This is a genomic window from Pseudomonas sp. 1D4 (assembly GCF_001728925.1).
GTDB classification, from domain to species: Bacteria; Pseudomonadota; Gammaproteobacteria; order Pseudomonadales; family Pseudomonadaceae; genus Metapseudomonas; species Metapseudomonas otitidis.
Genome location: NZ_LXJQ01000027.1, coordinates 1 through 55,542 on the forward strand (window position 1 = coordinate 1; position 55,542 = coordinate 55,542).

At 66.7% G+C, this 55,542-nt stretch carries 52 protein-coding genes, 1 tRNA gene, 3 pseudogenes and 1 riboswitch (1 of these 57 only partly in view); of the genes and pseudogenes, 25 read left to right on the top strand and 31 right to left on the bottom strand.

Annotated features, from left to right (window positions below):
* The 3 genes from A7D27_RS14985 to A7D27_RS27240 form a co-directional block, all read left to right on the top strand.
* A partial coding sequence (locus A7D27_RS14985; RefSeq protein WP_305884670.1) for an RHS repeat-associated core domain-containing protein occupies positions 1 to 737 on the top strand: 737 nt, incomplete at its 5' end.
* 729 nt (positions 738 to 1,466) lie between these two features.
* A complete protein-coding gene (locus tag A7D27_RS14990) occupies positions 1,467 to 1,871 on the top strand; it encodes a hypothetical protein (RefSeq protein ID WP_069561894.1) in 405 nt (134 codons plus the stop codon).
* A gap of 454 nt (positions 1,872 to 2,325) precedes the next feature.
* On the top strand, positions 2,326 to 3,762 hold the full coding sequence (locus A7D27_RS27240) for a DUF6531 domain-containing protein (RefSeq protein WP_170832298.1): 1,437 nt from the start codon (positions 2,326 to 2,328) through the stop codon (positions 3,760 to 3,762).
* Between the two features lie 162 nt (positions 3,763 to 3,924).
* On the opposite strand, the gene tpx is transcribed toward A7D27_RS27240, so the two are convergent.
* Together tpx and A7D27_RS15005 are read right to left on the bottom strand one after the other, a co-directional pair.
* Entirely contained in the window at positions 3,925 to 4,422 is a 498-nt protein-coding gene (gene tpx, locus A7D27_RS15000; RefSeq protein ID WP_069561895.1) for a thiol peroxidase, read from the bottom strand.
* Between the two features lie 124 nt (positions 4,423 to 4,546).
* Entirely contained in the window at positions 4,547 to 5,293 is a 747-nt protein-coding gene (locus A7D27_RS15005; RefSeq protein WP_069561896.1) for a spermidine synthase, read from the bottom strand.
* 157 nt (positions 5,294 to 5,450) lie between these two features.
* Here A7D27_RS15005 and A7D27_RS15010 point away from each other — a divergent pair, with 157 nt between their 5' ends.
* Positions 5,451 to 6,761 carry an NAD(P)/FAD-dependent oxidoreductase gene (locus tag A7D27_RS15010; RefSeq protein ID WP_069565345.1) on the top strand — a complete coding sequence of 437 codons (1,311 nt, stop codon included), beginning with the start codon at positions 5,451 to 5,453 and terminating at the stop codon, positions 6,759 to 6,761.
* 65 nt (positions 6,762 to 6,826) lie between these two features.
* Positions 6,827 to 8,188, top strand: a complete 1,362-nt coding sequence (locus A7D27_RS15015) for a class II 3-deoxy-7-phosphoheptulonate synthase (protein WP_044400391.1) — start codon at positions 6,827 to 6,829, stop codon at positions 8,186 to 8,188.
* 69 nt (positions 8,189 to 8,257) lie between these two features.
* Here A7D27_RS15015 and pyrF read toward each other — a convergent pair whose 3' ends face one another.
* The 10 genes from pyrF to A7D27_RS15065 form a co-directional block, all read right to left on the bottom strand.
* Complete coding sequence (pyrF, locus tag A7D27_RS15020; RefSeq protein WP_069561899.1) at positions 8,258 to 8,956, bottom strand: orotidine-5'-phosphate decarboxylase; 699 nt, start codon at positions 8,954 to 8,956, stop codon at positions 8,258 to 8,260.
* Between the two features lie 81 nt (positions 8,957 to 9,037).
* The gene (locus A7D27_RS15025) at positions 9,038 to 9,775 is read right to left on the bottom strand and encodes a ZIP family metal transporter (protein WP_069561900.1); all 738 of its coding nucleotides are present in this window, start codon (positions 9,773 to 9,775) and stop codon (positions 9,038 to 9,040) included.
* Between the two features lie 147 nt (positions 9,776 to 9,922).
* Positions 9,923 to 11,464: a YdgA family protein gene (locus tag A7D27_RS15030; protein ID WP_069565346.1), complete on the bottom strand. Its 1,542-nt coding sequence runs from the start codon at positions 11,462 to 11,464 to the stop codon at positions 9,923 to 9,925.
* A 148-nt stretch (positions 11,465 to 11,612) separates the two neighbouring features.
* Positions 11,613 to 12,674, bottom strand: coding sequence for an AI-2E family transporter (locus A7D27_RS15035; protein ID WP_069565347.1), 1,062 nt, complete (start codon positions 12,672 to 12,674; stop codon positions 11,613 to 11,615).
* Between the two features lie 73 nt (positions 12,675 to 12,747).
* On the bottom strand, positions 12,748 to 13,554 hold the full coding sequence (locus A7D27_RS15040) for a DUF4892 domain-containing protein (protein WP_069565348.1): 807 nt from the start codon (positions 13,552 to 13,554) through the stop codon (positions 12,748 to 12,750).
* Between the two features lie 8 nt (positions 13,555 to 13,562).
* A complete protein-coding gene (locus A7D27_RS15045; protein ID WP_069561904.1) occupies positions 13,563 to 14,225 on the bottom strand; it encodes a glutathione S-transferase family protein in 663 nt (220 codons plus the stop codon).
* Between the two features lie 51 nt (positions 14,226 to 14,276).
* The gene (locus A7D27_RS15050) at positions 14,277 to 15,140 is read right to left on the bottom strand and encodes an alpha/beta fold hydrolase (protein ID WP_069561905.1); all 864 of its coding nucleotides are present in this window, start codon (positions 15,138 to 15,140) and stop codon (positions 14,277 to 14,279) included.
* Positions 15,137 to 15,946, bottom strand: coding sequence for an alpha/beta fold hydrolase (locus A7D27_RS15055; RefSeq protein WP_069561906.1), 810 nt, complete (start codon positions 15,944 to 15,946; stop codon positions 15,137 to 15,139). The genes A7D27_RS15050 and A7D27_RS15055 overlap by 4 nt, the downstream gene beginning before the upstream one ends.
* A gap of 108 nt (positions 15,947 to 16,054) precedes the next feature.
* Entirely contained in the window at positions 16,055 to 16,861 is an 807-nt protein-coding gene (locus A7D27_RS15060; RefSeq protein ID WP_069561907.1) for an AraC family transcriptional regulator, read from the bottom strand.
* A 392-nt stretch (positions 16,862 to 17,253) separates the two neighbouring features.
* Complete coding sequence (locus tag A7D27_RS15065) at positions 17,254 to 17,883, bottom strand: bifunctional 2-polyprenyl-6-hydroxyphenol methylase/3-demethylubiquinol 3-O-methyltransferase UbiG (protein ID WP_069561908.1); 630 nt, start codon at positions 17,881 to 17,883, stop codon at positions 17,254 to 17,256.
* A 118-nt stretch (positions 17,884 to 18,001) separates the two neighbouring features.
* Positions 18,002 to 18,206, top strand: a riboswitch (cobalamin riboswitch).
* Positions 18,207 to 18,313: 107 nt separating this feature from the next.
* On the opposite strand from A7D27_RS15065, the gene A7D27_RS15070 reads away from it, so the two are divergent.
* From A7D27_RS15070 to A7D27_RS15085, 4 genes are read left to right on the top strand one after another with little or no spacing between them, the layout of a single operon-like run.
* Complete coding sequence (locus A7D27_RS15070; RefSeq protein ID WP_069565349.1) at positions 18,314 to 20,452, top strand: TonB-dependent siderophore receptor; 2,139 nt, start codon at positions 18,314 to 18,316, stop codon at positions 20,450 to 20,452.
* A gap of 10 nt (positions 20,453 to 20,462) precedes the next feature.
* A complete protein-coding gene (locus tag A7D27_RS15075; RefSeq protein ID WP_069561910.1) occupies positions 20,463 to 21,242 on the top strand; it encodes an ABC transporter ATP-binding protein in 780 nt (259 codons plus the stop codon).
* Positions 21,239 to 22,204 (top strand): ABC transporter substrate-binding protein, encoded by a 966-nt coding sequence (locus tag A7D27_RS15080; RefSeq protein ID WP_069565350.1) that lies wholly within the window; start codon positions 21,239 to 21,241, stop codon positions 22,202 to 22,204. The genes A7D27_RS15075 and A7D27_RS15080 overlap by 4 nt, the downstream gene beginning before the upstream one ends.
* Positions 22,201 to 23,223 carry an iron ABC transporter permease gene (locus A7D27_RS15085; RefSeq protein WP_139134105.1) on the top strand — a complete coding sequence of 341 codons (1,023 nt, stop codon included), beginning with the start codon at positions 22,201 to 22,203 and terminating at the stop codon, positions 23,221 to 23,223. Before A7D27_RS15080 ends, A7D27_RS15085 begins: the two co-directional genes overlap by 4 nt.
* 141 nt (positions 23,224 to 23,364) lie before the next feature.
* Here the strand turns inward: A7D27_RS15085 and A7D27_RS15090 are convergent, their stop codons facing one another.
* Positions 23,365 to 24,639 carry an MFS transporter gene (locus tag A7D27_RS15090; protein WP_069565352.1) on the bottom strand — a complete coding sequence of 425 codons (1,275 nt, stop codon included), beginning with the start codon at positions 24,637 to 24,639 and terminating at the stop codon, positions 23,365 to 23,367.
* 29 nt (positions 24,640 to 24,668) lie between these two features.
* Positions 24,669 to 25,319: a FadR/GntR family transcriptional regulator gene (locus tag A7D27_RS15095; protein ID WP_069565353.1), complete on the bottom strand. Its 651-nt coding sequence runs from the start codon at positions 25,317 to 25,319 to the stop codon at positions 24,669 to 24,671.
* Between the two features lie 186 nt (positions 25,320 to 25,505).
* On the opposite strand from A7D27_RS15095, the gene A7D27_RS15100 reads away from it, so the two are divergent.
* Positions 25,506 to 25,754 (top strand): hypothetical protein, encoded by a 249-nt coding sequence (locus A7D27_RS15100; RefSeq protein ID WP_069561915.1) that lies wholly within the window; start codon positions 25,506 to 25,508, stop codon positions 25,752 to 25,754.
* Between the two features lie 5 nt (positions 25,755 to 25,759).
* On the opposite strand, the gene A7D27_RS15105 is transcribed toward A7D27_RS15100, so the two are convergent.
* Positions 25,760 to 26,728, bottom strand: coding sequence for a GlxA family transcriptional regulator (locus tag A7D27_RS15105; RefSeq protein WP_069565354.1), 969 nt, complete (start codon positions 26,726 to 26,728; stop codon positions 25,760 to 25,762).
* Positions 26,729 to 26,835: 107 nt separating this feature from the next.
* Here A7D27_RS15105 and A7D27_RS15110 point away from each other — a divergent pair, with 107 nt between their 5' ends.
* Positions 26,836 to 27,384: a thioesterase family protein gene (locus A7D27_RS15110; RefSeq protein ID WP_069565355.1), complete on the top strand. Its 549-nt coding sequence runs from the start codon at positions 26,836 to 26,838 to the stop codon at positions 27,382 to 27,384.
* Between the two features lie 98 nt (positions 27,385 to 27,482).
* Entirely contained in the window at positions 27,483 to 28,964 is a 1,482-nt protein-coding gene (locus A7D27_RS15115) for a hypothetical protein (protein ID WP_083265647.1), read from the top strand.
* A 148-nt stretch (positions 28,965 to 29,112) separates the two neighbouring features.
* Here the strand turns inward: A7D27_RS15115 and A7D27_RS15120 are convergent, their stop codons facing one another.
* A complete protein-coding gene (locus A7D27_RS15120; RefSeq protein ID WP_069565356.1) occupies positions 29,113 to 29,718 on the bottom strand; it encodes a TetR/AcrR family transcriptional regulator in 606 nt (201 codons plus the stop codon).
* A 468-nt stretch (positions 29,719 to 30,186) separates the two neighbouring features.
* On the opposite strand from A7D27_RS15120, the gene A7D27_RS15125 reads away from it, so the two are divergent.
* The 5 genes and pseudogenes from A7D27_RS15125 (at position 30,187) to A7D27_RS15140 (ending at position 34,815) form a co-directional block, all read left to right on the top strand.
* Positions 30,187 to 31,809, top strand: coding sequence for a methyl-accepting chemotaxis protein (locus tag A7D27_RS15125; protein ID WP_069565357.1), 1,623 nt, complete (start codon positions 30,187 to 30,189; stop codon positions 31,807 to 31,809).
* Between the two features lie 391 nt (positions 31,810 to 32,200).
* Positions 32,201 to 32,695, top strand: a pseudogene (locus A7D27_RS29145) (PAS domain-containing protein); the annotation flags it as partial.
* Between the two features lie 114 nt (positions 32,696 to 32,809).
* Positions 32,810 to 33,250 (top strand): annotated as a pseudogene (locus tag A7D27_RS29150) (methyl-accepting chemotaxis protein); the annotation flags it as partial.
* Between the two features lie 77 nt (positions 33,251 to 33,327).
* Entirely contained in the window at positions 33,328 to 33,756 is a 429-nt protein-coding gene (locus A7D27_RS15135) for a thiol-disulfide oxidoreductase DCC family protein (protein ID WP_069561922.1), read from the top strand.
* A gap of 192 nt (positions 33,757 to 33,948) precedes the next feature.
* A complete protein-coding gene (locus A7D27_RS15140) occupies positions 33,949 to 34,815 on the top strand; it encodes a hypothetical protein (RefSeq protein ID WP_069561923.1) in 867 nt (288 codons plus the stop codon).
* 20 nt (positions 34,816 to 34,835) lie between these two features.
* Here the strand turns inward: A7D27_RS15140 and A7D27_RS15145 are convergent, their stop codons facing one another.
* From A7D27_RS15145 to A7D27_RS15185, 9 genes are all read right to left on the bottom strand, one after another.
* Positions 34,836 to 35,567 (bottom strand): proteasome-type protease, encoded by a 732-nt coding sequence (locus A7D27_RS15145; RefSeq protein WP_044400296.1) that lies wholly within the window; start codon positions 35,565 to 35,567, stop codon positions 34,836 to 34,838.
* 126 nt (positions 35,568 to 35,693) lie between these two features.
* Positions 35,694 to 36,497, bottom strand: coding sequence for a transglutaminase family protein (locus A7D27_RS15150; protein WP_069561925.1), 804 nt, complete (start codon positions 36,495 to 36,497; stop codon positions 35,694 to 35,696).
* Positions 36,494 to 37,444, bottom strand: a complete 951-nt coding sequence (locus A7D27_RS15155) for an alpha-E domain-containing protein (protein WP_069565359.1) — start codon at positions 37,442 to 37,444, stop codon at positions 36,494 to 36,496. Before A7D27_RS15155 ends, A7D27_RS15150 begins: the two co-directional genes overlap by 4 nt.
* Before the next feature lie 2 nt (positions 37,445 to 37,446).
* Positions 37,447 to 38,856 carry a circularly permuted type 2 ATP-grasp protein gene (locus tag A7D27_RS15160; protein WP_044400287.1) on the bottom strand — a complete coding sequence of 470 codons (1,410 nt, stop codon included), beginning with the start codon at positions 38,854 to 38,856 and terminating at the stop codon, positions 37,447 to 37,449.
* A gap of 318 nt (positions 38,857 to 39,174) precedes the next feature.
* Positions 39,175 to 39,891 (bottom strand): type 1 glutamine amidotransferase, encoded by a 717-nt coding sequence (locus A7D27_RS15165; protein WP_069565360.1) that lies wholly within the window; start codon positions 39,889 to 39,891, stop codon positions 39,175 to 39,177.
* Positions 39,892 to 39,949: 58 nt separating this feature from the next.
* Positions 39,950 to 40,825: a DMT family transporter gene (locus A7D27_RS15170; RefSeq protein ID WP_069565361.1), complete on the bottom strand. Its 876-nt coding sequence runs from the start codon at positions 40,823 to 40,825 to the stop codon at positions 39,950 to 39,952.
* A gap of 71 nt (positions 40,826 to 40,896) precedes the next feature.
* Entirely contained in the window at positions 40,897 to 41,658 is a 762-nt protein-coding gene (locus A7D27_RS15175; protein WP_069565362.1) for an SDR family oxidoreductase, read from the bottom strand.
* Position 41,659: 1 nt separating this feature from the next.
* Positions 41,660 to 42,607 carry an alpha/beta hydrolase gene (locus A7D27_RS15180; protein WP_069565363.1) on the bottom strand — a complete coding sequence of 316 codons (948 nt, stop codon included), beginning with the start codon at positions 42,605 to 42,607 and terminating at the stop codon, positions 41,660 to 41,662.
* Positions 42,591 to 44,060 (bottom strand): NAD(P)/FAD-dependent oxidoreductase, encoded by a 1,470-nt coding sequence (locus A7D27_RS15185; protein ID WP_069565364.1) that lies wholly within the window; start codon positions 44,058 to 44,060, stop codon positions 42,591 to 42,593. Before A7D27_RS15185 ends, A7D27_RS15180 begins: the two co-directional genes overlap by 17 nt.
* Positions 44,061 to 44,197: 137 nt before the next feature.
* Between A7D27_RS15185 and A7D27_RS15190 the strand changes: the two genes are divergently transcribed.
* Positions 44,198 to 45,220, top strand: coding sequence for an AraC family transcriptional regulator (locus A7D27_RS15190; RefSeq protein WP_069565365.1), 1,023 nt, complete (start codon positions 44,198 to 44,200; stop codon positions 45,218 to 45,220).
* 67 nt (positions 45,221 to 45,287) lie between these two features.
* Here the strand turns inward: A7D27_RS15190 and A7D27_RS15195 are convergent, their stop codons facing one another.
* Complete coding sequence (locus A7D27_RS15195) at positions 45,288 to 45,629, bottom strand: ribonuclease E inhibitor RraB (RefSeq protein ID WP_069561933.1); 342 nt, start codon at positions 45,627 to 45,629, stop codon at positions 45,288 to 45,290.
* Positions 45,630 to 45,903: 274 nt separating this feature from the next.
* Positions 45,904 to 46,563, bottom strand: coding sequence for a hypothetical protein (locus A7D27_RS15200; protein ID WP_069561934.1), 660 nt, complete (start codon positions 46,561 to 46,563; stop codon positions 45,904 to 45,906).
* A gap of 177 nt (positions 46,564 to 46,740) precedes the next feature.
* Here A7D27_RS15200 and A7D27_RS15205 point away from each other — a divergent pair, with 177 nt between their 5' ends.
* Complete coding sequence (locus tag A7D27_RS15205) at positions 46,741 to 47,739, top strand: hypothetical protein (protein WP_069565366.1); 999 nt, start codon at positions 46,741 to 46,743, stop codon at positions 47,737 to 47,739.
* Positions 47,740 to 48,077: 338 nt separating this feature from the next.
* On the opposite strand, the gene A7D27_RS15210 is transcribed toward A7D27_RS15205, so the two are convergent.
* From A7D27_RS15210 to A7D27_RS15220, 3 genes are all read right to left on the bottom strand, one after another.
* On the bottom strand, positions 48,078 to 48,662 hold the full coding sequence (locus A7D27_RS15210; protein ID WP_069565367.1) for a GNAT family N-acetyltransferase: 585 nt from the start codon (positions 48,660 to 48,662) through the stop codon (positions 48,078 to 48,080).
* A gap of 223 nt (positions 48,663 to 48,885) precedes the next feature.
* Positions 48,886 to 48,975, bottom strand: a tRNA-Ser gene (locus A7D27_RS15215).
* Between the two features lie 93 nt (positions 48,976 to 49,068).
* Positions 49,069 to 49,287 (bottom strand): hypothetical protein, encoded by a 219-nt coding sequence (locus tag A7D27_RS15220; protein WP_069561937.1) that lies wholly within the window; start codon positions 49,285 to 49,287, stop codon positions 49,069 to 49,071.
* 202 nt (positions 49,288 to 49,489) lie between these two features.
* On the opposite strand from A7D27_RS15220, the gene A7D27_RS15225 reads away from it, so the two are divergent.
* The 6 genes and pseudogenes from A7D27_RS15225 to A7D27_RS15245 all read left to right on the top strand — a co-directional run bounded on the left by A7D27_RS15225 (position 49,490) and on the right by A7D27_RS15245 (position 55,025).
* Positions 49,490 to 50,179, top strand: coding sequence for a crotonase/enoyl-CoA hydratase family protein (locus A7D27_RS15225; protein ID WP_069565368.1), 690 nt, complete (start codon positions 49,490 to 49,492; stop codon positions 50,177 to 50,179).
* 226 nt (positions 50,180 to 50,405) lie between these two features.
* Positions 50,406 to 51,431, top strand: a pseudogene (locus A7D27_RS29155) (cache domain-containing protein); the annotation flags it as partial.
* Between the two features lie 30 nt (positions 51,432 to 51,461).
* Entirely contained in the window at positions 51,462 to 52,289 is an 828-nt protein-coding gene (locus A7D27_RS29160; RefSeq protein ID WP_371914820.1) for a methyl-accepting chemotaxis protein, read from the top strand.
* A 39-nt stretch (positions 52,290 to 52,328) separates the two neighbouring features.
* On the top strand, positions 52,329 to 53,168 hold the full coding sequence (locus A7D27_RS15235; RefSeq protein WP_069561939.1) for an ABC transporter substrate-binding protein: 840 nt from the start codon (positions 52,329 to 52,331) through the stop codon (positions 53,166 to 53,168).
* A 69-nt stretch (positions 53,169 to 53,237) separates the two neighbouring features.
* Positions 53,238 to 53,957, top strand: a complete 720-nt coding sequence (locus tag A7D27_RS15240) for a 1-acylglycerol-3-phosphate O-acyltransferase (protein WP_069561940.1) — start codon at positions 53,238 to 53,240, stop codon at positions 53,955 to 53,957.
* Positions 53,958 to 54,053: 96 nt separating this feature from the next.
* Positions 54,054 to 55,025 (top strand): magnesium and cobalt transport protein CorA, encoded by a 972-nt coding sequence (locus A7D27_RS15245; RefSeq protein WP_069565370.1) that lies wholly within the window; start codon positions 54,054 to 54,056, stop codon positions 55,023 to 55,025.
* Positions 55,026 to 55,098: 73 nt separating this feature from the next.
* On the opposite strand, the gene A7D27_RS15250 is transcribed toward A7D27_RS15245, so the two are convergent.
* Positions 55,099 to 55,542: the 3' portion of an amidotransferase gene (locus tag A7D27_RS15250; RefSeq protein ID WP_069561942.1), read on the bottom strand. 279 nt of this gene lie beyond the right edge of the window; the window shows 444 of its 723 coding nt (coding positions 280–723); its start codon lies off the right edge, out of view; its stop codon occupies positions 55,099 to 55,101.

The following is a 55,542-nucleotide window of genomic DNA, read 5'->3' on the forward strand; positions in this document are numbered from 1 at the left end:
TAAAGAGCAAAGCCAGCTACTACGTCTGGCTCGATGACCTGCCCATCGCCCAGATCGACCTTGCCTACAACTTCGCCGGCACCGTTGTCGACAGCACCACCCTCACCTACCTGCACAGCGACCACCTCAACACCCCCCGCCTGGCCACCAACCAGAGCGGCAACTTGGTGTGGAGCTGGCAGAGCGATGCCTTTGGCATCGGGCAACCCAAGACCCACGGCAGCACCATTGACGTGATCCTGCGCTTCCCCGGACAGATCGCCGATGCGCACAGTGGGCTGTATTACAACTACTTCAGGGATTACGACCCGGAGACCGGGCGTTATGTCGAGAGTGACCCGATTGGATTGAATGGGGGGTTGAATACATACGGGTATGTTCGAGGAAATCCGTTGACCCGAATTGATCCTTATGGGCTTGTTGAAGCCGTATGCATGCCTGAAGACTTTGGTTGTGGTTATGACGAAAATGGAAATAAGCAGTGCAAGTACACCTGCACGTCTGGAGGGAATACGTCTACGGGCATACTTGGTGGATCACAAAATCTAAGTCAAGGCGACATTTGTTATGGTTATGAGGTGAGGCAAATAGTTGCACCAAGTGGTGATGTCACAACAAACGCAGGGCCAGCATCAAAATTCACAGTGGATACGGAGAATTTTTGGGATCGATACTTCAACTACGATCCTGTTCTGCTTGATAACATTGATAAAAAATTCAAGGAAAATAGCCGGTGAACAAAAAAAATACAGCTATAGTCACTGCTATCATGCTGGCGGTTTTAATAGTCATTCTCTCCCTGCCGTTTGCTGTCTTGCCATTGGCGTTAGCCAATAATAAAACACCATCTTTCTGGCTGGGTGTGCTTCACAACCAAGTAATGCCTGTCATGAGAGAGATTAATGTGGAGAATCCATACAGAAAGCTATGGGCTAGATACTCAATATGGCTATGTTCTAGCAACGAGGATCGCTGCACTACTTATGAGAATTAGTTTTCGCGGCAGGCTGCTTACAACTACTTCAGGGATTGCGATCCGGAGACGGGGCGGTATGTGGAAAGTGATCTGATTGGGTTGGATAGGGGCTGAATGCTTACGGTTGCGTCGGTGGGTATCCTATTAATCTATCTGGCTCTCGCGGCTTGGTTGCAATGAATATATTTGCTTGGATTTTTCCTGCCAGGTTCTGTACGAAAAGTCGGCACAGGTAGAATCGCCACCATGATTGGCTGGAGGCCCACATGGCAATGCGCTACGAACTCCCAGATACGGGGTGGGACTTGATTATCCCTGAACAGAAGATTAACCAACCGAGCAGATTATCAATGTATTGCTCAGCTGCGTTCCTTTCCTAAAGACCCAGAAAAGCCTTGAAGATAATTCCACAGACCTGACTTCCACAAGGCGTTTCAGGCTCATGAATCACACGAAAGACATCTGGACCCAATCGATATATAGAACCCCCATGCTTGATGGCGTGATGCTCGCTGAGTTCACGGAGAATTTCCGGTTCAGCATGAGAGAAAAATATGTGTATCTGGATTTGGTGGAGGGGCCAATATTGAGCGAACTCCTGATCGACACGAATCACCCTCACTTCAAGACAACGAAATTTCTAGAACTTCTCCGCAAGGCCGTCGCAGTGGAATGGATGGACATCTACTTTTCCAGCGCACCAATGACCATCTCCCACAAAAGCCAATACGAGGAAATATTGCCTCAAGCCGACCTCCTGATCCGCGCAGTGGACGGCGGTTACATCTACACCTACATGCCCTGCATGTCCGAAACCACAAGAATTAGAGTCTCAAACTTTAGAGCCATCGAGATCACTGAAGCCCCTCTGCACAACCTCTCTTTTCCTGGATAACTCTTTCCGCGAACACAGAACAGCACAGAAACCCAGCCGCAAACAATCACGATCGATAATTGCACCACACCTCATAAACGACAACCAAGCCAAAAGCTTGAAATAAACCTTAGATAGCCCCCGAAATCAAAAGGAGTTAACAGTGACACGGAGCCAGTTAATATTAAAAATTATTTTCCTATGTTTCTGCACACTGATATACAAACCTGCAGTCTCTGGGACACCGCAGGCCATTTGTTCTTCACAGCAGATTCAGCAATTCAGTGACTCATGCAGGGCCAGTGGGAGGTATCACGCCAACCTGGAGTCTTCATGTGTTGCTCAGATGGGTTCTCATCACCTCTGCGGTTACTACCCTTGGCCATCTCGCGTACAAATGACTGCGAGCGGGCTAAGCTGCCAAGTGCTTTGGATTCGCTCCCCATCGGGACTGGAAGGCAACATACCCAGAAAAGTGTCCGAGGTAGCCAATCTGGCCTGCCGCACATGCTCAAGTCCTTATGTCGAGAAGAATGGAGAGTGCGTCACCTATTGCCCACCCGGCAACATCTTCGACACCACGACCGGACAATGTCAGCCAGTCGAAACAGTGACGCCCGAGTTGAAGCAATGCCGAAGTAATCCGATTGCTATCAATTCCGGAGAGAAAATACAGCAGGAGGCGCCAGACATTAGTATCGATTCAGCCTTTCCCTTGATGTTCCAGAGGACCTACCGCAGCCAATCTGCTCCTGAAGCCAGGGGAGCCGTGACGGCAGCGGTGATTGCTGATCTGACGTCCGCTGAAAAAGCCAAATGGACCCGCTACACCCAACCCGCTGACTACTTCGGGCCAGCCGCAGCCTGGACACCCCTCGAACCGGCCACCGATTTCGCAAACAACGTGCCTGTAGCCGGCCAGAAACAGTGGTCGAACAACTTCAGTTATTTCCTCGCCGCCAATAATGACGGCTCAGCCAGTGTGTTATTCCCGGACGGCAGCCGAATGGGATTCACCCGAGAAGGCCAGAGCACCTATCCGTCTCCGTCGTCACTGACCAAGGTGCGGGATGGCATGGGAGCCGTGACCTCCTACCACTATCTGGACGCGTCCAATACCCGTTACGTATTTGCACCGGCGGGACAGTTGATACAGGTGATCAGTCCTTCCGGACTCTCGCAGTGGCTCGACTATGATGTCGCAGGCAATCTTGCGTCGGTGCGTGACGATTTCGGCCATCAACTTACACTGGCCTACACAGGCAACCTGCTGCAGACGCTAGCGGGTAATGGCGAGAAGATTAAGTACGCCTATGACGCGCACGGCAATCTGACAGGCGTAACCCGCACGCTGGCTTCCGGCAGTACCACCGCCCGTCAGTACCACTACGAAGACACCCGCTACCCCTATGCGCTGACCGGCATTACCGATGAGCGCGGAGTTCGCTACGCCACTTGGCGTTATGACGCACAGGGCCGAGCTATCGAGAGCAGTCACGCCGGTACCGACAAGACGACCTTCGCATTCACCGCCGATACCACCACCGTCACCAACCCGCTGGGCAAGCAGGATGTCTACATCTACGCCACAGTCGGTGGGGCGCGTCGCCTGGTCTCGGTTGCAGGCCAAGCCTCCACGTCCTGCCTGGCTGCCAACCAGAGTTACACCTATTACGACAACGGCCTGACCAAGACCAAAACCGACTGGCAGGGTAATGTCACGGCCTATGCGTACAACGACCGCGGGCTGGTTACCCAGTTGACGGAAGCCCTCGGCAAGCCAGAGCAACGAATCGTCCTGACCGAGTGGCACCCTACCCTCCCCCTGCCGACCAAGGTGACTGAGGGCAATCAGACGGTGATCTACGAATATGACGCCCAAGGCCACCTCCTCAGGCGCGTCACCAACTGAGCAACGGTGCAAGGCAAGCGGCGCGCATAGCGCTGAACTCACCTGCACCTGTGCGTGCCGAACGCCGGCAGTGCAGACGAGAGGGTGGTGAAGCCCAATAGCCGTCGTTAGCACCCACAAAAAAGGGAGGCCCCAGGCCTCCCTTCTTCATTCACCGCTCGCTCAGAGGGCGGCGATGGCAGCCGCGTAGTTCGGCTCGTCGGCGATCTCGGCGACCAGCTCGCTGTGCAGCACCTTGTCGTTCTCGTCCAGCACCACCACGGCACGGGCGGCGACGCCGGCCAGGGGGCCGCTGGAGATGGCCACGCCGTAGTCCTTGAGGAACTGGGCGCCGCGCATGGTGGACAGGTTGATCACGTTCTCCAGGCCTTCGGCACCGCAGAAGCGGCTCTGGGCGAACGGCAGGTCAGCGGAGATGCACAGCACCACGGTGTTGGCCAGCTTGCTGGCTTCGGCGTTGAACGTGCGCACGGAGGTGGCGCAGGTCGGGGTGTCCACGCTCGGGAAGATGTTCAGCACCTTGCGCTTGCCGGCCAGGCTGGCCAGGGTCACGTCGGCCAGGTTGCTGCCAACCAGGCTGAACGCCGGCGCCTGGGCGCCCTTGGCCGGCAGTTGGCCGTCGACGGAAACCGGGTTGCCCTTGAGGGTTACTTGAGCCATTTGGATTGTCCTTCTTAGTGATGGGTTGTACGGCACAGCAAGTTGGAGGCCGCAGGATAATGAATTCCGACCGGCAAGTCAGACTTTCGATCACCCACGGCCATGGCACTGGCTCCCGCGCGGCTCAGGTGGCCTCGCGGAGCACGTCCAGCAGCGGTTGCAGGGAGTAGCCCAGGCGCGGTGCCAGGGCTTCGGCGCGGGCACGAAGGGCCGCCTGGTCGAGGCGCTGGTCCAGGTCGGCCGGGATGATCAGCACCACGTTGCCCTCCTTCACCGGGCACTCCCAGTAATGACGGTGGAACAGCCCGCGCAGCAGGGCCGCCCCCAACGGGCGGCCATCGTCGCCGGCCCACTGGTTGATCACCAGCCAGCCGCCCGGGTTGAGGCGCTGCTGGCAGTCCTCCAGAAAGCGCCAGGCCAGGTGGCCGACGCCCGGGCCAGTGTCGGTGTAGAGATCGACGAAGATCAGGTCGGCCGTCTCGGTCGTCGGCAGCAGCTCCAGGGCATCGCCGATCCGCACCGTCAGCCGCGGGTCGTCGTCCAGCCCCAGGTACTCCATGGCCAGGCGCGGCACGTCCGGGCGCAGCTCCACCACCTCCACGTCGTCCAGCGGCAGGAACTTCATGCACGCCTGGGTCAGGGTGCCGGCGCCCAGGCCGAGGAACAGCGCGCTCTCCGGCGCCTCGTGGCACAGCGCCCCCACCAGCATGGCGCGGGTGTAGTCGTACTCCAGCCAGCTAGGGTCGGCGGTGAAGACACAGCTCTGCTCCACCGCCTCGCCGAATTCGAGGAAGCGGTAGTCGCCCACTTCCAGTACCCGGATCACGCCGAAGGCATCGTGCACCTCGGCGAGCAATCGCTCCTCGCGCATCCCCTCTCCCCACGCCCCGTGACAATTCGCACCAGGGTCGCGCCACAACGGCGCCGTTTGCCATTGAAGCGAAGTGCACGCACCTCGCCATAATCCGTCCAGGCCAAGGCCCGGCAAAAAAGCCCGAGAAGAATACCAGCCAAGAGGTGCTTTCCCCATGTACGCCATCATCGGCGCCGGCCCCGCCGGCCTGAGCGCGGCCCGCCAACTGCAACGCCACGGCATTCCCTTCGTCGGCTTCGAGCAGCACCAGGACGTCGGCGGGCTCTGGGACATCGACAACCCCCACAGCACGCTCTACGAATCGGCGCACCTGATCTCCTCGAAGCGCACCACCGAGTTCAGCGAATTCCCCATGGCCGACGACGTGGCGCCCTACCCGCACCACCGCGAGATGCGCCGCTACTTCCACGACTACGCACGGCACTTCGGCCTGCATGGGCACTACCAGTTCGGCGCCACGGTGGAACACATCGAGCCACAGGGCGAAGGCTGGCGCATCCTCACCCGCCAGGCGGGCCAGGCACGGGAGTGGGCGGTGGACGGGGTGCTGATCGCCAGCGGCACCCTGCACACCCCCAACCAGCCGCCGCTGCCGGGCCACTTCGCCGGCGAGCAACTGCACTCGGCGCAGTACCGCTCGGCGGCGGTATTCGAAGGCAAGCGCGTGCTGGTGATCGGCTGCGGCAACTCGGCCTGCGACATCGCCGTGGACGCGGTGCACCGCGCCCGCTCGGTGGACCTCTCGGTACGCCGGGGCTACTACTTCCTGCCCAAATTCCTGCTCGGCCGGCCCATCGACACCTTCGGCGGCGCAGTGAAGCTGCCGCGCCCGCTCAAGCAGCGCCTCGACGCCGCCCTGGTGCGCGCCCTGATCGGCAAGCCCTCGGACTACGGCCTGCCCGACCCGGACTACCGGCTCTACGAGGCACACCCGGTGGTGAACGCCCTGGTGCTGCACCACCTCGGCCATGGCGACATCCGTGCGCGCCCCGACGTGCAGGCGGTCGAAGGCCACGGCGTCACCTTCAGCGACGGCCAGCGAGGCGAATACGACCTCATCCTGCAAGCCACCGGCTACCGCCTGGACTACCCCTTCATCACCCGCGACGCGCTGAACTGGCGCGAGGACGCCGACGCGCCGGCGCTGTACCTGAACATCTTCCATCCCCGGCACGACAACCTGTTCATGCTCGGCATGGTCGAGGCCTCCGGCCTGGGCTGGCAGGGCCGCGCGGAGCAGGCCGAGCTGGTGGCGCTGTTCATCCGCCAGCGCCAGGCCGGTGCCGCCTCCGCCGAACACCTGGCCCGGACCAAGGCCGAGCGGGCCGGCCAGCGCGTGGACGGCGGCTACGCCTACCTGCCCCTGGCGCGCATGGCCTACTACGTACACAAGGACAGCTACCGCGCCGCCCTGCGCCAGCACATCGACGCCCTGCGCCGCGACCTGGCGGACGCCCCGGCCTGATCGCGGGCCGGCGGGGCTTTCGGTTACCATTCGCCATCGCCCCACCCGCCCCTTTCGAGCCCTCGATGAACGACACCTCGCGCCACGCCCCCTGGAGCCCGGACAGCTGGAGAACCCGGCCCATCCTGCAACAACCCGTCTACCCCGATGCCGCCCGCCTGGCCCAGGTCGAGCAGACCCTGGCCAGCTACCCGCCGCTGGTGTTCGCCGGCGAGGCCCGCGAACTGCGCCGGCAGTTCGCCGAGGTCACCGAAGGGCGCGCCTTCCTGCTGCAGGGTGGCGACTGCGCCGAGAGCTTCGCCGAGTTCTCCGCCGCGAAGATCCGCGACACCTTCAAGGTGCTGCTGCAGATGGCCATCGTCATGACCTTCGCCGCCGGCTGCCCGGTGGTGAAGGTGGGGCGCATGGCCGGCCAGTTCGCCAAGCCGCGCTCGGCCAATGACGAGACCATCGGCGGCGTCACCCTGCCCGCCTACCGGGGCGACATCGTCAACGGCATCGGCTTCGACGAAGCCAGCCGCATCCCCGACCCGGAACGCCTGCTGCAGGCCTACCACCAGTCCACCGCCAGCCTGAACCTGCTGCGCGCCTTCGCCCAGGGCGGCTTCGCCGATGTGCATCAGGTGCACCAGTGGAACCTCGACTTCATCGCCAACTCGGCGCTGACGGAGAAGTACAGCCAGCTCGCCGACCGCATCGACGAGACCCTCGCCTTCATGCGCGCCTGCGGCCTGGACAGCGCACCGCAACTGCGTGAGGCGAGCTTCTTCACCGCCCACGAAGCGCTGCTGCTGAACTACGAGCAGGCCTTCGTGCGCCGCGACAGCCTCACCGGCGGCTGGTACGACTGCTCCGCCCACATGCTCTGGATCGGCGACCGCACCCGCCAGCTGGACGGCGCCCATGTCGAGTTCCTGCGCGGCGTCGGCAACCCCATCGGCGTCAAGGTCGGCCCGAGCATGCCGAGCGAAGACCTGATCCGCCTGATCGACATCCTCAACCCGGACAACGACCCGGGCCGCCTCAACCTCATCGTGCGCATGGGTGCCGAGAAGGTCGGCGAGCACCTGCCGCGGCTGATCCGCACCGTGCAGGCCGAAGGCCGCAAGGTGCTGTGGAGCTCGGACCCGATGCACGGCAACACCATCAAGGCCTCCAGCGGCTACAAGACCCGCGACTTCGCCATCATCCTTTCCGAGGTCAAGCAGTTCTTCCAGGTGCACCAGGCCGAAGGCAGCCATGCCGGCGGCATCCACATCGAGATGACCGGGCAGAACGTCACCGAGTGCATCGGCGGCGCCCGCCCGATCACAGAAGACGGCCTCTCTGACCGCTACCACACCCACTGCGACCCGCGCCTGAACGCCGACCAGTCCCTGGAACTGGCCTTCCTCATCGCCGAGACGCTGAAGCAAATCAGGCGGTAACGGCTGGCAGTCGCCCATGAAAAAGCCCGGCCTGAGCCGGGCTTTTTCACATCAGCGCCTCGCGCCGGCTCACGCCAGCTCGGCCACCACGGCGGCCAGGGCCTGGGCCGGGTCGGCGGCCTGGCTGATGGGGCGGCCGATCACCAGGTAGTCGGAACCGGCGTCCAGCGCCTGGCGCGGGGTGAGGATGCGACGCTGGTCGTCCTGGGCGCTGCCCGCTGGGCGGATGCCGGGGGTGACCAGTTGCAGCGACGGGTGCGCCGCCTTGAGGGCGGGTGCCTCCTGTGCCGAGCAGACCAGGCCGTCCATGCCGGCCTTCTGCGCCAGGGCCGCCAGGCGCAGCACCTGCTCCTGGGGCTCGATGTCCAGGCCGATGCCGGCCAGGTCCTCGCGCTCCATGCTGGTCAGCACGGTGACGCCGATCAGCAGCGGGGTCGGGCCATTGAATTTGTCCAGGGTCTCGCGGCAGGCCGCCATCATGCGCAGGCCGCCGGAGCAGTGCACGTTGACCATCCAAACGCCCATCTCGGCTGCCGCCTTGACGGCCATGGCGGTGGTGTTGGGGATGTCGTGGAACTTGAGGTCGAGGAACACCTCGAAGCCGCGCTCGCGCAGGGTGGCGACGATGTCCGAAGCGCAGCTGGTGAACAGCTCCTTGCCCACCTTCACCCGGCACAGTTTCGGGTCGAGCTGGTCGGCCAGCTTCAACGCGGCTTCGCGGGTGGGGAAATCGAGGGCAACGATGATGGGCGTCTGGCAGGCGGACATGGGCGGGCTCTCTGGCAAGTCAAAACGGCGCGCATTGTAGCGGAAGCCCACGCGCACCGCTGCCCCGGTGATCGCAGCCCGCTAGAGGTGGTCGAGGGCGAAGGCAGTCATGAAACCGGCCAGGGTGATCAGCCCGGTCCAGGCGTGGGTGCTCTCGAAGGCTTCCGGGATCAGCGTGTCCACCAGCATGCAGAGCACCGCACCAGCGGAGAACGCCAGGGCGAAGCCGAGCCAGACCGGCGGCAGGTCGCCCATCAGCCCCGGCCCGGCCATGGCCGCCAGGCCCGACAGCAGCACGATGCTGCCCCACAGGCCGAACACGAACCCGGCGCTACGCCGCTCCTCGCGCAGTCCGGCGGCACTGGCCAGGCCCTCCGGCAGGTTCGAGAGGAAGATCGCCACCAACATCAGCAGGCTGACCTGCCCGCCATCCAGCAGGCCCAGCCCGAGGCCGAGGGATTCGGGAATGCCGTCGAGGAAGGCCCCCACCGCGATCAACAGCGCCGCCATGGAACTGGCGCCGCCGCTGCGGGCGCGATGATGTGCCTCCCAGCGGTCCAGCCACTGGCTGGCCAGGACGAACAGCACGCCCCCGGCCACCATCCCGCCCAGGGTCGCACCCAGCCCGCCCAGGCGCTCGGCCTCGGGAATCTGCCCGAAGCACAGGGCGGCGATGAGCACCCCGCTGCCATAGGCCATGATCGACGCCGTCACCTTTCGCGGCAGGGTCATCCAATAGCCAATAGCGGCGCCCAGCAACAGACTGCTGGCGGCGAGCCAGCCCCAGAAGCCGGCGAGCAGGGTGGTTGAAAGCTCCATGGATCGTCCTTCTATCGGAGTGCGGCAACGCGCGAGGCGCCCATAACTACCCCATCCGCCGCAGGAAAGCAGCCCACGGCGGCCTGAGCCGGCGACAAAAAAGGCCGGCCCCTTTCGGGAGCCGGCCTTCTGGCAGTGCAGTGCGGGTTACTGCTTCGGAGCGGCCTCTTCGGCCTCGCCTTCACCCATACCTTCCATGCCTTCCTCCATGCCTTCCATGCCGCCCATCTCGGGCTGGGCACCCAGGGCACCGCCCAGGCCGCCTGCCATGGCCATGGCCATGCCGGCGAACTCTTCCACGGTCATCTTCTTGCCGTTGAAGTCCACCTGGCCGTCGGCGTAGTGCAGGCTGGAACGGATGGTCTCGCCTTCCAGCGCCACCAGGTTGGTGGACAGCAGCATGCCGCTGGCCATCTCGGTGGTCATGGAGGCCTGCTGAGCGATCAGCTCCTGGTCTTCCTCGCCATCCAGCGCGGCTTTCAGGCTGACGATATCGCTGATCATCGGCTTGGACAGGCTCAGCTCCATGTCCAGGCTAGTGACGATCTCGCGGGCCACCTGGTCAGGCGATTGCTCGAAGGAGCTGGGCTTGGCCAGTTGCACGCCCAGGCTCAGGCGACTCTCGCCGTTGGCGGTCTTGAAGCTGAGTTTGTCCAGGGCGATGGCCGGCTTGGCATCGAGGATGCGCTCCAGGTCGGCCTGGGCCTGCTTCTGCTGGGCCTCGTCGAGGGCGTCCAGGTTAGGCTCGGCGCCGGTCTGTTCCACCACACTGGCGTACAGCTCTAAGAGGGACTTGAGCGCGACGGCGTCGATGTTCTTCACGCTCCACACCATCTCGGTGCTGCCCACCGGCTTGTCCTTGTAGCGAAAACCGGCGGCGAAGGTCTGGCTGCCTTCGATCTTGCTGCCGTTGGCGCGGGTGTCCTGGCGCTGGGACAGGTCATCCAGGGTCACCGTCGGCTCGCCGTCGATGAGGATGCGGGTGGTCTTCAACACCATGTCGCTCTTGCCGACATACAGGCCAGACTCGGTACGGGACTGGTCGCTGTCCAGGCTCAAACCCTTCACTTCCACCTGCACCGGCTGGCCGGAATCCGAGGTGGAGTCGAAGCGCAGGCTGTCCATGCTGCCCACGGCGGCCACACGCTCGCCATCGGCGCTGCTGCGCAGGTCCAGGCGCAGGCCGGAGAAGGCCAGGTGGGTCTTCTCGTCGAGCTGGGTGTCCAGCGGCTTGAGTTCGAGGCTGCCGGAAACGGAACGGTCGTAGCCGATGGCGGCACTGCCGACCAGCGGCGAGGCACCCTTGGCGGCGTCGAACCAGCCCTGCACCAGCGGGCTCGGCGCCAGCTCATAGGTGCTGGCGGCCATCACCGGCGCCAGTTCGAAGCGCTTGAGGCGATTCAGCGGGAAGGGGCCGTGGTCGATGTGATCGACGAACAGCAGCTCGGACTCGCCGATGACCAGGCGATACCGTGCGGTGCTGCTGAACAGCCCCTGCTCCAGGGAGACCAGCTCGGCACGGGTGTTGACGCCCAGGGACAACGAAGCCTGCTGTAGCTGGGCGTTGGCTTCCTTGATGGAGGTGTCCAGCTCGCTGGGCAGTTGTTTGCCGGTGTACCAGGCGCCTGCGGTGCTGACGACGGCAACGGCAACGGCCGCGCCAATTACGATTCCTGCGGATTTCTTCATGGTCGACTCGCGGATGATCCTTGTAGTGGGGCTGCTTCCCTGCATCCGCAAGCGGTGCCACTGACCAGCGGGGCGGAAAAAAGCGGCACAAGGCTATCACTTTGTGCCGCTTTCAAGGTTGCTTCACCACGATTCTGTGAGGTGGTGCTCAGCTCTCGGGGTCCCGCTCAGGGCGGAGCGGGGGCGCGCTGATCCAGTCGGAGATCAGGCTGTAAGCCACGGCCAGCAGAGTCGGCCCGAGGAACAGGCCCATGAAGCCGAACGCCAGGATGCCGCCGAACACCCCCAGCAGCACCACCACCAGTGGCAGGTTGCCGCCCCGGCTGATCAGGTAGGGTTTGAGCACGTTGTCCACGCCGCTGATGACGAAGAAACCCCAGATCGCCAGGAACACGCCGTAGCCGTACTCGCCGTGCCAGAACAGCCAGGCGGCGGCCGGCACCCACACCAGCGGCGGGCCCATGGGGATGAGGCTGAGGGCGAAGGTCACCAGGCCCAGCACGATGGCCCCGGGTACACCGGCGATCCAGAAGCCGATCAGCGCCAGCAGGCCCTGGGCAGCGGCGGTGCCGATCACGCCATTGACCACCCGCTGTACCGTGCCTGCCACCAGTTCCAGATAGTGCGGGGCGCGGTCGCCGATCAACCGCCCCAGGGCCTGCTCGGCGAACAGCGCCATGCGCGGGCCGTCGCGGTAGAAGAAGAACACCAGCACCAGGCTCAGGGCCAGTTCCAGCATGCCACCGCCGATCTGCGCGCTGCGCGCCAGCAGCCAGTTGCCGGCCTGCCCCATGTAGGGCTTGAGGCTGCTGAAAAAGGCCGCACCCTGCTCGTCCACCCGCGCCCACAGGGCCACCAGGCGGTCGCCCACCATGGGCAGCTCACCCAACCACTCGGGCGGCCGGGGCAGGCCCTCGACCTGTACGTTCTTGACGAATTCGGTGGCGTCGCGCACGTGGTCCGCCAGGTTGAAACCCAGCCACACCAGCGGCACCGCCACCAGCACCATCCAGCCGGCACTGAGGATCGCGGCGGCCGTGGCGGTGCGGCCGTTCAGCAGCCGGGTCAGCAGGCGCATCAGCGGCCAGCTGGCGAAGGCCAGCACGGCGGCCCAAAACAGCGCCGACCAGAACGGCGCCAGCACCCAGATGCACGCAGCCAGCAAGGTGAGCAGGAGGATCTGCACCAGCAGGCGGTCGTTGTTCAGCATGAAGTCACTCCGATTGACGCGCGCGCGGCGCCGAGTCGGCGCCACGAACGAAGAAAAGCATGGACGGTGAAGCTCAGCGCAGCCACTCCAGGTGCAGGCCGGCCTCGCGAGAGGTGCCCAGCTCCAGGCGAGCCGCACGCACGCCCTGCCCCACCAGCGCCTCGCGCCAGGCTTCGGCACCAGCGCCCCCCAGGCTGACCCGCAGGGTGCTGTCCAGGTTCAGCCCACGAGCCAGCAACGTGGCCCAAGCCTCGCTGGGCACAGCCGGCAGCGTCGGCAGGTGCAGCTCGCCACTGCTCTTCAGCTCGCGCAGCAGGGTCGCCGGGGTCGGCAGCAGCTCGCCCAGGGGGGCGGCGGCATCCAGTTGCTCGGCATGCAGGTAGGCGCGGCGGTTGCCACGGGTGATGGCGTAAACCGCCAGCAGGCTGTCCTGGCTGGGTTCGGCGAGGCGCACCAGCAGGTAGGCCTGCTGACCATCCGGCCCATAGAGCCGGGCGTTGCCGAACACGGCATTGGCCCACAGGCTGCTGGAGCCACAGTCGCGGCCCTGGCACCAGTAGAGCGGGATGGCGCCCTTCTCCATCAGGGCGACCCGGGCAAGATCGAAGGCTTCATCGGAGCTGTGCCCGCTGGGCAGCCTGTAGGTCACCGACGTCTGCCGGCCTTGCGCATCCACCCGCTGCTCCATGCGCAACTGGTTGCTGATGCGACGGATCGGCCCCTGGGGGTAGAAGCGCTCCTGGTCGGGCGCCTCCTTGAAATCAACGATCTCGGCGTGGGGGAAGCGCGGCAACGCCGCGAGGTCATGGCTTTCGGGCAGGTCGGCAGCCTGCAGCGGCGCCGCCAGGGCAAGGCCCAGGTACAAGGGAAGAAAACGCATGGGCGACCTCAACGCATCAGCATCGACTGGGCGGATTTCACCACGTTTTCAGCCGAAGCCTGACGCGGAGGCACCGCCAGGCCGCGTTGCACGGCCGGGCGCGCTTCGATGGCGGCCAGCCAGCGCTGCAGGTGCGCCAGCCCCTCCACCGACACGCCGGCCCAATCGTGCAGACGCACCCAGGGGAAGGTGGCGATGTCGGCGATGCTGTAGTCGCCGGCCAGGTATTCCACCAGCGCCAGACGCGAGTCGAGTACCTCATAGAGGCGGCGGGTCTCGTGCTGGTAGCGGTCGATGGCCGGCTGGATGACTTCGGGGAAGTAGCGGAAAAAGGCGTTGGCCTGCCCCTGCATGGGGCCGACGCCGCCCATCTGGAACATCAGCCACTGCATCACCAGGGAGCGGCCCTTGGGATCGGCAGGCATCAGTTGACCGGTCTTCTCCGCCAGATAGACAAGGATGGCGCCGGACTCGAAGACCGGGAAATCACCGTTGTCGCGGTCGACGATGGCCGGGATACGGCCATTGGGGTTGATCGCCAGGAAGTCCGGCGCCTTCTGCTCCTTGCGCTCGAAGGACAGCGCAGTCACCCGGTACGACAGCCCCAACTCCTCCAGGGCAATGGAGACCTTGTGGCCATTGGGGGTGGCGGCTGTGTAGAGGTCGATCATCCGGTCTCTCCTTGAAAATGGGGCCCAGCCTTCCCGCTTGCCCCATTCAAGTCAAGGCGCGGCGAAGAAGGGATTGAAACAGTCTGCTACGGCCTGGGCACCGGTCTCGTCATTGAGGTGCAGGTGGTGGCCGCCCGGCCGATGGTGCACCTCGAAGGGTAGACCTTGCAGCAATTGAGCGATGCGCGGCTCGGCGGCCATCTGCCCGCCCTCGGCCAGCACCAGGCAGGTGGGGCACTGTACCGCGCGGACGAACTGCTGGGCATGGGCGAAGGTCAGGCGCATCGGCGATGGCAGGGTCAGGCGCATGTCGGTGCGCCAGGTGTAGCCACCCGGCACTGGCATCAGGCCGCGCTCGGCCAGCAGTTCGGCAGCCTCGCGACTCACCGCCACCAGACCCTTCATGCGGGCCTGCACGGCACGGTCGATGTCGGCGTAGACCGGCTTGCGCTTGCCCTGCAGGGCCAGCCGTGCCCGCAGCGCCTCGCCCAGGCGGGCCGGCGCGCCATCGGCTTCGCCGGTGTAGGGGATCAAGCCGTCGATCAGCGCCATGCGCTCCACCCGCTCCGGCAGCGACGCCGCCACCAGAACCGAGACGATGGCCCCGAGGGAATGGCCCATCAGCGAGAAACGCGCCCAGCCCAGTTGCTCGGCCACGTGCAGCACGTCCTCCGCGTACTCCCACATCTGGTAGCTGGAGCCTGCCGAGTAATGCCCGGAATGCCCGTGCCCGGCCAGGTCCAGGGCGACGATGCGCAGGCCCTTGAGCTTCGGTGCCAGGCGCGCGTAGGTCATGGCATTGTCCAGCCAGCCGTGCAGGGCCAGCACCGGCCGGCCGTCCTCGGGACCGAACAGGTGCGCGGCCAGCTCGACGTGGGGCAGGTTCAGGCGGATCTCCTCGACGTGCGCACTCATGCGGACTCCTGGCGGGCGGCCTGGCCGTCCCAGCGCTTGAACAGGGTGCGGAGCAGCGCTGCCGTATCGTGCGGGCGCTCCAGGGGAAACATGTGGCCACCCGGCAGCGACAGGTACTCGCCCTTCGGCACCCGGCGCACCAGCCGCGCGTGGTGCGGCATCACCACCCGGCTGTGGCGCCCGCGTACCACCGCCAGCGGCACCTGCAACTGCTGCGGCCGTCCGGGGCTGCTGTGGGGCACGCTGCGGTAGATGCGGATCTCGGTTTCCGGGTCGAACTTCAGCCGCAGCCCGCCGGCGGTCTCGGTGAAGCCATGGCGCACGTAGGCGTCCAGGCAGTCCGGATCGAAGTGGCGGAACAGCGCCTTGCCGGCGAAGTAGCGGCGCGCCTCCTCCAGGTCGGCGAATTCCTCGCGACGGCCAAGGGTGCGCCCGGCGGGGGTGATGCGGTCGATGAAGCCGAAGCGCTTGGCGGCGCGGATGACCATCTTGTCGGCCAGGGTCAGCACCGGCGAATCGAGCATTGCCACCCCGCGGTACAACTCCGGCCGGCGCAGGGCCGCGTGGTAATGCAGCACCCCGCCGAGGGAATGGCCGACGCCCCAGACCGGCTCGGCCTGGGCTTCCAGGTGGTGGATGAGTTCGTCCACCAGGTTTTCCCAGTTGTCGTTCACCGGGAAGCGTGGATCGTGCCCGTGCTGCTCCAGGTGCAGCACGCGGTAATCCGGCGCCAGCGCGTCGAACAGTTTGGCGTAGGTGGCGGACGGGAAGCCGTTGGCATGGGCGAAGAAAAGGGTCTGGGTCATGGCGGCGGCTCGTGGCGGAACTGCCGGGGATTTTCCGGCAGGCCAGCGGAGCCGGCAATGACTCTCACGCACGGTGATGACGGCGCTATGGCCAGGGGCTGGGTGATTTCAGCCACGCCCGCGCAGGCGAGCCGGCGGCGCGCCGTAGGTACGGCGGAACAGGCGGGAGAAATGCGCCTGGTCATAGAAGCCCAAGCGCAGCGCCACGTCCGACAGCGGCTCCCCCGCCAGCACCAGCGGCAGGGCGCGGGCCAGACGCAACTGGGTCAGCCACTGCAGCGGCGGCAATCCGCAGTGACGCTGAAAGCGCCGCAACACCTGCCAGGGGCTCAGGCCGCAGAAGGCCGCCAGTTCCTCCAGGGAGGGCGGCGCGTCCAGCCGGGACTCCAGCCACTCCCGCAGGCGCCGCCAGGTGATCCCGTCGAAGCCGCCGGCCGGGTCCTCCACCCGCAGGCTCGACCCCAGTTGCAGCAGGCAGGCCATGGCCTGCCACAGGGCTTGCTCCTGGGCCAGCCGTGAATCCCCGAGCAGGCTGTCATGGGCGGCCAGCAAGCGCGCCTGCAACGCCGGATGACGCAGGGTCGCGCCGAGCAACCTGGGCGTACCACGAAGGCCGTCGCTGAGGGCGCGGCTGGCCTGCTCCAGCCAGTACGGCTCGAAGGCCAGCACACGAATGCGGTAGCCCTCCGCGTCCAGGCTGGCGCCGTCGTGGATCTGCTCCGGCGCCATCAGCAACACATCGCCCTGCCCCGCCAACTGGCGCTCACCCCGATAGACGAAGCGCTGCCGCCCCTCCAGCAGCAGGCCCACGTGGTACTCCAGGTGGAAATGCCGGGGGAAGGCGAAGTGGTGGTATTCGGCGTCGATCAGGCGGATGCCGGGCAGGCCGCCGACGATATGGCTGGTGCGTTCCATGCGCGCCACTCTAGCGCGCCGCCCCTGCCCTGGCTTGGACGAAATTGCAGCCGGGCTCCGTGCGCCGACGAGCCGGCCAGGCGCACACCGAAGGCGGTCCGCACGCCCCCGGTGAGCCGGTACAGGGCATGGATCACCGCCGACCGCCCGGCAGGGCCTGGCACCGGCGCTTCGAGGTTCACCGGACTCAGTCGGCAACCGACGATCGATGCCGCCCTCTACAAGAAAGCCATGGCCTCTTTGCCGTCCGGGGTCACCGTGATTACCACCCTGGATGACGACGGCCAGGGTGACTACCGTGCGTTCTTCAGCCCCTGTCATGGGGGCTCTTTTCGAGAGTGCCCTGCCCAGGCAGCCCTCGACAGACCCAACACCCGGCAAATGGCCGTTGCTCAGGCCGGCTTCCGCCACACACTCGCCAGCCAGGGCTGCTGCTCGCGAGGCAGCCCCGCCGGCCGGTAATAGTGCTCCAGCGCCTGGAAGCCCGCCGCCTCCAGCAACTCACGCCAGCGCCCATAGTCGTGCCAGGCACCGTAACGCTGGCCATTCCAGCCCTCCTCGTTCTGCCCCCTTGGGTTGGAGCTGAACAGCACCCCACCCGGCCGCAGGGTGGCGTGCAACTGGCCCAGTACCCGCGGCAGCTCCTGCAGCGGCACATGGAACAGGCTGGCATTGGCGAACACGCCATCGAAGCGCTCGGCGGGCAGCTCCAGCGCCAGGAAGTTCTGCTGCCACACCTCGCAGCCGGCATCGATGCGGGCCATCTCGACGAAGCGCGCCGTACCGTCCAGCCCCACCGGGCGGTGACCGAGGCGGCGGAAGGTCTGCAGGTCGCGCCCCGGGCCACAACCGAAGTCGAGGATGTCGAACGGTCCGCCCGGCCCCAGGTGGCGCAGCAGCGCCTCGATGTTCTGGCTCACGTCGTGGTCGCGGGTGCCTTCGCGGAAGCCCTCGGCATTGCGCTGGTAGTCATCCAGGGTGATGGCGCTGATGGCGTCGAGATCGTCGGGTTCCAGGCTCATGGGGCCTCCAGGCAGTGAACGGCGGCGGGCATTCTACCGGCTGCGACGGGAACGGCCACGGCCGGCCGACAGGGCGAATGATTCCCGACACCGGTTGACGCCACCCCGTGCCAGTGGTCAGATGCGCGCCGTTCCAGGTGCCCCACGCCGTCGTGCGTGGGGTGAAACGGGAAGCCGGTGCGTCCATCAGGACCAGTCCGGCGCTGCCCCCGCAACGGTAAGCGAGCGCTGCATTCGATACGCCACTGTGCCCACGGCATGGGAAGGCGAATGCGGCGTGATCCTCGCAAGCCCGGAGACCGGCCTGGAGCATCGATAGGCAAACCCGCGGTGGGCGGGCACGGGCCGGTTTCTCGCACGGGTGCACGCGCCCGCGCGCGCCTTTGCATTCCCTCCGGGCTCCATTCATTCCTGACGTGATAGGAACGACATGTCCCGTACCTTCAGCTCCAACGCTCCGGCGAGCGCCGCACTCGGCCTGCTCGCGCTGTCCATTTCCTTCTCCCTGCACGCCGAAGACGGCACCCTGGCGCTGCCGGCCACCGCCGTCACCGACCAGGCGGACGACACCGCCATCCGCCTCGACACGCCCGTGCCCGCCGGCTCGCGCCTGGGCCTCTCCGCCCTGGAAACCCCGGCCAGCACCAGCGCCATCAGCGGTGACGAAGTGCGCGCACGCAACAACGCCACCGTGCAGGACGCCGTGACCCGCAGCCCCGGCATCACCCACATCGGCACCCCCGGCAACGGCGGCACCGCCCTCTCGGCCCGGGGCTTCACCGGACACGCCTCGGTCATGCAGCTGTACGACGGCACGCGCTTCTACACCGGCATGGGCACCACCACCTTCCCCACCGACCCGTGGATGGTCGAGCGCATCGACGTGATCCGTGGCCCGGCCTCGGTGCTCTACGGCGAAGGCGCCACGGGCGCGGTGATCAACGTGGTGCCGAAGAAGCCCTTCGACGGCGAGATCCGCAACCGCCTGCGCCTGGGCTATGGCTCCGACGACCGCCAGCAGATGGCCCTGGACAGCGGCGGCTCGCTCACCGACACCCTCAGCTACCGCCTCAACCTCAACCGCGAGACCAGCCACGGCTGGATCGACCGGGGCGACTCGAAGAACCTCGGCCTCAGCGCCGCCCTGCGCTGGCAGGCCAGCGACGCCCTGGCCTTCACCCTGGCCCACGACCAGGGCGACCTGCAGCCGATGAACTATTTCGGCACGCCACTGATCGATGGCCACCTGCGGGACAGCCTGAAAGACAAGAACTACAACCTGCACAACGCCGAGTTGCACTACAACGACCAGTGGACCCGGCTCGTCACCGACTGGACGCCCAGCGAGGGCTTCAGCGCCAGCAACCAGCTCTACCACATCAAGAGCCGCCGCTACTGGCGCAACGCCGAGGCCTACACCTGGGACGCCGGCCGGGGCCAACTGGAGCGCGCCGAGCAATTGCGCATCAAGCACGAGCAGGAGCAGATCGGCGACCGCCAGACCTTCACCTTCGACCATTCGTTGTTCGGCCTCGACAGCCGCACCCTGGTAGGCGGCGAGTTCAACCGCATCCGCTTCGACCTGCTGAACAACGCGCCGTACGACGACATCGGCGGCGACTACGTCGACCCGTGGAACCCCACGCCCGGCTACTACCAGAGCGCCTCGGCCTACCGCCCGCACTCGCGCAGCGAAACCCGCACCGCCGCGCTGTTCGCCGAGAACCGCACCCAACTGAGCGAGCGCTGGTCCGTGGTCACCGGCCTGCGCCGCGACCAGAACCACATCGACCGCACCGACCTGCGCGCCAACAGCCGCAGCGACCGCAGCATCCAGGGCGGCAACTGGCGCGCCGGCCTGGTGTTCGCCGCCACCCCGCAACTGTCCTTCTACGGCCAGTACTCCACCAGCGAGGACGGCGTCAGCAACCTCATCACCCTCAGCCCCACCCAGCAGCAGATGGACCTGACCGAGTCGAAGCAGACCGAGTTCGGCCTCAAGCAGCAGTTCTGGGACGGGCGCGGCGAATGGACCCTGGCCGCCTACCACATCGTCAAGAAGAAGCTGCTCTCCCGCGAATCGGTGACCCGCCCCACCCAGCAGATCGGCCAGCAGTCTTCCGACGGCCTGGAAGCGACCCTGGAACTGGCCCTGGAGCAGGGCTGGCACGTCTCGGCCAACGCCTCGCTGCTGCGCGCCGAATACGACGACTTCAACGAATCCGTCGGCGGCCAGCTCGTCTCCCGGTCCGGCAACAGCCCCACCAACGTGCCACGGCGCACCGCCAACCTCTGGGTCAGCAAGGCGCTCGGCCATGATCTGGACGCCGGCCTCGGCGCGCGCTACGTCGACGCCCGTTACGCCGACGCCGCCAACACCGTCAAAGTGCCCGGCTACACCGTGCTCGACGCCAACCTCGGCTGGCAGGTGCTGCCCGACACGCGCCTGGGGCTGGAGCTGAACAACCTGCTGGACCGCCGCTACGCCGTCACCCAGCAGAACGGCGGCCAGCAATGGCTGCTGGGCCAGCCGCGCTCGTTCTTCGTCACCGCCGACTACAGCTTCTGAGGGTTACGCCATGTCCCGCCTGAACCTCCATGACCTGCACTGGGCCCCTGACGGCGCCCTCGCCGGCTGGTCCCTGGACGGCATCGGGCTGGACGTGGCGGAAGGCGAGTTCGTCGGCCTCATCGGCCCCAACGGCAGCGGCAAGAGCAGCCTGCTGCGCTGCATCTACCGCGCCGCCCGCCCCCACGGCGGCACGGTGCGGGTGGACGACGAGGACATCTGGCGCCAACCGTCGCGCTGGTGCGCACAGCGGGTCGCCGTGGTGCTGCAGGAGTTCCCCAGCGACTTCGGCCTCAGCGTTGCCGAGGTCGCCGCCATGGGCCGCTCGCCCCACCAGGGGCCGTTCGACGGCGACACTGCCGACGACCGCGCCCGGGTCAGCGAAGCGCTGCGCCAGGTGGCCCTCGAAGCCCACCGCGACACCCCCTTCGCCCGCCTCTCCGGCGGCGAGAAGCAGCGCGCCCTGCTGGCCCGCGCCCTGGTGCAGGCCCCCGGCCTGCTGCTGCTCGACGAACCCACCAACCACCTCGACCCGCGCTACCAACTGGAACTGCTGGCCCTGCTGCGCCGCCTGCGGCTGAGCACCCTGGCCAGCTTCCACGACCTCAACCTCGCCGCCGCCTTCTGCGACCGCCTGCTGGTACTCGACGGCGGCCGTCTGGTGGCCAGCGGCACCCCCGAAGCCGTCCTCACGCCGCAACGCCTGCTGGAGGTGTTCGGCACCCCCGCGCTGGTGGACCGCCATCCCATCGGCGGCCACCCGCGCATCACCTGGATCACCCCCCCATGAACAGCCGCTCCCTCGCCCTCGCCGCCCTGCTGCTCGCCGGCAGCGCCCAGGCCACCCAGTACCCGGTGACCATCACCAGTTGCAACCGCCAGGTGGTGTTCGAGCGCGCACCCACGCACGCCGTCAGCCAGGACGTGAACCTCACCGGCATGTTGATCGCCCTCGGCCTGCGCGAGCGCATGGCCGGTTACAGCGGCGTCAGCGGCTGGAAGACCCTGGACCCGAGCCTGCGCGAGGCCCTCGCCGGCCTGCCGGAACTGGCCCGCAAGTACCCCTCGGTGGAAACCCTGCTGGCCGCCGACACCGACTTCTTCTTCGCCGGCTGGAACTACGGCATGCACGTGGGTGGCGACGTCACCCCGGCCACCCTCGCGCCGCTGGGCATCCCGGTGTACGAGCTGAGCGAGTCCTGCGCCCACGTCATGCCACGCGAGGCGGCCAGCCTCGATGACCTCTACCGCGACCTGGAGAACCTCGGCCGCATCTTCGACGTCGAGCCCCGCGCCCAGGCCCTGGTGGCCGGCCTCAAGGCCCGCGTGGCGGCGGTGGGCGAACGCCTGGCCGGCGTCGCCGAGCGGCCCCGGGTGTTCCTCTACGACAGCGGCGAAGACCGCCCCTTCAGCAGCGGCCGCCTCGGCATGCCCCAGGCCCTGATCGAAGCCGCCGGCGGGCACAACCTGCTCAGCGACCTGGCCGCCAGCTGGACCCAGGTCAACTGGGAAACCGTGGTGGAGCGCGATCCGCAGGTGATCGTCATCGTCGACTACGGCGAGCGAACCTGGCAGCAGAAGCGCGACTTCCTGCTCGCCCAGCCGGCCCTGGCCGGGGTCACCGCCATCCGCGAGCGGCGCTTCCTGGTGCTGCCCTACCTGGACGCCACACCCTCGGTGGAGAACGCCGCCGCCATCGAAGCCCTCGCCGCCGGGTTGCACCCGCAGGTGTTCGCCGGGGTCGCCCGGTGAGGCCGTTGCGCTCGGCCGGTGCCTTCCGCCTGCTGCTGGTGGGGCTGACCGCGCTGCTGGCGCTGTCGCTGGTGGCTGCCCTCGGCTTCGGCCCGGCGCGGCTGCCCCAGGAGCAGGTCTGGGCCATCGTCGGCGAGCGCCTGGGGTTGCTGCAGCGAGGCGACTGGAGCGATGGCCAGGCCAGCATCGTCTGGCTGATCCGCGCCCCACGGGTGTTGCTCGGTGCCCTGGTGGGCGCCGGCCTCGCCCTCGTGGGCAGCGCCCTGCAGGCCACCACCCGCAACCCCCTGGCCGACCCGCACCTGCTGGGCGTCAGCTCCGGCGCCGCCTTCGGCGCGGTACTGGTGGTGCTCTACCTGGGCGAGTTCGCCGGCCACCTGAGCCTGCCTCTGGCGGCGTTCGTCGGCGCCCTGGCGAGCACCGCCCTGGTGCTGGCCATCGCCAGCCGCCACGGCCGCCTGGAGAGCGACCGCCTGCTGCTGGCGGGCGTGGCGGTGTCCTTCCTGTGCATGGCGCTGGTCAACCTGCTGCTGTTCCTCGGCGACCCGCATGCCGCCAGTTCGGTGCTGTTCTGGATGCTCGGCGGGCTCGGCCTCGCCCGCTGGGAGCTGCTGGCCCTGCCGGCCGTCAGCCTGGCCCTCGGCCTGGCACTGCTGATGGCCCAGGCCCGCGGCCTGAACGCCTTGATGAGTGGCGAAGACACTGCCGCCAGCCTCGGCTTCGAACCCCGTCGGGTGCGCCTCTGGGTATTCCTCTGCGCCTCGCTGCTGACCGGCGTGCTGGTGGCCCTGAGCGGCGCCATCGGCTTCGTCGGGCTGATGCTGCCCCACCTCGCGCGCCGCCTGGTGGGCGCCGAGCACCGCCGCCTGCTACCCACCAGCGCCCTGCTCGGCGCGCTGTTCCTGGTCTGGGTGGACGTCGGCGCCCGCACCCTCGCCGCCCCCCAGGACCTGCCCATCGGCATCGCCACCGCCGCCATCGGCGGGCTGTTCTTCGTCGGCCTGCTGCGCCGCCGCTGAAGCCCCCTCCCCGTAGCCCGGACTTCAGTCCGGGACCAGGCAGCACACAATCCCGGGCTGAAGCACGGGCTACAGACGGTCCCCACATACCCGGAAACGACAACGCCGGCCCTGGGGCCGGCGTTGTCGTGGGGGCGGGTGTCAGAGGTGTTCGCTGCGGGCGTTCACCAGCAGGTTGCGCCCGGCCCCCAGGCCGAAGGCGGTGGCCGCCAGGCTGATGCCGACGAAGATGAAGCCCACCGCGCTCCAGCCGTGGGTCAGGTCATGCACCACGCCGACTGCCAGCGGGCCCATGGCGGCCAGGGTGTAGCCCACGCCCTGGGCCATGCCGGAGAGGTTGGCGGCCACGTGGGCGTCCCGCGAGCGCAGGACGATCAGCGCCAACGCGATGCTGAAGGTGCCGCCCTGCCCCAGGCCGAGCACCACCGCCCAGCCCCAGATGCCGCCCAGGGGCGCATAGAGCATCCCCATCAGCCCGGCCAGGGTCATGCTCATCACCAGCACCACCGCCAGGCGCTGGTCACGCGCGCGGGTGGCCAGCCAGGGGGCGCCGAGGGCGCTGACCAGTTGGGTCATCACCGAGCCGGACATCACCAGCCCGGCCTCCACGGCGGACAGCCCACGGTCGATCAGGATCGACGGCAGCCAGCCGAACACGATGTAGGCCAGGGAGGATTGCAGCCCCATGTACAGGGTCACCTGCCAGGCCAGCGGGTCACTCCAGAGGCCGCTGACCCGGTAGGCCTGGCGGCCGGCATGGGCGGACTGCCGCGCCTGGGGCAGCCACACCAGCGCCGCGAGGATCGCCGGCAGCGCCCAGAAGGCCAGGGCCGGTTGCCAGGCGCCATCCAGCACACCGGCCAGGGGCACCGTGGCCCCGGCGGCCAGCGCCGCGCCCAGGCACAGGGCCATGGTGTAGACACCGGTCATGAGCCCGGCGATGTGGGGGAAATCGCGCTTGACGATACCCGGCAGCAGCACGCCGATGATGCCGATGCTGGCGCCGGCCAGGACGCTGCCGAGGAACAGCCCGGCCAGCGGAAACAGGCTGCGCAGGACGATGCCACCGGCCAGTACGAGGAGGATCAGCAGCACCGTGCGCTCGCTGCCCAGGCGCCGCGCCAGGATCGGCGCCAGCGGGGCGAACAGGCCGAGGCAAAGGACCGGCAGGGTGGTGAGCATACCGGCCCCGGAGGCGGAGAGCCCGGTGGCCTCGCGCACCATGTTGAGCATCGGCGCCAGGCTGGACAGCGCCGGGCGCAGGTTCAGCGCCACCAGCACCAGCCCCACCAGCAACAGGGCGGCGCCTCCGGCGATGGCAGGGGGCGCAGGTTCGTCGTCGGCCTCGGCGTCGATCAGCAGTTCCTCCGGCGGGCAGGCCGGGGGCGTGTGGGAGGGGGAATCGTGGGCAGGCATGGCAAGGCAACTCCAGAAAAGGGCAAACGTCAGATCAGCAACGCACGGTTGGCCGCAGCGGCGGCGTCCGCGTCTTGTCGTTCGATGGCGTCCAGCAACTCGCGGTGCAGGTCGAAGCACGGCTGCGCGCGGTCGGGATCGGAAATGGTGCGCTCCAGGCCCACGCGGATGACCTGGGAGAAGTAGCGGTACAACTCGCTCAGCACCGGGTTGTGGGCGCTGTCCACCACCCGCTGGTGGAACACCAGGTCATGGTCGATGTAGTCCTGCAGGTCTTCGTAGCTGGAGCGTGCGGCGGAGGCCGCCAGGGCTTCGCGCAGGGCGATGAGGTCAGCCTCGGTGCGGCGCAGGGCCGCCAGGCGCGAGGCTTCGATCTCGATCATCCCCCGTGCCTCCAGGGCCTGCTCCACCGAGCTGCGGGCCAGGGCCTGCATGGTGGAGAGCGGGTCGGCGCACGCACGCACGTAGGTGCCGTCGCCCTGGCGCACTTCCAGCACGCCGGAGAAGGTCAGCACCCGCACCGCTTCGCGCACGGTGTTGCGGCTGATGCCGATGATCTCCGCCAACTCGGGTTCGGGCGGCAGGCGCTGGCCGAGCAGCCAGGTGCCGTCGTCGATGCGCTGGCGGATCTGCTCCAGGGCGATATCCACCAGGGAGCGCTTGAGGGCCGGTGCGGACATGGCAGACATCCAATCATCCGATGAATTTCAGGGGGGGGTGCGCAGACTAGCGGCCTCGGGGCGGGTTCGCAACCCCGGATATCCTTGCGATCCAGGCAATACTCATTATCTGCAACGGTGATTTTTCGCCTCCCGGGGGCATTGGTAGCCTGCTCGGCATCCCGTCACCACTGCCCCGGGGGCCCCATGAAACCCACTCACATCCTGGCGCTGGCCCTTGCGGCCCTCGTCCTCAGCGGCTGTGCCAGCCAGCCGGAACCGCGCCCCTACACCGACGCCGAGATCAAGCAGTTCTCCCTGGAGATGCTCAACCGTGCCGGGTTGCCCTACGAGGACTACGAGAAGGTCCGCCAGGCGCTGATGAACCCCAATCCGCGCGTCTCCAGCGCCCGTCGCGACTACGAGCCGGCCTTCATCCGCGGCACCGAGGGCTGAGCCCGTCAGGCCGGCACACCGCGTACCTGGAAGGTCTTGCGGTAGGCCGCCGGCGGCATGCCGATCCGTTGCTGGAACAGCCGGCGGAATGAATTGCTGTCCTCGTACCCCACCTGGAAGGTGATGCGTTCCAGGCTCAGGCGGGTGGTCTCCAGCAGGTGCTTGGCCTGCTCCAGGCGCAGGGTCTGCAGGTACGCCAACGGCGAGTAGCCGGTGGCCTCCTTGAAGCGCCGCTTGAAGTTGCGCGTGCCGAAACCGAAGCGCTGCGCCAGTTCGTCGATCAACACCGGCTCGGTGTAATGCGCCTCCAACCAGTTCTGCACCTGCAGCACCTTGGCGTCCCCATGCCCCTTCGGCGTCGACCACATGACATAGGCCGACTGCCCGGTGCGCACGCTGTCGATCAGCAGGTAGCGGCCGCAGGTCTGCGCCAGCTCCAGGGAGGCGAAGCGCCGGACCACGTGCAGCAACAGGTCCATCGCCGCGCTGGCGCCACCACTGGTCATCACGTTGCTGTCCTCGCAGAGGATCAGCGTCTCGTCCAGCAACACCTCGGGGTAGCGCCGCCGAAACAGGCCGGCGAAGGCCCAGTGGGTGGTGGCCCGCCGCCCTTCCAGCAACCCCGCCTCCGCCAGCAGGAAGGCCGCCGTGCACATCGAGGCCACCGTCGCGCCTTCGGCATGGCGGGCCTGCAGCCAGGGCACGTAGCGGTCGAAACCGGGCAAGGCCTCGCGCAGGGTGAAGATGAAGCCCGGCACCAGCACCAGGTCGGTCCGCTCGATGCTGCCCAGCGCCGCCTGTACCGCGACCCGATGCCCGCCGAGGGTGGTCACCTCCCCACCATCCAGGGACACGCTCACCACCTCGAACGGCGGCTCGCCTTCGGCCAGCAGGTTGGCCGCCCGCAGCACCTCCACGGCGAGGAAGGTGCTGGCGGCAGAACAGTAGTCGGTGACGAGCAGGGTGACGTGCATGGCAGCGCTCTTGCAGGTTTCGCATGGAATATGTCATTTGCGCACCTATCCGAACAGGGGGCATGGCTCTAGATTGCGCGGGTCTTCCCCAATCGGTCCGACCTGCCATGAATCTCTGGTTCCGCCTGCTCCTGATGCTCCTCCGCCGCCCCTGGCGCAAAGCCGTCCACGGCCTCGACACCACCGTCATCCGCATGCGGGTCTGGCCGCTGGACCTGGACTTCAACCGCCACGTCAACAACGGCCGCTACTTCACCCTCGCCGACCTCGGGCGCATGGATTTCGTGCTGCGCAGCGGCGCCTTCCGGGTCGCCCTGCGCCACCGTGCGCTGCCGGTGGTGGGCGATATCTGGGGCAAGTTCCGCCGCGAGCTGCGGCTGTTCGAAGCCTTCGAGGTCCACACCCGCCTGCTGGGCTGGGACGAGAAGTGGACTTTCATGGAGCACCGCTTCGTCAAGGACGGCCGGGTGCTCGGCGTGGTGATCATGCGCGGCCTGTTCCGCAGCCCCAAGGGCCCGGTCGCCCCCGGTGAGTTCGTGCAGGAGCTGGGGGTTTCCGCCGAGTCCCCCACCCTCCCCGACTGGCTGTCGGACTGGTCCACCAGTTGTGATGGCCTCAGCCAGGGTCTGCGCCAGGAGGAAGGGCGGGAGGGCTGAGACCGTTCGTAGGAAATGCCTTGCCGGCACATTGATTCCAAACCCAGGGCAACTAGGCTGCACTCAGCGCAACGGCAACCCTCAGGGAGCGAGCAACCATGCCTCATGCAGCCTACCGCCTATCCCGGCGCCCCTTCCGCCTCATCCTGTCCACCGCCCTCGGCATCGCCCTGCTCAGTGCCCAGGGCTGTGCCGGCCCGTCCGGCTCCGCGCAGCTCTACAGCCCCAAGAGTAATGGGCTGGGCGGCGTGTTCCCGGAGAAGCTGGACATGTCCAAGGCGGTGATGAAGACCGACCCCAACCGCGACCTGAAGGGCAAGGACGTCTTCGCCCTGTACCTCTCCGATGCCTACTTCAAGTACCTGCCCGACTTCAGCGGCGCCAACGAAGTGGTGATCGTGGCCGAATTCACCGAGGTCAGCGCGGGTGACAAAGGAGACACCGTCACCACCGTGCTGGGTCCCTACACCGGTGTCGGCGACCCCTCCAAGGGGCCGTTCTTCAACAAGCTGCTGTACGGCCCCAAGAAGCTGGAAGCGGACCAGATCAGCATCACGCTCACGGTGCTGGAATACGACCAGGGCGAGAATGAAGACACAGCAGCCTTCCTCGACTTCATCAACTCCGTCGGCCAGACCCTCTCGCTGGACAACCCGGTGACGGCCGCCGAGCGAACCTTCACCAAGGAAATCGCCAAAAGCCTGCTCAGCCTGAACAAGGACGACGTGGTGATGCGGGTCAGCTTCGACCTGCTCGGCAATGCGGGGAATCTGCAAGCCTTCCAGGACGTCAACGGCAGTGCCATCCCCCTGAACCCCGGCAACTACACCCTGATCAACCAGGAGTCCTGCGCACTGACCACCTGCTTCGGCTACCTGAGCAAGAACGGCACATCCAGGAACCCCGTCGCCTACATCGGTGACGCCGTCATGTCGGTGCCGGTAGCCATCAAGCGTGGCCTGACTGACGCGCCAGACGGCCCCTCGCTGGAAGACATCGACTCAAGCCAGATCAAACTGCAGCAACAGGCTCTGATAGGTAAGGATGGCAAGCCCTACACCGACAAGACCTGGCTGACCCTCTCGGTCGTCCAGGGCGGCGACCCGAGTCTCTGGGCCAAACGCAAGCTGCTGCTCAGTGCCGAGGAAATGGTCCAGCGCATCGCCAAGTCGAGAACCGGCGACCTGCAGGTGAGCCAGAACTATCAGGCAGCGATCGAATCCCTGGAGGCTGCCAGGCGCCAGGAAAAGGCCGCGAGCGGCGTGATGGGCTTCGCCGACAGCCTCAACACCCAAGGCGAGAGGGTGTTCGCCACCTCGCAACGCGAAATCTGCCTCCGCCATCCCGACACCTTGAAGAGCGATGACATCACCGCCCAGGTATTCAGGGTTCAGGCCGACAAGTCACTGAAGCGAGTCGCCGACGCCGACATCGCCATCGACCCCAGCCGCTCGACGCCCAACAACACCTGCCTCAAGACCACGGCCAATGGGATGAGCGCCGGGCGCTATCGCGTGGAGCTGACCTATGCGGCAGGCGGTGAGACCTACCGACAGCGCCTGGACTACGAGGTGAAATAAACGGGCCAGCCGCATCCTGCTCGCACACCATTCAGCACGGCCTGGCGGCCACCCACCTCGCCAGGCTCGTCACATCGCACGGCTCGATGAGCCTGCCGCTGGGCCTCCCCCTCAGCCAGCCCATCCGCCCTCGCCAGTGAGTGGCGACTCAGCCGCGCGGCACCAGCAAGGGCGCGAGCACCCGTTCGGCCAGGGTCCGCAGGTAGTCGTCGCTGATGGCGCCCTGGCTGAGAAAGTGGCGGATGTAGAGCGGCCCCACCAGCATCTCCACCGCCTGCTCCGGCTCGACCCCTTCACGCAGTTCACCGCGCGCCACGGCTCGTTCGAAGACGGCCCGGTGGGCGGCGGCGCGCTTGCTCCAGTACAGACGGATCAGCGCGCGGTTGGCGCCCTCGCCACTCAGGCTGAAGGCCTGGCCTACCAGGGTGGCGCCCAGGGGGTCGCAGAGAAAAGCGCGGGTGCCCTGCAGCAGCAAAGTCACGTCGCCCATCAGCGAGCCGCTGTCCGGTATCGGGATCAGTTGGTCCACGTAGCGGTTGGCCGTGAAGGCGATCAGCTCGTTCACGTCCGGCCAGCGCCGGTACACCGAGGCCACGTGTACGCCTGCACGCTTGGCTACTCGGGGAATGGAGAAGGCGATGGCGCCGTGCTCGCGCAGTTCGTCCCGCGCGGCGGCCACGACCTGCTCCAGCACGCGGGCGCTGCGCCCGCCGGTGCGAACACGCTTTTGGGGTGTGCCGGGGGGGTCATTCATCGGTGGGGTCATTCGGTCTTCTCTGGTCAGCGGGTGAAGAGTCGTCCAGGGCGGAGCGGATTTCAAACAGCAGGCCCGGACCTGCCCACGGCCTTTTCTGCCGCACGGGCCTGGCGCCCCAACCCGCAGGGCCAGGCACCATGCTGGCGAGACCACGCCCAAACACTGCCTTGGATCAAGGAAAGGCGAAGTAATCTCGGGAAATTCGAGTAAAACAATGTGAGATATGTCGCACAAATTAAGTCGAATTCATATGCTTTACGCACAAGACCAACACCCCTAAGCGCTCTGTGAAGAGTGGTCAGACGCTCGGGCACCGCTACCCCGCCGCACAGACGGCAGCACAGGCACCCTGTGCAGAAGGAGCCGCCGATTCATTGAAATCCGTTCCACCCGCAGGGCAGGCCGAAGGGGGCCAGAACGTGTCGCTCGACACACCACCACCTTTGCATGACCTGGGGAAACACCATGTGGATTAGACAAATACGAATAGGCCTTCGCTCGGCACTCGCCTTCTCGACGCTGGGGCTGTTGCTGGTGCTGCTGGGGCTGATCGCGCTGTACCAGATGAGCCAGATGGATGACATGAGCGCCGAGGTCGACGCCAACTGGCTGCCTTCGATCATGGCGGTCAACGACTTGAGTGCCGCCAGCTCCCGCATCCGCGCCATGACCTTGCGCTACGCCGTCGTCCAGGGCGACTTCCGCGACTCCACCCTGGCCGGTCTGAGAAAGGCCGAGAGTGCCCAGGCGGATGCCGAGCGCCGCTACGAGCCGATGATTTCCTCCGCCGAGGAACGCCGCCTGTACGACGCCTACAAGGTCGCGCGGGACCGCTACATGGAGCAGTCGCGCCTGACCGTTTCCCTGACCCAGGCCGGCAGCAGCGACGAGGCACGCCATACCGTGGAACAAAAGCTCGGCGACTACGCCGAAGAGCTGGCCAATGCCCTTGCTGAGATGGCCCGCGTCAACAGCGAAGGGGCCAAGCGTGCCTCCGTCAAAAGCGACGCCACTTTCTCCAACGCGGTGACCCTGGTGATCACCGTGATCACCATCGCCGTGGTGCTGACCGTCCTGCTGGCAGTGATCTTCACCCGCAGCATCATCCTCCCGCTGGCCCAGGCCGTGGACGTGGCGCGCGCGGTCGCCTCCGGCAACCTGACCCACCGCATCGACGCCCAGGGCCAGGACGAGCCGGCCCACCTGCTGCGCTCCCTGCAGGACATGCAGACCAGCCTGCGCAGCACCATCCAGCACATTGCCGATTCCTCCAGCCAGCTCGCCTCGGCCTCGGAAGAGCTGCACGCGGTGACCGAGGACTCCACCCGCGGCCTGCACCAGCAGAACACCGAGATCGAGCAGGCCGCCACCGCCGTCAACGAGATGACCACCGCCGTGGAAGAAGTGGCGCGCAACGCCGTCAGCACCTCGGAAGCCTCCAAGCAGGCCGACCACACCGCCCGCAGCGGCCGTGAGCAGGTGGGCCAGGCGGTCAACTCCATCGCCCAGCTCGCCGGGGACGTGGCCAACACCTCCAGCAAGGTGGAAGAACTGGCCGACAACGTCCGCGACATCAGCCAGGTGCTCGCCGTGATCCGCTCCATCGCCGAGCAGACCAACCTGCTGGCGCTCAACGCCGCCATCGAGGCAGCACGCGCTGGCGAGCAGGGTCGCGGCTTCGCCGTGGTAGCTGACGAGGTGCGGGCCCTGGCCCACCGCACCCAGCAGTCGACCCAGGAAATCGAGCAGATGATCAACACCATCCAGCAGGGCACCAGCCAGGCGGTCACCTCGATGCAATCCAGCCGCGAGCGGGTCGACTTCACCCTGGACGTGGCCCGCGCCGCCGGTGCCGCCCTCGACGAGATCGCCCACGCCATCTCCTCCATCAACGAGCGCAACCTGGTGATCGCCAGCGCCTCCGAGGAGCAGGCCCACGTGGCCCGTGAAGTGGACCGCAACCTGGTGAACATCCGCGACCTCTCGCTGCAGACCTCCGCCGGCGCCGACCAGACCAGCGCCGCCAGCCAGGAGCTGTCGCGCCTGGCCATCGACCTCAACGGCGTGGTGCAACGCTTCCAGCTTTGAAGGCCGAAGGGGGGCGTCATGCGCCCCCCTGACTGCCACTGGTCGGAAACTCGCCAGAACAAATAAATGGCGCCAGAAACCCCCCACCAAAAAGCTATACAAGAATTAACCTTGTACAACCTCGGCAACCAGCCAATTTCCTCGCGCAACATGTCCGTCTACTCGTTCCCGCTTTCTCCGGGTGGCTCGAATGGCGGCGTTCAGTGATGACCAACACGAGCCATTGACGGCCAGCAGGACGCTTTCGCTGGGGCCAAGTGACCTGACTTCGTCTAGTTTTTCTCGGCGTGCACTACGCCAGGGAGATGACAGCATGTGGCTCAATCGCAAGAAGGAATCCGCTCCGCAGCAAACCATCGACGCGCTTGAGCTGGCCTCGATCCGCCGTTCGATGGCCACGATCGAATTCACCCCCGACGGCATCATCCTGGATGCCAGCCCTGCCTTCCTGAACGTGGTGGGCTATCGCCTCGAAGAGGTGGTGGGCCAGCACCATCGACTGTTCTGCCCCCGGCAATTGGCCGAGAGCGCTGCCTACCAGCAGTTCTGGCAACGGCTGCGTCAAGGCGAACGCTTCAGCAAGCGCTTCATGCGCCTCAACCTCGCCGGCGAGGTGATCTCCGCCAACCGGAACTTTCTGGAACTCATGGGCTACCGGCTGGAGGACATCCTCGGCAAGCACCACCGCCTGTCCTGCGTCGCCGAAGACAGCCGCAGCGATGAGTACCGACAGTTCTGGGCCCGGCTCAACCAGGGCGAATTCCTCTCCGACCGTTACCGCCGTGTCACCCGTGACGGCCGCGTGGTCTGGCTGCGCGCCACCTACAACCCCCTGTACGACGCCAACGGGCGCCTCTATGGCGTGGTCAAGTTCGCCAGCGACATCACCGCCCAGGTGGGGCGCCGCGACGCCGAGGCCGCCGCCGCCCAACTGGCCCACGACATCGCCATGGAGACCGACGTCACCGCCGCCCAGAGCACCCAGACCGTGGCCCGCACCGTCGACGTGGTCACCGAGATCGCCACCAACCTGGGGACGGTCGCCGACCAGATCGAGGGGCTGAACAAGCAGTCCGAGCAGATCACCAGCATCGTCCAGGTCATTCGCGGCATCGCCGACCAGACCAACCTGCTGGCCCTCAACGCCGCCATCGAAGCCGCCCGCGCCGGTGAGCAGAGCCGTGGCTTCGCCGTGGTGGCCGACGAGGTGCGTCAGCTCGCCTCCCGCACCAGCCAGGCGACCCTCCAGATCAACGGCGTGGTGCAGCAGAACCAGAACCTCGCCCGCAGCGCCGTGAGCAGCATGAGCACCACCCAGGACCGCGCCCGGGAAGGGGTCGAGCTTGCCAACCAGGCCGGCGAAGTGATCCGCGAAATCCGCAGCGAGTCCCACCGGGTGGTGGACGCCGTTGCGCAGTTCTCGGTGACCTTCACAGACTGAGCCTGCCGCGCTGGGTCGCGCTTGCCGTGGCCCGTGCGCCGGTGCAGAGTCGCCTCCATCCCCCCACGAGCCATGCCATGAATACGCCAGACCTGCCGCTGACCCTCTACGTCGACCTCGCCTGCCCGCTCTGCGCCCGCGAGGCCCAGTGGCTGGCGCGCCACGCCGACCCGGCCCGGTTGCGCCTGGAAGACATCAGCGCCGTCGATTTCGACGAACAGGGTGCCGGCCGCAGCCGCCAGGAACTGGGGGATCGCCTGCACGCCCGCAGCGCCTCAGGGCAGTGGTACACCGGCGTTGACGCCACGCTCTGGAGCTGGCGTGCCGCCGGCCTGCACCGCTGGGCCGCACCGCTGGCCTGGCGCCCCCTGCGGCCGCTGTTCCGCCTGGGCTACAGCCTGTTCCGCCGCCTTCGTCCGCACCTGGCCTGGCTGCCCCACCCGGATGGCAGCAGGCGCTGCGCCGGCCAGTGCGAGTTGCCCCCGAGCCCCCGCGACAAGCCCTGACGCCGGCTCGCGGCGCAGCGAACGGTGCAGCACCGGTACCTTCCACAGCAGCCAACTGGGCATCACGCCCAGCAGCAGGCTCAGGGACATCAGCCCGCGCCCTGCCCCCCTCCCCCTCATACGGAGAACGCCACTTCTCTTGTCCTTGTGCACGCTCCATCATCAGCTCCTTTCCCCCGCAAAGGACCTGCAATGAGCCGTATCTACCCCGAAAACCTCTTCAGCTTCGCCGCCCACGACACCCAGCGCAGCGCTACGCAATTCTGGCAATGGGCCTTCTCCGACGCCCAGGACCCGATGCTGCGGGGCCTGCTTGTCGAGTACCTGGTCTGCCAGCACCTCATCGACCATGCCGAGCACATCGCAGGCCCACAGGTCCGGCGCTTCACCCAGGACGACCCCTACCAGGGCAATCTGATCCGCAGCTTGCGCCGCTCGTTCGAGTTCCAGCATGCAGGCGACGTCACCGACCTGCAGCTGACCTGGGGCCTGACCGTGGAGATCAAGAGCAAGAACACCGCCACCCGGCGCTGGAGTCTGAAGAAGACCCAATGCTGGAACTGGCTGACGGGCAGGAACCTTTCGCGCAAGGCCTTCCAGGCCAACCTCTACATCCTGGCCGAGCTCGATGGAGCGCCCCAGGAAAGTGGCGGAAAGCTGGACCTGGGAGAAACCCGCTTCCACGTGCTCTCCCGTGAGGACCTGGAGGCACTGGCGGGCAATCGCAACCAGGTCGGTTACAAGGCCTTTGTCCAACGCAGCGAGGAACACAAGCAGAGCTGCGACTACCACCAGTTGCCAGGAGTGGTGCAACGCCTTGCCCATGCTCGCTTCAAGCAGGCGTGCGCCAGTGTGGCAGCCCACTGGCGCCTTCCCGACCGGCCAACCGGGAACGCCTACCCGCTGGCAGTGCAACGCAATGGCGTGATCGAAGCCGGTTATTACTGCGGCGAGGAAAGAACGCTGCTGATGCCATTCACGGTGGCTTGGCAGAACGGTTTCACGCCGGACTGGAAGGCCTGGGAGGCACTGGGCATGCGCTTCGAGCCGGAAGCGTAATCAACTGGCTCGGCCAGGCCTCAGACGTTGTAGTCCGCCGGCGGCGGCGGCAGTTGGCTGAGCAGTTCGTGCAGGCCGGCGGCCCAGTCACGGCGGATGCCCTGGTAGTACTCGTCGTCTTCGGTGACGCGGTAGCCCACCGGGTGGATGAGGCTGTCGGTGTGATAGACCAGGAGGTCCAGCGGCATGCCGACGGAGAGGTTGCTGCGGATGGTGGAGTCGAACGACACCAGGGCGCAGCGCAGGGCCTCTTCCAGGCCGGTGCGGTAGGTGAGGTTGCGGTCGAGGATGGGCTTGCCGTACTTGCTCTCGCCCAGTTGCAGGAAGGGGGTGTCTTCGGTGGCCTGAATGAAGTTGCCCTGGGGGTAGATGCTGTACAGCGCCGGTGGCTGGCCGGCGATCTGCCCGCCGACGAGGAAGGAGCAGGTCAGGTCGGTGTTGCCCGCCAGCGGTGCGCCGTCCCGGGCCACCACTTCGCGGATGGTCTCGGCCACCAGGGCGGTGGCGTCGTACAGGGTCGGCACGCTGTCGAGGTTCACCAGGGTGCTGCCCAGGCGCTGCTTGAGCAGGTTGACCACCGACTGCGAGGTGGCCAGGTTGCCCGCGCTCTGCAGCACGATCAGCCGCTCGCCCGGCACGCCGAAGGTGAACAGCTTGCGGAAGGTGGCGATGTGGTCGATGCCCGCGTTGGTGCGGGAATCGGAGACGAACACCAGGCCATCGGCGAGGTGCATGGCGACGCAGTAGGTCATGTCAGGCTCCTGTTGTTGTAGGCGCCCCGCCCTGCCCGCGTGCAGGCGGCATTCCCGGCGGGTGGCCTGCCGGATGGCAGGCGGGCAGTCAGAAGCCGGGGTGCGGCGGAGCGTCGGGGGACCGCGTTACTGCTGCTCCTGGACCATCAGCAGCGCCGGCGCATCGAGATCGACCCGCGCGTGCATCTGCTCCCCGCCACCCCGGCGCATCCCGCGCACGGGGCAAGCGTCGAGGTAGTCCAGCCCCACTGCCAGCTTCAGGTGGCGTTCGGGGCGGGACAGCCGGTTGGTGACGTCGAAGCTGTACCAGGCCCCCTCCAGCCAGGCCTCCGCCCAGGCATGGCTGACCAGTTGGCTGTCGCCATCGCGGTACAGGTAACCGGAGACGAAGCGGGCCGGTACGCCGAGGGTGCGGGCGCAGGCGAGGAAGGCGTGGGTGTGGTCCTGGCAGACACCGGCACGCCCGGCGAAGGCTTCGGCTGCGGTGCTGTCGACGGCGGTGACGCCGGCCTTGTAGGGCATGTGTTCGTGCAGGGCCTCCATCAGGGTGATGAGCCCGTCGCGCCCGGCGTTGGCCGGGCAGCGCTGGTGGGCGAAGGCACGCAGGGCCTCGTCCGCTGCGGTCAGCCGGGTGCTGCGCAGGAACGGCAGCGCGGACTGGGGATCGTGCTCGGCTTCGCGGCTCTCGTCGATCTCCACCTGGCCACGGGCGGCGATGACGATGGCCTCATGGGGCTCGTCCAGGGTCAGCACGTGGAGGATGTTGCCGTATGGGTCCAGTTGCGCGCGCACCGGGCGTGGCAGGTCCAGCTCCCAGCTCAGCACGTGCTGTCGCTCGCTGTCGTGGGGGGTCAGGCGCAGGTACTGGATGCTCGCGCGAACCTGGTCGTCGTAGCGATAGGTGGTTTCGTGGCGGATGGACAGTTTCATACGGCCTCCAGGTAGGAACTGTGGATGGCTCTGGCCAGCTGGCGAACCAGCAGGATGAAGTCGGTGAGCCAGCCGTGCAGGCCCTCACCGAGGATTTCGTCGATGCTCGTGTAGCGCAGGCGGGCGTCCAGCTCGGCGGCCAGGCGCTGGGCAGGGCGGCCGTTCTCGCCGGGCAGCCCGGAGAGGATCAGGTTCAGCTCCTCCATGCAGGCCCGCAGCGAGCGCGGCACATCGGGGCGCAGCAGCAGCAGTTCGGAGACCTGGCGAGCGCCCGGGGAGCCCCGGTAGACCTCGTTGTAGGCCTCGAAGGAGGACAGCGCCCGCAGCAGGGCACTCCACTGGTAGTAGCCCCGGGCGGAGGTATCGCTGACCTGCTCGGCGTCCTCGCCGAGCATTTCGTAGCGGGCATCGAGCAGGCGCAGGGTGTTGTCGGCCCGTTCGATGAAGGTGCCCAGGCGAATGAAGCGGTAGGCGTCGTGACGCATGATGGTGCCGAAGGTGGCCCCCCGGAACAGGTGGGAACGCTCCTTCACCCAGTCGCAGAAACGCTTGATGCCGTAACGGCCGAGGCCTTCGGCGGCGATACCGCGCATCTCCAGCCAGGTGGCGTTGATGTTCTCCCACATGTCGGCGGTGATGCGCCCGCGCACGGCGTGGGCGTTGGTCCGCGCGGCACGCAGGCAGCCGTAGATGCTGGCCGGGTTGTCGGCATCGAGGGCGAAGAAGTGCAGCATGCGCTCGGCGTGCAGTTGCCCGTGGCGGGTCAGGTAGGCATCCAGCGTGCCGGTGATCAGCAGCGGCATGGCCAGTTCTTCCAGCCCGTCGCCGCGGCCATCCTGGGGCATCAGCGACAGCGAGTAGCTGACGTCCAGCATGCGGGCGAGGTTCTCGGCGCGCTCCAGGTAGCGCGACATCCAGTACAGGTCGGAGGCGGTACGGCTCAGCACGGTCAGTCCTCCACGATCCAGGTGTCCTTGGTACCACCACCCTGTGACGAGTTGACCACCAGGGAGCCCTCGCGCAGCGCCACCCGGGTCAGCCCGCCGGGCACCAGCCGGGTCTCACGGCCGGAGAGCACGAAGGGGCGCAGGTCGATGTGGCGCGGGGCGATGCCCTTCTCGACGAAGGTCGGGCAGGTGGACAGGCACAGGGTCGGCTGGGCGATGTAGGCGTCGGGACGGGCCTTGAGGCGCTCGCGGAAGGCCTCGATCTCGGCCGCTGTGGCGGCCGGCCCGACGAGCATGCCGTAGCCGCCGGAGCCCTGGGTCTCCTTGACCACCAGCTCGGGCAGGTGGGCGAGGACGTGGGACAGCTCCTCCGGTTTGCGGCATTGCCAGGTGGGCACGTTGCGCAGGATGGGTTCCTCGTCGAGGTAGAAGCGGATCATGTCGCCGACATAGGGGTACACCGACTTGTCGTCGGCGACGCCGGTGCCGATGGCGTTGGCCAGCACCACGTTGCCGGAGCGGTACGCCGCCAGCAGGCCGGGCACGCCGAGCATGGACTCGGGGTTGAAGGCCAGGGGATCGAGGAAGGCGTCGTCCAGGCGACGGTAGATCACGTCCACCGGCTGCGGGCCGGAAGTGGTGCGCATGAACACGCGGTCGTCACGCACGAACAGGTCGGCGCCCTCCACCAGCTCGACGCCCATCTCGCGCGCCAGGAAGGCGTGCTCGAAGTAGGCGCTGTTGAAGCGGCCGGGGGTCAGCACCACCACGCTGGGGTTGTCCAGCGGGCTGGAGCTCTTGAGCGTTTCCAGCAGCAGGTTCGGGTAGTGGTCGATGGGGGCGACGCGCTGGGCGGCGAACAGCTCGGGGAACAGCCGCATCATCATCTTGCGGTCTTCGAGCATGTAGCTGACGCCGCTGGGGGTGCGCAGGTTGTCTTCCAGCACGTAGTAGGTGCCGTCGCCGTCGCGCACCAGGTCGACCCCGGCGATGTGGGCGTAGATGTCGCGGTGCAGGTCCAGGCCCTGCATGGCGATCTGGTAGCCCTCGTTGGCCAGCACCTGCTCGGCGGGGATGATCCCGGCCTTGATGATGCGCTGCTCGTGGTAGAGGTCGGCGAGGAACAGGTTCAGCGCCTTGACGCGCTGGATGCAGCCCCGCTCGACCACGCGCCATTCGCTCATGGGGATGGCGCGGGGGATGGTGTCGAAGGGAATCAGGCGCTCAGTGCCCTGCTCGTCCCCGTAGAGGGTGAAGGTGATACCGGCCCGGTGGAACAGCAGGTCGGCTTCGCGCCGCCGCTGGGCAAGCAGTTCTTCGGGGGTTTCGGCCAACCAGCGGGCGAACTCCCGGTAGTGCGGACGGCAATTGCCGCTCGCGTCGTACATCTCGTCATAAAAGGTGCGGGCCATGCCGGACTCCTTGTCGCTACCGACCACCGAGCCGTCGCAAGCGCCGTGCCAGCGACGAAAATCCTTCCCGATCAAGCAGTTGCAACCAGGCTGAAAATTCCCTGCACCACAGCAGTGCAACCCTGGGAGCGGATCGGGACGCCGCGCCCCGTTTGGCGGCGGCTTGAAGCTAGGACGGTGGGGATCGCCGCTGCGTTCCGTCATTTTGCGCGGCAGGAAGGAGTCTAGGTCACGCCCACCGGGCTGCCCGGGGAGAGGACAGAAGGTGGCTGCGCCACCCTGTCGCAGGGATCGGGGCGGCGAGCCGCCCCGTGGGAGTCAGGCACGCTCGGGGAAGGCCAGGCCGAGCCAGTGGCGGTAGAAGCCTTCGGCCACCTGGTTGAGCTCGGCGACGCGCCGGGGCAGGTCATCCAGCATCACCTGGCGGGGTTGCTGGCTGGGCTGGGTCTCGTCCAGCAGGTGAGCCCAGTCGGTGAGCCAGAGGCGCACCAGCTCCTCGGTCATTTCCGGGTGGCCCTGCAGGGCGAGGATCTTGTCGCCCCAGGAGAAGCCCTGGTTGGGGCACCAGGGGCTGTCGAACAGCCAGCGCGCGCCCTCGGGCAGGTCGAAGGTATCGCTGTGCCACTGGTAGACCGGGAACTCCGCCGGCAGGTGCGCCGTCCAGGGGCTGCCCTGGGCATCGGCGCGCTGCTCCAGCGGCTGCCAGCCGATCTCGGTGTAGGGCATGCGGTGCACGGCGGCCCCCAGGGCACGGGCCAGCAACTGGCCGCCCAGGCAGTGGCCAATGATGGGGATGTCGCGGGCGATGAAATGGCGCAGGGCGGCTAGCTCGGTGTCGATCCAGGGCAGCGGGTCGTTGACGCTCATCGGGCCGCCCATCACCGCAACGGCCCGGGGCCGGTCGAGGTCGATGCCTTCCAGTTCGCCATGGTCGGCACGCAGGACGCTGTAGGCGATGCCTTCACGCTCCAGCACGGTGGCCAGGTGGCCGGGGGAACAGAAATCAGCGTGGGTGAAAATCAGGATGTCGGTCATGGGGTTGCCTCCGTCGGCGGAGTCTGAGGCAAAGCCCCCGGCGCGGTCGAGGGGCTGGTCAGACCCTCCTCGGCCCGGCACCCAGGGCGATGGCGACCAGCACCAGCCCCATGCCCAACAGGCGACCAGTCTCCAACCCTTCGCCCAGCAGACTGATACCGACCATGGCCGCCCCGATCGGCATCAACCCGGTGAAGAGGCCGGCGACGCCTGCTGCCACCTCGCGCACACCGCGATACCAGAGCAGGAAGGACAGCACGCTGGCGCTGAGTGCGTAGAACACCAGCCACGCCCAGGTGGCGGCGGATACGGCCGGAAGGTCCAGGGTCAGTGCCTCGGGCACGGCGAGGGGCAGGAACAGCACGAGACCGGCGAGGTTGACTCCGAAGGCCATGGCCCAGGGGTGCAGGGAAAGCGACAGCCGACGGGAATAGATGGCGAAGATCGCCTCGGCGAACACGGCCCCCAGCACCAGCAGGTTGCCCAAGAGGGACCCCAGCCCCTGCTGTCGGCCGTCCGGCAGGTTCAGTACGGCAATGCCGCCTGCGGCCAGGGCGATGGCCAGCGCCACCCGCCTGCCAATGGGTTCGCGCAGCCACACCCAGCCCAGCAGCGCAACGACGCAGGGCGTGGCGCTGGTGATGATCCCGGCGCTGGTGGCGCTGGTGTGTTGCACGCCGTAGAGCATCAGGAGGCTGAACAGGAAACAGCCGAAGAACGCCTGGAGGAACAGCCCACGCGCCGCGCGCCGGTCCAGCCCCTGGCGCACCCGGTGCAGCCCCATGCCCGGCAGCAACACGAGGGTGGCGATGAGAAAGCGCAGACCGGCGAACAGAAACACCGGGACTTCGGCCAGCACCAGCTTGCCGATGGCGATGTTGCTCCCCACCAGGAGCATGGAGCAGGACAGGCAGAGGTAGGCGAACCAAGGCATCGTGGCAGCATCCTTGCGGGCGCGGAGCGCGGCCGGCCAGCCTACCCCAGCTGGCACGGCCGGGCCATTCGTCACTCCCGGCTCAACACCTTCATGACCCAGCGGTTGACCCAGGCCGGCGAGAGCTGCCCGGCCAGGTACAGCAAACGGAAGGCGACGCTGATGGGGCGATGCACGGCCGCGCCCTGGGCCTGTTGCCAGCAGGCTTCGGCCACGTCCTCGGCCTGGAGGTTGACGCCGAGGCGACGCAGGGCCGGCGGCTCGAAGGTCTGCCGGCTGACCATGGGCGTGCGCACGAACGGCGGCATCAGGTCGCCGACGCGGATGCCATGGCGCCGCCACTCCAGCTCCAGCGCCTCGGTGAAGCCGCGCACGGCGAACTTGGAGGCGGAGTAGCTGGCCATGTGCGGTGTGCCGTAGACCCCCGACGCCGAGCCCATGTTGATGACCTGCGCGCCCGGCGTGGCCTTGAGGTAGGGAAAGGCGGCGTGGGTCATCTGCACCATGCCCTGCACGTTGATGGCGAGGATGCGCGCATGCTCGGCGACGTCGATCTGCTCGAAGTAGCCGAAGCGCAGGATGCCGGCACAGTTGAACAGCAGGCGTAGCTGCCCGCCGTGCTGCCCGCAGAAGTCGGCCAGGGCCTGCTGCACGGCGTCCAGGTCGGTCACATCCAGCGAGCGGTGCCAGACGTTGCCGAGGGCAGCGGCCTGGGTGGCGAGGGCCTCGGCGTCGCGGTCCAGCAGGCCCACCTGCCAGCCGCGCTCGTGGAACAGCCGGGCGGTGGCGGCGCCGATGCCGGAGGCGGCGCCGGTGATGAGGAGGGTGGTCATCTCAGCCCTCCTGCGGGTGGTCGAGCCAGTGGCGGACGAACGCGGCGGTGCTGGCCAGGGCTTCATCGGCGCTGCGCAGCAGGCCGGCGTGGGCCTGGAACACATGCCAGAGACCGGGGTAGCGCTCCAGGCGAACCCAGCCGCCGGCCTGGCGGAGCCTGGCCACCAGTCGCAGGCTGTCGTCGCGCAGCAGTTCATCCTCGGCCACCTGCACCAGCAGCGGCGGCAGGTGCCCGAGGTCATCGAACAGCGGCGACAGGGCGGGGTCACGGCGGTCCATGCCCGGCGGGCAATAGAGGTCGGCGGCCAGCTCCATCCACTTCGGGTGGATCAGCGGGTCGCCGGCCGGTGGCTGATGCAGGGCGCTGCCGCTGAGGTCGGTGACCGGCGAGTAGCACACCAGCGCGGCCGGCGCCGGCAGGCCGAGCTGGCGCAGGCGCAGGGCGGTGACCAGGGCGAGGTTGCCGCCCGCGGAGTCGCCGCCGATGAGGATGCGCGAGGCGGCATGGCCACTCTCCAACAGGGCCTGGTAGGCCGCCACGGCGTCGTCCCGGCCGGCGGGGAACGGGTATTCCGGTGCCAGGCGGTAATCCAGCGCGCAGACGTCGATTCCGGCGCGCTTGGCCAGGTTGCCGGCGATGGCACGGTGGGTGGCGGGCGAGCCGGTGATGAAGGCGCCACCGTGCAGGTACAGCAGCACGGCATCACCACCACCGCCCGGTGGGCGGTGCCATTCGCAGGGTCGGCCGGCGAGCTGCGCCGCCTCGCGGGTGACGCCCCGGGGCGCCAGGGTGCTGGCGGTGAGCCCGCGCAGAATGGCGCGCTGCAGCGGGACCGGCAGCGGCGGTCGCATCAGCCCGCGGAACAGCAGCGCCAGGGCACCCCGCAGGACGCCGCGCAGGGCTGCCTGACCGGGCTCGGGGGCGGTGAACTCAACGGACGCAATCATAGTGCTCCAGCTCCAGGCGGCGGGTCTGCCGGCGGTAAGTAAAGGTGAAACCGGGCCAGTTGTTGGTGTTGCGCCCGTCGGCGGTCTTGTACCAGCTCTGGCAACCCTGCTCCCACACGGTGTGGCGCACGGCCTGCTGCAGCCGCTGGTTGAAGCGGTGCTGCACGTCGGGCTTGAGGTCCAGGTAGCGCAGGCCATCGAGGGCGCGGATGCCGTCGAGCACATAGCGGAACTGGCTTTCCAGCATGTAGAGAATGGAGTTGTGCCCGAGGTTGGTGTTCGGCCCGTAGAGCATGAACAGGTTGGGGAAGCCGCTGACGCTGATGCCGAGAAAGGCTTCGGCGCCGTCGCGCCAGGCTTCGTTGAGGTCGCGCCCGCCACGCCCGCGCAGGGTCATCGGGGCAAGGAAGTCGGTGGCGGTGAAGCCGGTGCCGAGGATGATGGCGTCCACCTCGATGCGCCGGCCGTCACGGGTGATCACGGCATCCTCGGTGACTTCACTGATGCCACAGTCCACCACCTCGACGTTGTCGCGATTCAGCGCTGGGTAGAAGTCGTTGGAGATGAGGATGCGCTTGCAGCCCAGGGGATAGTCCGGCACCAGGCGCTGGCGCAGCACGGGGTCGGCGATGCCGCGTGCGAGGTGCCGGTGGAAGCGCGCCCGCATCAGCTTCATCAGCGGTGGGAACACCGAAAAGGCCAGTACCCGTGACTCGTGCTGCACGTACTTGAGCAGCCGGTCGACCTTCTGCAGCGCCGGCAGGCGACGCATCAGCGCCAGCTCCCAGGGCCGGTAGGCACGGTCGGGCTTGTGGATCACGTAGGCCGCCGAGCGCTGGAACAGGCTCAGGCGGGCGACCTTGGGGGCGATCTGCGGGACGAACTGGATGGCACTGGCACCGGTGCCGATCACCCCCACCCGCTTGCCTTCCAGGGGGTAGCCGTGGTCCCAGCGGGCGGAGTGGAACAGCACGCCTCGGAAGCGCTCCAGCCCCGGCACCTTGGGCCAGGCCGGGCGGTTGAGCTGGCCGCAGGCACTCACCAGGGCGCGGGCACGGAAGTGCTCGCCGGCGGTACTGCGCACCTGCCAGGTGCCGTCGCCTTCGTCGAAGGTCGCCTCGGCCACTTCGCAGCCGAAGCGGATATAGGGCCGCAGGCCGTACTTGTCGGCGCAGTGGCGCTGGTAGGCGAAGATTTCGGCCTGGGGCGCGAACTTGCGCGACCAGTCGGCCTTGGGCTCGAAGGAGTAGGAGTAGAGGTGTGAAGGCACGTCGCAGGCGGCGCCGGGGTAGCTGTTGTCGCGCCAGGTGCCGCCAACGTCATCGCCTTTTTCCAGGATCTGGAAATCACGGATGCCCGCCTTCAACAGCTGGATCGCCAGGCCGATACCACCGAAACCGGCGCCAATGATGAGCACGCGCAGGGGCGCGCCACTCGGGGAAGTGTTGGTCATTGTTATCTCCCGTTGGCTGGAACCGCGCGGCAGGTCCTGTCCGCGAGGCTGCATGCATCCTAGTTCCGCCACCGGGTTCGGGTTATGGCATAGTCGGACACCTGATTGTGAATTCCGGACAATCTGTCGATCCCACCATGACCTGCCCCGCTCCCACCTCCCAACGCCGCAGCGCCACCAGCGTGCAGCTGATGATCCAGTTCGGCCTCGACCACGGCCTGAGCCTGGAGCACTGCCTGACCGGCACCGGGCTCGACTGGCGACTGCTGGGTGACCCCGGCTCGGAGGTGAACGCGGCCCAGGAGCTGAGCCTGTTGCGCAACATCGCCCGGGGGCTGGGGGATCGTCCGGGCATCGGCCTGGAAGCCGGCCGGCGCTACCGCCTGAACACCTATGGCATCTGGGGCTATGCGCTGCTCAGCAGCAGCACCTATCGCCGCGCGGTGGAGCTGGGCTTGCGCTACCAGGACCTGACCTACGCCTTCCACGGCTTGCGCCTCGACGAGGTGGGTGACGAAGCGCAGTTGCACCTGACTCCCTCGTCACTTCCGGAGGACCTGCGCGGCTTCGTGCTGGAACGCGACGTATCCGGCGCGCTCAGCGTGCACCGTGACCTGGCCGGCGGCGGCCTGCCGGTGCGCCGGGCCTGCTTCGCCCTCCCCGCTCCGGCTGACATCACACCCTGGCGTGCGTTGCTGGGCGTGGAGCCGACCTTCGGCGTGGCGCACAACTGCATCACCTTCGACCGCGCCCTGCTGGACCTGCCCCTGCCCGGCGCCAACCCCCAGGCGGCCGCCTACTGCGAGGCCCAGTGCCGTGCCCTGCTGGACCGCCGCCGCCAACGCGACGGTTTCGCCAGCCGCATCCGCGACCTGCTGCTGGGCCGACCGGGCCAGCGGGTGGACATGGAAAGCCTGGCCGCCCAGTTGCACATGACTTCGCGCACCCTCAGGCGCCGCCTGGACGCCGAGGGCACCAGCTTCCGCCAGTTGCAGGACGAGGTGCTGGGCACCCTGGCCGAGGAACTGCTGCGCTCCACCGCCCTGCGCCTGGAGGAGATCGCCGAGCGCCTGGGCTATGGCGAGGTGTCCAACTTCATCCACGCCTTCAAGCGCTGGAAGGGGGTTTCGCCGGGGCAGTTCCGTCGGGACGAACGCTGACCCACCGCCTCCCCAAAACGAAACCGGCCAACCCGAAGGTTGGCCGGCATGGGCAAGGAAACAGGACTCAGCGCGGCTGCGCCGGGACCTCCTGGGTGACACCCCAGCCGTCGAGGACTCCTCCCAGGGGAACCACCAGTTCCTCCAGGTCATGCTCGAAGTCGCCGATGCCGGCGTGGGTGGCGTACATCACCTTGCTCACCTGCAGGTGCCAGGCCCCGTCATCCCGTGGGGAGACCTGGGCGTTGAGCGATTCACCACGGAAGTTGCGTGCGGCCATCCGGGCCCGGTCCTCATCGGGGAAGATGGCGTAGAACTCGATGGGGTGAACGCGGGCGAAATCGAAACCGCCCTCTTTCATACGGCGCAAGACATTGCTGCTGACGTCATCGTGGAAGGTGGTGCTCATGTTCAAGACCTCCTCTCTGGCGATGGATGAGTGTGACGCTGGGGTCGAGGGACTCGACCTGCGGCGCCTGGCGGCACCGCCCCACCCGTGCCCACGGACGCGGGCTCCGGGTGTGGCCGGGCCACGAGGGACCGGCCACGGCTTGGCTTGTACACAACGATCGACTGCATCGGTGTTCAGGGTAGCGCCCAGCGCGCAGCTCTGCCGGGGAGTATGGATGGAAGCCACCGGTCGGACGACGGGCGGCATCCCGACCGCTTCCCGCTTGGGCGGCTCAGCGTACCTCCAGGCGGTACTCGATGTCCTGGACCGTCTTGCCATAGGCAGCACCAGAACGGTTGTAGCGCCCGCCGAACTTGAGGCTGTGGCTACCTGCTGGCAAAGGCGGCAGGAGAATCCAATAGCCATCGGTGGCTGCCGGGTAACCGAAACGCTTCGGTGCGTCGGCCGGCAAGCGCGCGTAGAGGTCGAAGCAGTCCTGGGTGGCCACGCGGTACTGGGCTGGGTTATCCAGCGGCTGGCCGTCCAGCTCGACGAACAGCTCCAGTGCCGTGTCGTTGTTCAACGCCGCGCCCTGGCGTACCTGCTCGCAGCTCAGCGGCATATCCGGGCGCGCGCGCCAGAAGACCATGTTGATCACCGGGAAGAACAGGTGCTTGCCGGCCGGCACGTCGCAGGTGCGCTGGATATGGCTGGAGCCGTAGCCACCGGCGAGAAAGAACGGGTCCCCCTGCTGGCCCTGGGCACAATGGGCACCGGTGGTATCGCGCAGCGGGTCCAGGTGTGCAGGCTGAGCCACCGCCCACTGCCACCAGGCAGCGGCGCGCTGGGCGTGGGTCTGGCCGTTCCACTGGCTGTCGACGGGCAAGGGTTGGGGGCTGGCCTGGGCGGCGGCGCACGCCAGCAAAAGAGCGAGGGCGAAGAGCGGTTTCATGCATGTCCTTATGAGCGGGTCCGGGCCTGGAGTGTGCGGTCTTGAGCCCTGCGACACTTTCGACTGCGTCCCAGTTGGCGAAATCGGAGGGCCAGCATTTCGCAGAGCATCGGCCTGTGCTTCGCTGGTGGCCGGTCAGCAGAAGCTGACCGAATCATCAAGGACAAGGAACGAACGATGAATACACATGCAAAACGACTGCTGGCGGGACTCGGGCTGGTGGGCAGCCAGGCACTGATTGGCCACGCCTGTGCAGCAGAACTGCTTGGCCGCTGGGACCTCAATGGCGACGGCACCCTGGAGAATGTGTACCGGGGCACCGGTGTGCTGGAAGTGCGCAATGCCAGTGGCGCCCTGGAGCGCAGCTACAGCTTCGGCAACGTCACCTGGAACCTTGCGGCAGCAGCCAACACCGATAACCAGCCCGGAGCCGAACTGATCGTCAAGGCCGGCCCGGACGTGGTGATCATCAACCACCCGAACAACACCCAGAACCGCTACACCCTGGGCAACGTGCTGTTCGACGTGGCCGGCACCGCGCAACTGGACGGGACGCCGGGCCAGGAGGTGATCGTCCGCACCGGCAATGCTCTGGTGCTCATCTCCGACACCCACCGCACCCAACGCGCTGTCACCGATGGCATCAGCGGCACCTGGCAGTACCAGGGCGCCTACACCCTGGCGGGCATGCCGTACGCCACCCTCGCTTACACCGCCGGCAACAGCCTGCGCTTGTACGACTACAACCTGCAGAGCGGTCGCGAGTTCCCCACCGACGGGATGACCAGCGTGATCGGCGCGGCAGACCTGAATGGCGTGGTCGGCAACGAGCTGGTGGCGCGTTCCTCCAGCAACCTGCTGGTCGTCAGTGGCGGTGTGCAAGGTGCCGTGCTGAGCACCTATGCCGGCGGTACCGGCTCCAACTGGAGCGTCCACGGCGCATTCGCCGACACCGATGGGCAGCCTGGCCAGGAAGTCATCCTGGTGCTGCCAGGCAAGGTGCGCGTGGTGCATCAGCGCACCGGGCAGGCCAAGGACTATCCGGTATCGGGCACCTACGCCATCTACGCGGTGGCGGATCGCGATGGCGTGGCTGGCGCCGAGATCACCGTGGTCGACAGCGCCAACCGCACCTACATCATCAACGACCGCCTCGGCACCATCCAACCGCTCTGACCCCCTCCGCTCCCGGTTCCAGCCGGGAGCACTCTCCCACTGGTACGGATACCGGCCTGCTGCCAAGCGTGAGCCGGTTGGCATAGCGTGACGGGTGCCGTCGCTATGCGCGGCGACTGTGTCCCACCGCCTCGGAAACCCCGGCGCGGCACACCGCACCGAACTGCGGGCGCTACACCAGGTCCACCTGATCGGCCCCGCCGAACCGGCACAACGCTTGCGGGCGAGCAGCCCCACCGGGAAGCTGTCGCAGGTAATGGAGATCCCCAGCTTCGCCCATGGCTGCTGCTGGGCGCAGGACTGGCCAGCCTTGTGGAGGCGTCATGCCCCGCTGAGTGTCAGTGGCCGCGCGATGAATCCAGCAGTACACGCCCCGCAGGGTCGGTGGCGAGCAGGCTGTACTGGTGCAGGCTGAGAAAACGACCGTCCTTGCACTCCACGTCCCGCAAGGTCCCCTCGAGCACGAAGCCGAGCCACTCCAGCAAACGGGCGCTGGCGGGGTTCTCGGGCTCGACGTCGGCGTGGATGCGGTGCACGCCGAGGGTGACGAGGGCGAAGCGGAGGATGGTCGGCAGGCAGGCTTGCATCAGGCCCTGGCCCCAGTGCTCCGGCATCAGCCAGTAACCGATGTCGAGGCTGCGGTCGGCGTGGGACCAGTCATTGAAACCGCAGGCGCCCACCAATTCGTCCCGCCCCGGCAAGGCGATGCCCCACCAGATGCCCTGGCGCTCCTCAAGGAGCGAGTCGTACCAGCGCATCTGCTCGTCCGTCGCCTCCAGGCTGTCGTAGGACACGCCGTAGTGGGCGATCACCTGGGGGTGGGACAACCCGGCGAAGATCGCCCCGACGTCACGAGGATGAATCCGTCGCAGCGTGCAGCGAGGCAGCAGGAACTCGGGGAACTGGGCAGACAGGTCTTGCATGGTCCTACTCACAAGACTGGATCGGGGCACGCATGCTCGCAGCAAAGGGGTCGGGAGCACAGGGACAGTAAGCACTGGGATGGACGGAACAGCAGAGCGCCGACCTGGAATGGACGAGAAGGCCGGGCTATGCAGGTGAAGCCCGGCAAATACGGTGCGCACGCCAAAAAGCAAAAACCCCTGACTTCACTAGGAATATCAGGGGTTTGCTTGTATCGGAAAGTGGCGGTGAGGGAGGGATTCGAACCCTCGATACGGTTTCCCGTATACACACTTTCCAGGCGTGCTCCTTCAACCGCTCGGACACCTCACCGGGATCTCGCTGAGGCGTTGGCCCCGTCGAGGTGCGCTAATTTAGTGGAGTGTTTTCCGGAATGCAAATATTTTTTTGAGAATTTTCATGCGCTTATGGCCGACGTCCGGATTCGGCATCAGCACGGGGCGGGGCGTCATCGAATTTGAGGCTGCCGAAGAACACGAAGCCGAACGAGACCACAACGCCGAGCACGAACAGCAGCAGCACGCCCAAGGGGCTTTTCAGGGTGGCGCTCTGGGCGAGCAGCACGGAACCACCGAGCAGGACGAGCGCGAGAATGATGGCAGCGCGATTGATCCACTTGTCCATGGGACCTCCTGGAATGGGGAACGCTGGCACCCTAGGGAAGGGGCGCGCCAGGGGCCAATTGGTCTTGGGTATCGCCCTGATAGAAAACCTCGCGGATGCGCTGAAGCCCGCATGGTGGCTGACTTGCCAGTCAGCCAAAGCGCTTTACCTGCCCACTGCCCGTGGGTAACGTCTGCCGCATTCCACAACAAGGACTCCCGCCATGAGTGAGCTGATCTCCTACCAACTCGAAGACGGCATCGCCACCCTGACCCTCTCCAACGGCAAGGTGAATGCCATTTCCCCGGATGTGATCGCCGCCTTCAATGCCGCGCTGGACCGCGCTGAGCAGGACCGCGCCATCGTCATCCTCACCGGCCAGCCGGGCATCCTTTCCGGCGGCTACGACCTGAAGGTGATGACCTCCGGCCCGCAGAACGCGGTGAACCTGGTTGCCGCCGGTTCCACCCTGGCACGCCGCATGCTGGCTCACCCCTACCCCATCATCGTGGCCTGCCCCGGCCATGCCGTGGCCAAGGGTGCCTTCCTGCTGCTATCGGCGGACTACCGCATCGGTGTCGAGGGTCCTTTCAATATCGGGCTGAACGAGGTGCAGATTGGCATGACCATGCACCATGTGGGCATTGAGCTGGCCCGCGACCGTCTGCGTAAATCGGCCTTCCATCGCTCGGTGATCAACGGCGAGATGTTCGACCCGCAGGGCGCGCTGGACGCTGGCTTCCTCGACAAGGTGGTCCCCGCCGAAGCCTTGCTGCCGACCGCCCTGGCGGCCGCGCAGCAACTGAAGAAGATCAACATGACCGCCCACCGCAACACCAAGCTGAAGGTGCGCAAGGCGCTGCTGGAGACCCTCGACCAGGCCATTGAAATGGACAAGCAGCACCTGGGCTAACCCCTCGCCCCGCCCCCCCCCCCCGAAGCCCGGCCCTGCGCCGGGCTTTTTCATGCCGACGGGGAAAGCTCGCCGAAATGGAGCGGGGGCGGCGGCGGAGCACCGCTCATTTTCCGACGGGTGATGGCACGCTGATGGGTGCAGTTGGAAAAGCTGTATTACTTTTAATACGTGGGGCAGTCAGGGACGGTAGCCGCCAGCCTTTCATCCGCTTGGGGAGTCCCGAATGAGAATCGTCCACAAGGTCAGCCTTTCCGCAGCCGCCGTGCTGTTCCTGACCACAGCGCTGCTGTCCCTTTCCCAGGTGAGCCAGGTCCGCGAGACGCTCCGCTCCCAGACTGAATCCAGCCTCTCCGAAAGCAGCAACGCATTGGCCAGGCAGATCGAGAACTGGCTCAATGCCAAACTCCGCCTGATGGATCTGATGGCGCAGAACATCGACAGCCAGTACAGCCCCGAGCAGACCCAACGGGTATTCGACTCGCCCATGCTGCGCAACGAATTCATTCTGGTGTTCGGTGCGCTGGAGGCAGACGGCAAGCCGATCAAGAACGATGCATCCTGGCAGCCCAAGCCAGACTGGGACGGTCGCCAGCGCCCCTGGTACGCAGTCGGCAAGAGCGGCAGCCAGGCCGTGCTCACCGAGCCCTACACCGACTCCACCACAGGAGAGATCCTCATCTCCGCCGTGACGCGCATCACCGATGCCGGCAAGTTCCTCGGCGTAATGGGCGGTGACATCCGGCTGAAGAGCGTGGCCGATGCCGTCAACACCCTGGATTTCAACGGCGCCGGCTATGCCTTTCTGCTGAGCCGCAACGGCAACATCATTTCCCACCCGGACACCAAGCTGAACGGCAAGTCCTACAGCGAACTGTTCGACGGCAAGAGCCCGGCGTTGCGCAAGGAACTGCAGGAGGTGGAAGCCGGTGACAGGAAGTTGCTCGTCTCGTTCACACCGCTGCCCAACCTCAAGGGGATGGACTGGTACATCGGCGTGGTCCTGGACCAGGACAAGGTAATGGCAGAGGCCAATGCCCTGAGCTGGCGGGCGGTGATCGGCACCGTGCTGGGGGTGGTGATAAGCCTGGTGGTACTCAGCCTGCTGGTGAAGAACCTGCTGCGCCCGCTGGATGGGCTGGCCGACTCGCTGCGCGAGATCAACAGCGGTGAGGGCGATTTGACCCGACGCCTGCCGGCTGAGGGCAATGACGAGATTTCCGTGCTGTCCCGCGAGTTCAATGGCTTCCTGCAGAACCTGCAGACACTGATCGCCGACGTGATGAGCAGCTCCCGCCAGGTGCGCGGCAGTACCCAGCTCACCTCCCACGAAGCCGAACAGGCCGCCAACCGCCTGCAGGTGCAATTGCAGGAGTTGGACCAGTTGGCCACCGCCATGCAGGAAATGGCCTCCACCGCCGAGGAAGTAGCACGCAATGCCCAGGCTGCCGCACAGGCGGCGCTGGCAGCCAACGAGGAAACCGAGAATGGCGTGGGGGTGGTCTCTCACTCGACCCAGGCCATCAAGCAGTTGGCTGACGAGATGGAGGACACCGGCCAGGCGATCAACGAGCTGGCCAAGCTGAGCCAGAACATCGAGTCGATTCTTTCGGTGATCACCAGCATCGCCGACCAGACCAACCTGCTGGCCCTCAACGCCGCCATTGAGGCCGCGCGGGCGGGCGAATCCGGGCGAGGCTTCGCGGTGGTGGCGGACGAGGTGCGCTCCCTGGCCTCCCGCACCCAGCAGTCGACCCAGGAAATCCGCCAGATGATCGATCAGTTGCAGACCGGCGTGCGCCAGGCCGAGCAACGCATGCAGCAGAGTCGCGATACCGCGAGCCGCACAGCAGAGGATGCCGGCGCCGCCAACAAAATGCTCGGGCGCATCCGCGAGGCCATCAACCGCATCAACGACATGAATCTGCAGATCGCCACGGCGGCTGAGGAACAGAGCGCCACCACGGAAGAAATCAACCGCAACACCACCAATATCCGCGACATCAGCCACGAGGTGGCCGGCGGCGCCGAGCAGCAGGTGCGCCAATGCGCGGTGATGGTGGACCAGGTCGGCCAGCAGGATCGCCTGCTCAGCCGCTTCAGGATCTGACCACGCGCCGAGCCTGGCGCGACACCCCCGGAGGCCACCATGCGTATGCTCTCGTGCCTCGCCTTCGTCTGCGCCCTGTTGCTGGGGCGCGCGGAGGCCGCCCCCATCAAGGTCACCATCCTCTGCGACTCCGGATACCCGCCCTACAGCTACGAAGAGAACGGCGAGGCCAAAGGGCTGTATACCGATATCCTGCGCAGCGCGTTCCTGCTGATGCCGGGCTACCACGTCGAAATTCGACCGGTGCCCTGGCCCAGAGGGTTGGCAGAGATCGCCAAAGGCAGCGCCTTCGCCCTCTACCCTCCCTACTACCGGCCCGAGGAGCGCCCATGGATGGAGTACTCCAGCCCGATTCTCGAGGAGCGGCTGGCGGTCTTCATCCGCCCGGGTCTGGCGGGCAAGCGCAACTTCGAGAACTTTCCCGCTGCATACGCGGGGCTGAGGGTCGGGCTGAACAGTGGCTTCGTGACCGTGGACAGTGTCCGCTATCGCGAGATGGTTGAGGCAGGTGAAATCGATCAGTCCTATGCCCGCGACAACCGCACCAACCTGATGAAGCTGCTACACAAGCGCACGGACGTGTACATCAACGATCGCCTATCGATTCTCTGGGAACTGCAAGGCATGGTCAGGGACGGCGTGCTCAAGGAAAAGGAGGCTTCGCAAATAACCGAGGGGCCTACCCTTTCCAAGGAACATGGTCATCTGGGCTATACCAGAATGAAGACGGAAGCTTACCCGTACAGGGCTGATTTCATCGGACGCTTCAATGTTGCGTTGGAAACGATCATCAGCAACGGGACAGTCGATCGGTTGGTGCAGCGCTACAGCGAGCGTGCCACGGGGAAGCCGATAGCAGCGCGAGCGGAACAGCGCTGATGACCTGCGATTGCAGGCAAAAGTGCACACCCGTACACTGCGCGCCTTTTACCTGATCGAGCGAGCCCGATGCTTTTTCTCCTGCGCATGGTCCTGATGGGCGTGCATTTCATCATCGCCGGCATCGCCGGTCTGCTGCTGGGCCTGTGCCGCCCGTTCAACCCGGACAACAGCCGCCTGTGCGCCCGTCTCTACGGGCTGCCGGGTCTGTGCATCATGCGCCTGAAGCTCAAGGCCGAGGTCAGCACGCTGACCCGGGACCATCCCTGCGTGATCATCGCCAACCACCAGTCCAACTACGACCTGTACGTGCTGGGCCGTGTGGTGCCGCCGCGCACTGTCAGCATCGGCAAGAAGAGCCTGAGGTGGATTCCCTTCTTCGGTCAGCTCTACTGGCTGGCCGGCAATGTGCTGATCGACCGCGGTAACGCACGCCGCGCCCGCGACGCGATGATCACCACCACTGAGACGCTGCGCAATCGCGACACCTCCATCTGGGTGTTCCCCGAAGGCACCCGCAATCAGGGCGAGCGCCTGTTGCCGTTCAAGCGCGGGGCCTTCCAGATGGCCATCAACGCAGGGGTGCCGATCATTCCGGTGTGCGTCAGCAACTACGTCCGCCACTTGCGGCTGAACCGCTGGAACAGTGGCCGAGTGCTGATCCGCGCCCTGCCGGCCATCCCCACGGCCGGCCTGACCCTGGACGACATGCCGGCCCTGATGGAGGAATGCCGCCAGCGCATGCTCGACTGCATCGAGGGTATGGATCGCGAGTTGGCCACCCTCTGAGCTGCTCCCACGCAGCCCCGGGCAAGGTGGCGGCCCCACTGGCGCGCCGGGCGGGTTAAGCTCGCCCCACTCTCCAGCCGCACAGGGAACACTTACATGGGTCATGTGGTCGCAGCCGCTGTCTACTTCAAGGGCAAGCGCGTTGCCAATATCAGCCTCGACGAGGGGCTCGAATGGGCGAGAAAGCCCGGCCACTTCGTCTGGATCGGCCTGCATGACCCAGGCCCCGAGGAACTGACCACGCTCCAGCGCCAGTTCGGCCTGCACGAGCTGGCGCTGGAAGACGCCCTGCAGCGTCACACCCGCCCCAAGCTGGAAACCTTCGGTGATGCGCTGTTCCTGGTGCTCTATTCCCCCGTGAAGGAGAACGGCCAGCTGGTGTTCATCGAAACCCAACTGTTCGCCGGCAACGGCTATGTGATCAGCGCGCGCTACGGCGAGTCGGCCCCCTACTCCCAGGTCCGTCAGCGCTGCGAGGCCCGCCCGCTGCTGTTGGAACACGGCGAGGACTTCGTGCTCTACGCGCTGCTGGCCTTCGTGATCGAGAACTACCGGCCGCTGATCGACACCTACCACGCTGACCTGGAAGCGCTGGAGCTGCGGGTGCTGGAATGCCCGCTGACCCAGGCCGACGTGGTGCACATCCAGGGGCTGCGCCGCGACCTGCTACGCCTGCGCCGCTACATCGGCCCGCTGACGGAGATCTGCCAGGAGCTGCAGCGCCTGGACTTCCCCTTCATCGACAAGAACATGCGCCCTTACTTCCGCGACATCGCCATCCACGTGAGTCGCCTGCTGGAGGATCTCACCGGCCTGCGGGAAATGGCGGACCACGCCATCGAGATCGGCTTGCTGCTGGAGTCCTCGCGCCAGAGCGTGGTGCAGCGCAAGTTCGCCGCCTGGGCGGCGATCCTGGCCTTCCCCACCGCCGTGGTGGGTATCTACGGCATGAACTTCCAGAACATGCCGGAGCTGACCTGGCACTACGGCTACTTCGGCGTGCTGGGCTTCATTGCCACGGGCTGCACGGCCCTGTTCGCCAGCTTCAAGCGCTCCGGCTGGCTCTAGCCCTTTCCCAGGCATGAAAAAACCGATGCCCGCTGGTGCGGGCATCGGTTCGTGAGCGTGCGCGAAAAGAGGATCAGGCGACGCTGCGGCCGTGGGCCACGAAGCGCATCATCCACTCGGCCACTGCCGTGCCCTGGTGGTCGCGCTCGAGGCTGGCGATGCCCTGGCCATACACCTGCTCGCCCAACGCCTGCTGACGGATGTTGAGCAAGGCTCGGGAGTAGTCGTGGACAAACTCCGGGTGGCCCTGGAAGCACAGCACCTGCTCGCCAATGGCATAGGCAGCATTGGGGCAGAACTCGCTGGAGGCGATGAGGGTGGCGTTCTCGGGCAGACGGGTGACCTGATCCTGATGGCTGATCAGCAGGGTCAGCTCGTCCAGCGCCGGGCTCATCCACTCCGGCTGTTTCTCGACGCGATAGGCATGGGTACCCACGCCCCAGCCCTGGGTGGCGCGCTCGGTCTTGCCGCCCAGCAGCAGGGCCAGCAACTGGTGGCCGAAGCAGATGCCGAGCAG

What these genes read in the sequence shown, in the direction of transcription:
- A7D27_RS14990 (WP_069561894.1), top strand. Translation starts at nt 1,467, where the DNA reads ATGCTTGATGGCGTGATGCTCGCTGAGTTCACGGAGAATTTCCGGTTC.
- tpx (WP_069561895.1), bottom strand. Translation starts at nt 4,422, where the DNA reads ATGGCTCAAGTAACCCTCAAGGGCAACCCGGTTTCCGTCGACGGCCAA.
- A7D27_RS15005 (WP_069561896.1), bottom strand. Translation starts at nt 5,293, where the DNA reads ATGCGCGAGGAGCGATTGCTCGCCGAGGTGCACGATGCCTTCGGCGTG.
- A7D27_RS15010 (WP_069565345.1), top strand. Translation starts at nt 5,451, where the DNA reads ATGTACGCCATCATCGGCGCCGGCCCCGCCGGCCTGAGCGCGGCCCGC.
- A7D27_RS15015 (WP_044400391.1), top strand. Translation starts at nt 6,827, where the DNA reads ATGAACGACACCTCGCGCCACGCCCCCTGGAGCCCGGACAGCTGGAGA.
- pyrF (WP_069561899.1), bottom strand. Translation starts at nt 8,956, where the DNA reads ATGTCCGCCTGCCAGACGCCCATCATCGTTGCCCTCGATTTCCCCACC.
- A7D27_RS15025 (WP_069561900.1), bottom strand. Translation starts at nt 9,775, where the DNA reads ATGGAGCTTTCAACCACCCTGCTCGCCGGCTTCTGGGGCTGGCTCGCC.
- A7D27_RS15030 (WP_069565346.1), bottom strand. Translation starts at nt 11,464, where the DNA reads ATGAAGAAATCCGCAGGAATCGTAATTGGCGCGGCCGTTGCCGTTGCC.
- A7D27_RS15035 (WP_069565347.1), bottom strand. Translation starts at nt 12,674, where the DNA reads ATGCTGAACAACGACCGCCTGCTGGTGCAGATCCTCCTGCTCACCTTG.
- A7D27_RS15040 (WP_069565348.1), bottom strand. Translation starts at nt 13,554, where the DNA reads ATGCGTTTTCTTCCCTTGTACCTGGGCCTTGCCCTGGCGGCGCCGCTG.
- A7D27_RS15045 (WP_069561904.1), bottom strand. Translation starts at nt 14,225, where the DNA reads ATGATCGACCTCTACACAGCCGCCACCCCCAATGGCCACAAGGTCTCC.
- A7D27_RS15050 (WP_069561905.1), bottom strand. Translation starts at nt 15,140, where the DNA reads ATGAGTGCGCACGTCGAGGAGATCCGCCTGAACCTGCCCCACGTCGAG.
- A7D27_RS15055 (WP_069561906.1), bottom strand. Translation starts at nt 15,946, where the DNA reads ATGACCCAGACCCTTTTCTTCGCCCATGCCAACGGCTTCCCGTCCGCC.
- A7D27_RS15060 (WP_069561907.1), bottom strand. Translation starts at nt 16,861, where the DNA reads ATGGAACGCACCAGCCATATCGTCGGCGGCCTGCCCGGCATCCGCCTG.
- A7D27_RS15065 (WP_069561908.1), bottom strand. Translation starts at nt 17,883, where the DNA reads ATGAGCCTGGAACCCGACGATCTCGACGCCATCAGCGCCATCACCCTG.
- A7D27_RS15070 (WP_069565349.1), top strand. Translation starts at nt 18,314, where the DNA reads ATGTCCCGTACCTTCAGCTCCAACGCTCCGGCGAGCGCCGCACTCGGC.
- A7D27_RS15075 (WP_069561910.1), top strand. Translation starts at nt 20,463, where the DNA reads ATGTCCCGCCTGAACCTCCATGACCTGCACTGGGCCCCTGACGGCGCC.
- A7D27_RS15080 (WP_069565350.1), top strand. Translation starts at nt 21,239, where the DNA reads ATGAACAGCCGCTCCCTCGCCCTCGCCGCCCTGCTGCTCGCCGGCAGC.
- A7D27_RS15090 (WP_069565352.1), bottom strand. Translation starts at nt 24,639, where the DNA reads ATGCCTGCCCACGATTCCCCCTCCCACACGCCCCCGGCCTGCCCGCCG.
- A7D27_RS15095 (WP_069565353.1), bottom strand. Translation starts at nt 25,319, where the DNA reads ATGTCCGCACCGGCCCTCAAGCGCTCCCTGGTGGATATCGCCCTGGAG.
- A7D27_RS15100 (WP_069561915.1), top strand. Translation starts at nt 25,506, where the DNA reads ATGAAACCCACTCACATCCTGGCGCTGGCCCTTGCGGCCCTCGTCCTC.
- A7D27_RS15105 (WP_069565354.1), bottom strand. Translation starts at nt 26,728, where the DNA reads ATGCACGTCACCCTGCTCGTCACCGACTACTGTTCTGCCGCCAGCACC.
- A7D27_RS15110 (WP_069565355.1), top strand. Translation starts at nt 26,836, where the DNA reads ATGAATCTCTGGTTCCGCCTGCTCCTGATGCTCCTCCGCCGCCCCTGG.
- A7D27_RS15115 (WP_083265647.1), top strand. Translation starts at nt 27,483, where the DNA reads ATGCCTCATGCAGCCTACCGCCTATCCCGGCGCCCCTTCCGCCTCATC.
- A7D27_RS15120 (WP_069565356.1), bottom strand. Translation starts at nt 29,718, where the DNA reads ATGAATGACCCCCCCGGCACACCCCAAAAGCGTGTTCGCACCGGCGGG.
- A7D27_RS15125 (WP_069565357.1), top strand. Translation starts at nt 30,187, where the DNA reads ATGTGGATTAGACAAATACGAATAGGCCTTCGCTCGGCACTCGCCTTC.
- A7D27_RS15135 (WP_069561922.1), top strand. Translation starts at nt 33,328, where the DNA reads ATGAATACGCCAGACCTGCCGCTGACCCTCTACGTCGACCTCGCCTGC.
- A7D27_RS15140 (WP_069561923.1), top strand. Translation starts at nt 33,949, where the DNA reads ATGAGCCGTATCTACCCCGAAAACCTCTTCAGCTTCGCCGCCCACGAC.
- A7D27_RS15145 (WP_044400296.1), bottom strand. Translation starts at nt 35,567, where the DNA reads ATGACCTACTGCGTCGCCATGCACCTCGCCGATGGCCTGGTGTTCGTC.
- A7D27_RS15150 (WP_069561925.1), bottom strand. Translation starts at nt 36,497, where the DNA reads ATGAAACTGTCCATCCGCCACGAAACCACCTATCGCTACGACGACCAG.
- A7D27_RS15160 (WP_044400287.1), bottom strand. Translation starts at nt 38,856, where the DNA reads ATGGCCCGCACCTTTTATGACGAGATGTACGACGCGAGCGGCAATTGC.
- A7D27_RS15165 (WP_069565360.1), bottom strand. Translation starts at nt 39,891, where the DNA reads ATGACCGACATCCTGATTTTCACCCACGCTGATTTCTGTTCCCCCGGC.
- A7D27_RS15170 (WP_069565361.1), bottom strand. Translation starts at nt 40,825, where the DNA reads ATGCCTTGGTTCGCCTACCTCTGCCTGTCCTGCTCCATGCTCCTGGTG.
- A7D27_RS15175 (WP_069565362.1), bottom strand. Translation starts at nt 41,658, where the DNA reads ATGACCACCCTCCTCATCACCGGCGCCGCCTCCGGCATCGGCGCCGCC.
- A7D27_RS15180 (WP_069565363.1), bottom strand. Translation starts at nt 42,607, where the DNA reads ATGATTGCGTCCGTTGAGTTCACCGCCCCCGAGCCCGGTCAGGCAGCC.
- A7D27_RS15185 (WP_069565364.1), bottom strand. Translation starts at nt 44,060, where the DNA reads ATGACCAACACTTCCCCGAGTGGCGCGCCCCTGCGCGTGCTCATCATT.
- A7D27_RS15190 (WP_069565365.1), top strand. Translation starts at nt 44,198, where the DNA reads ATGACCTGCCCCGCTCCCACCTCCCAACGCCGCAGCGCCACCAGCGTG.
- A7D27_RS15195 (WP_069561933.1), bottom strand. Translation starts at nt 45,629, where the DNA reads ATGAGCACCACCTTCCACGATGACGTCAGCAGCAATGTCTTGCGCCGT.
- A7D27_RS15200 (WP_069561934.1), bottom strand. Translation starts at nt 46,563, where the DNA reads ATGAAACCGCTCTTCGCCCTCGCTCTTTTGCTGGCGTGCGCCGCCGCC.
- A7D27_RS15205 (WP_069565366.1), top strand. Translation starts at nt 46,741, where the DNA reads ATGAATACACATGCAAAACGACTGCTGGCGGGACTCGGGCTGGTGGGC.
- A7D27_RS15210 (WP_069565367.1), bottom strand. Translation starts at nt 48,662, where the DNA reads ATGCAAGACCTGTCTGCCCAGTTCCCCGAGTTCCTGCTGCCTCGCTGC.
- A7D27_RS15220 (WP_069561937.1), bottom strand. Translation starts at nt 49,287, where the DNA reads ATGGACAAGTGGATCAATCGCGCTGCCATCATTCTCGCGCTCGTCCTG.
- A7D27_RS15225 (WP_069565368.1), top strand. Translation starts at nt 49,490, where the DNA reads ATGAGTGAGCTGATCTCCTACCAACTCGAAGACGGCATCGCCACCCTG.
- A7D27_RS29160 (WP_371914820.1), top strand. Translation starts at nt 51,462, where the DNA reads ATGAGCAGCTCCCGCCAGGTGCGCGGCAGTACCCAGCTCACCTCCCAC.
- A7D27_RS15235 (WP_069561939.1), top strand. Translation starts at nt 52,329, where the DNA reads ATGCGTATGCTCTCGTGCCTCGCCTTCGTCTGCGCCCTGTTGCTGGGG.
- A7D27_RS15240 (WP_069561940.1), top strand. Translation starts at nt 53,238, where the DNA reads ATGCTTTTTCTCCTGCGCATGGTCCTGATGGGCGTGCATTTCATCATC.
- A7D27_RS15245 (WP_069565370.1), top strand. Translation starts at nt 54,054, where the DNA reads ATGGGTCATGTGGTCGCAGCCGCTGTCTACTTCAAGGGCAAGCGCGTT.